The organism is Alloalcanivorax venustensis ISO4 (assembly GCF_015356855.1).
Lineage (GTDB): Bacteria > Pseudomonadota > Gammaproteobacteria > Pseudomonadales > Alcanivoracaceae > Alloalcanivorax > Alloalcanivorax venustensis.
Genome location: NZ_ARXR01000005.1, coordinates 115,344 through 168,868, shown reverse-complemented (window position 1 = coordinate 168,868; position 53,525 = coordinate 115,344). Strand labels below are relative to the sequence as shown.

General features: G+C 65.9%; 57 protein-coding genes and 1 riboswitch (1 of these 58 only partly in view). Of the genes, 26 read left to right on the top strand and 31 right to left on the bottom strand.

Annotated features, from left to right (window positions below):
* Positions 1-95: 95 nt before the first annotated feature.
* Both ISO4_RS04905 and ISO4_RS04900 read right to left on the bottom strand, forming a co-directional pair.
* Complete coding sequence (locus ISO4_RS04905; protein ID WP_194855345.1) at positions 96-1,532, bottom strand: amidase; 1,437 nt, start codon at positions 1,530-1,532, stop codon at positions 96-98.
* Between the two features lie 89 nt (positions 1,533-1,621).
* On the bottom strand, positions 1,622-2,452 hold the full coding sequence (locus ISO4_RS04900; RefSeq protein WP_142947654.1) for an HAD family hydrolase: 831 nt from the start codon (positions 2,450-2,452) through the stop codon (positions 1,622-1,624).
* A gap of 127 nt (positions 2,453-2,579) precedes the next feature.
* Here ISO4_RS04900 and ISO4_RS04895 point away from each other — a divergent pair, with 127 nt between their 5' ends.
* Positions 2,580-3,020: a DNA polymerase ligase N-terminal domain-containing protein gene (locus ISO4_RS04895; protein WP_194855344.1), complete on the top strand. Its 441-nt coding sequence runs from the start codon at positions 2,580-2,582 to the stop codon at positions 3,018-3,020.
* Positions 3,013-3,933: a non-homologous end-joining DNA ligase gene (ligD, locus tag ISO4_RS04890; RefSeq protein ID WP_194855343.1), complete on the top strand. Its 921-nt coding sequence runs from the start codon at positions 3,013-3,015 to the stop codon at positions 3,931-3,933. Before ISO4_RS04895 ends, ligD begins: the two co-directional genes overlap by 8 nt.
* 12 nt (positions 3,934-3,945) lie before the next feature.
* Here the strand turns inward: ligD and ISO4_RS04885 are convergent, their stop codons facing one another.
* Together ISO4_RS04885 and soxR are read right to left on the bottom strand one after the other, a co-directional pair.
* Positions 3,946-4,380, bottom strand: coding sequence for a hemerythrin domain-containing protein (locus tag ISO4_RS04885; RefSeq protein WP_194855342.1), 435 nt, complete (start codon positions 4,378-4,380; stop codon positions 3,946-3,948).
* A gap of 120 nt (positions 4,381-4,500) precedes the next feature.
* A complete protein-coding gene (gene soxR, locus ISO4_RS04880) occupies positions 4,501-4,962 on the bottom strand; it encodes a redox-sensitive transcriptional activator SoxR (RefSeq protein WP_194855341.1) in 462 nt (153 codons plus the stop codon).
* A gap of 93 nt (positions 4,963-5,055) precedes the next feature.
* On the opposite strand from soxR, the gene ISO4_RS04875 reads away from it, so the two are divergent.
* The 3 genes from ISO4_RS04875 to ISO4_RS04865 all read left to right on the top strand — a co-directional run bounded on the left by ISO4_RS04875 (position 5,056) and on the right by ISO4_RS04865 (position 7,464).
* Positions 5,056-5,628 carry an NADPH-dependent FMN reductase gene (locus ISO4_RS04875; RefSeq protein WP_194855340.1) on the top strand — a complete coding sequence of 191 codons (573 nt, stop codon included), beginning with the start codon at positions 5,056-5,058 and terminating at the stop codon, positions 5,626-5,628.
* 106 nt (positions 5,629-5,734) lie between these two features.
* A complete protein-coding gene (locus ISO4_RS04870) occupies positions 5,735-6,706 on the top strand; it encodes an ABC transporter ATP-binding protein (RefSeq protein WP_194855339.1) in 972 nt (323 codons plus the stop codon).
* Complete coding sequence (locus ISO4_RS04865; RefSeq protein ID WP_194855338.1) at positions 6,703-7,464, top strand: ABC transporter permease; 762 nt, start codon at positions 6,703-6,705, stop codon at positions 7,462-7,464. Before ISO4_RS04870 ends, ISO4_RS04865 begins: the two co-directional genes overlap by 4 nt.
* Here ISO4_RS04865 and ISO4_RS04860 read toward each other — a convergent pair.
* Positions 7,461-7,748, bottom strand: coding sequence for a hypothetical protein (locus tag ISO4_RS04860; protein ID WP_142947661.1), 288 nt, complete (start codon positions 7,746-7,748; stop codon positions 7,461-7,463). The two genes, ISO4_RS04865 and ISO4_RS04860, sit on opposite strands and share 4 nt — an antisense overlap.
* 80 nt (positions 7,749-7,828) lie before the next feature.
* Here ISO4_RS04860 and ISO4_RS04855 point away from each other — a divergent pair, with 80 nt between their 5' ends.
* From ISO4_RS04855 to ISO4_RS04845, 3 genes are all read left to right on the top strand, one after another.
* Entirely contained in the window at positions 7,829-8,146 is a 318-nt protein-coding gene (locus tag ISO4_RS04855) for a DUF3301 domain-containing protein (RefSeq protein WP_142947662.1), read from the top strand.
* 101 nt (positions 8,147-8,247) lie between these two features.
* Positions 8,248-9,435, top strand: a complete 1,188-nt coding sequence (locus tag ISO4_RS04850) for a pyridoxal phosphate-dependent aminotransferase (protein WP_194855337.1) — start codon at positions 8,248-8,250, stop codon at positions 9,433-9,435.
* Positions 9,436-9,448: 13 nt separating this feature from the next.
* On the top strand, positions 9,449-11,227 hold the full coding sequence (locus tag ISO4_RS04845) for a thiamine pyrophosphate-requiring protein (RefSeq protein ID WP_194855336.1): 1,779 nt from the start codon (positions 9,449-9,451) through the stop codon (positions 11,225-11,227).
* 37 nt (positions 11,228-11,264) lie between these two features.
* On the opposite strand, the gene ISO4_RS04840 is transcribed toward ISO4_RS04845, so the two are convergent.
* Positions 11,265-11,738, bottom strand: coding sequence for a peroxiredoxin (locus tag ISO4_RS04840; RefSeq protein ID WP_142947665.1), 474 nt, complete (start codon positions 11,736-11,738; stop codon positions 11,265-11,267).
* Positions 11,739-11,922: 184 nt separating this feature from the next.
* On the opposite strand from ISO4_RS04840, the gene ISO4_RS04835 reads away from it, so the two are divergent.
* Complete coding sequence (locus ISO4_RS04835) at positions 11,923-12,603, top strand: SDR family oxidoreductase (protein WP_194855335.1); 681 nt, start codon at positions 11,923-11,925, stop codon at positions 12,601-12,603.
* A gap of 133 nt (positions 12,604-12,736) precedes the next feature.
* Positions 12,737-13,987: an oxygenase MpaB family protein gene (locus tag ISO4_RS04830; RefSeq protein ID WP_194855334.1), complete on the top strand. Its 1,251-nt coding sequence runs from the start codon at positions 12,737-12,739 to the stop codon at positions 13,985-13,987.
* 99 nt (positions 13,988-14,086) lie between these two features.
* Here ISO4_RS04830 and katG read toward each other — a convergent pair whose 3' ends face one another.
* Positions 14,087-16,348 (bottom strand): catalase/peroxidase HPI, encoded by a 2,262-nt coding sequence (gene katG, locus ISO4_RS04825; RefSeq protein WP_194855333.1) that lies wholly within the window; start codon positions 16,346-16,348, stop codon positions 14,087-14,089.
* 274 nt (positions 16,349-16,622) lie between these two features.
* On the opposite strand from katG, the gene ISO4_RS04820 reads away from it, so the two are divergent.
* Both ISO4_RS04820 and ISO4_RS04815 read left to right on the top strand, forming a co-directional pair.
* Entirely contained in the window at positions 16,623-16,865 is a 243-nt protein-coding gene (locus tag ISO4_RS04820) for a helix-turn-helix transcriptional regulator (RefSeq protein WP_194855332.1), read from the top strand.
* Positions 16,862-18,124 carry a type II toxin-antitoxin system HipA family toxin gene (locus ISO4_RS04815; protein WP_142947670.1) on the top strand — a complete coding sequence of 421 codons (1,263 nt, stop codon included), beginning with the start codon at positions 16,862-16,864 and terminating at the stop codon, positions 18,122-18,124. Before ISO4_RS04820 ends, ISO4_RS04815 begins: the two co-directional genes overlap by 4 nt.
* Here the strand turns inward: ISO4_RS04815 and ISO4_RS04810 are convergent.
* The 5 genes from ISO4_RS04810 to ISO4_RS04790 all read right to left on the bottom strand — a co-directional run bounded on the left by ISO4_RS04810 (position 18,121) and on the right by ISO4_RS04790 (position 23,709).
* A complete protein-coding gene (locus ISO4_RS04810) occupies positions 18,121-18,519 on the bottom strand; it encodes a DUF3775 domain-containing protein (protein ID WP_142947671.1) in 399 nt (132 codons plus the stop codon). The two genes, ISO4_RS04815 and ISO4_RS04810, sit on opposite strands and share 4 nt — an antisense overlap.
* Positions 18,520-18,623: 104 nt before the next feature.
* Positions 18,624-19,277, bottom strand: coding sequence for a thiopurine S-methyltransferase (gene tmpT / locus ISO4_RS04805; RefSeq protein ID WP_194855331.1), 654 nt, complete (start codon positions 19,275-19,277; stop codon positions 18,624-18,626).
* A gap of 19 nt (positions 19,278-19,296) precedes the next feature.
* Positions 19,297-19,809 carry a hypothetical protein gene (locus tag ISO4_RS04800; protein WP_228547918.1) on the bottom strand — a complete coding sequence of 171 codons (513 nt, stop codon included), beginning with the start codon at positions 19,807-19,809 and terminating at the stop codon, positions 19,297-19,299.
* 23 nt (positions 19,810-19,832) lie between these two features.
* Entirely contained in the window at positions 19,833-22,574 is a 2,742-nt protein-coding gene (gene polA / locus ISO4_RS04795) for a DNA polymerase I (protein ID WP_194855330.1), read from the bottom strand.
* A gap of 100 nt (positions 22,575-22,674) precedes the next feature.
* On the bottom strand, positions 22,675-23,709 hold the full coding sequence (locus ISO4_RS04790) for an alpha/beta hydrolase (protein WP_142947674.1): 1,035 nt from the start codon (positions 23,707-23,709) through the stop codon (positions 22,675-22,677).
* 121 nt (positions 23,710-23,830) lie between these two features.
* On the opposite strand from ISO4_RS04790, the gene ISO4_RS04785 reads away from it, so the two are divergent.
* Positions 23,831-24,760 (top strand): phosphotransferase, encoded by a 930-nt coding sequence (locus tag ISO4_RS04785; RefSeq protein ID WP_194855329.1) that lies wholly within the window; start codon positions 23,831-23,833, stop codon positions 24,758-24,760.
* Here the strand turns inward: ISO4_RS04785 and ISO4_RS04780 are convergent.
* Together ISO4_RS04780 and ISO4_RS04775 are read right to left on the bottom strand one after the other, a co-directional pair.
* Complete coding sequence (locus ISO4_RS04780; protein ID WP_228547917.1) at positions 24,757-25,923, bottom strand: cellulase-like family protein; 1,167 nt, start codon at positions 25,921-25,923, stop codon at positions 24,757-24,759. The two genes, ISO4_RS04785 and ISO4_RS04780, sit on opposite strands and share 4 nt — an antisense overlap.
* Before the next feature lie 100 nt (positions 25,924-26,023).
* On the bottom strand, positions 26,024-26,890 hold the full coding sequence (locus ISO4_RS04775; protein ID WP_194855328.1) for a metal ABC transporter solute-binding protein, Zn/Mn family: 867 nt from the start codon (positions 26,888-26,890) through the stop codon (positions 26,024-26,026).
* Positions 26,891-27,039: 149 nt separating this feature from the next.
* Here ISO4_RS04775 and znuC point away from each other — a divergent pair, with 149 nt between their 5' ends.
* Genes znuC through ISO4_RS04760 form a run of 3 tightly spaced genes read left to right on the top strand, consistent with a single transcriptional unit; the run spans position 27,040 to position 29,925 of the window.
* A complete protein-coding gene (gene znuC, locus ISO4_RS04770) occupies positions 27,040-27,834 on the top strand; it encodes a zinc ABC transporter ATP-binding protein ZnuC (protein WP_142947678.1) in 795 nt (264 codons plus the stop codon).
* Positions 27,827-28,612 (top strand): zinc ABC transporter permease subunit ZnuB, encoded by a 786-nt coding sequence (gene znuB, locus ISO4_RS04765; RefSeq protein ID WP_194855327.1) that lies wholly within the window; start codon positions 27,827-27,829, stop codon positions 28,610-28,612. Before znuC ends, znuB begins: the two co-directional genes overlap by 8 nt.
* A gap of 2 nt (positions 28,613-28,614) precedes the next feature.
* Positions 28,615-29,925, top strand: coding sequence for an MATE family efflux transporter (locus ISO4_RS04760; protein ID WP_194855326.1), 1,311 nt, complete (start codon positions 28,615-28,617; stop codon positions 29,923-29,925).
* On the opposite strand, the gene ISO4_RS04755 is transcribed toward ISO4_RS04760, so the two are convergent.
* Genes ISO4_RS04755 through rd form a run of 3 tightly spaced genes read right to left on the bottom strand, consistent with a single transcriptional unit; the run spans position 29,906 to position 31,607 of the window.
* Positions 29,906-30,277: a hypothetical protein gene (locus tag ISO4_RS04755; RefSeq protein WP_194855325.1), complete on the bottom strand. Its 372-nt coding sequence runs from the start codon at positions 30,275-30,277 to the stop codon at positions 29,906-29,908. The genes ISO4_RS04760 and ISO4_RS04755 overlap by 20 nt on opposite strands.
* Positions 30,274-31,428 carry an NAD(P)/FAD-dependent oxidoreductase gene (locus ISO4_RS04750; protein WP_194855324.1) on the bottom strand — a complete coding sequence of 385 codons (1,155 nt, stop codon included), beginning with the start codon at positions 31,426-31,428 and terminating at the stop codon, positions 30,274-30,276. The genes ISO4_RS04755 and ISO4_RS04750 overlap by 4 nt, the downstream gene beginning before the upstream one ends.
* A gap of 14 nt (positions 31,429-31,442) precedes the next feature.
* Positions 31,443-31,607 carry a rubredoxin gene (rd, locus tag ISO4_RS04745; RefSeq protein WP_067608246.1) on the bottom strand — a complete coding sequence of 55 codons (165 nt, stop codon included), beginning with the start codon at positions 31,605-31,607 and terminating at the stop codon, positions 31,443-31,445.
* Positions 31,608-31,813: 206 nt separating this feature from the next.
* Here rd and ISO4_RS04740 point away from each other — a divergent pair, with 206 nt between their 5' ends.
* The 4 genes from ISO4_RS04740 (at position 31,814) to phoR (ending at position 35,435) form a co-directional block, all read left to right on the top strand.
* Positions 31,814-32,341, top strand: a complete 528-nt coding sequence (locus tag ISO4_RS04740; RefSeq protein WP_194855323.1) for a chorismate--pyruvate lyase family protein — start codon at positions 31,814-31,816, stop codon at positions 32,339-32,341.
* An 8-nt stretch (positions 32,342-32,349) separates the two neighbouring features.
* Positions 32,350-33,240: a 4-hydroxybenzoate octaprenyltransferase gene (gene ubiA, locus ISO4_RS04735; protein WP_142947684.1), complete on the top strand. Its 891-nt coding sequence runs from the start codon at positions 32,350-32,352 to the stop codon at positions 33,238-33,240.
* A 113-nt stretch (positions 33,241-33,353) separates the two neighbouring features.
* A complete protein-coding gene (gene phoB / locus ISO4_RS04730) occupies positions 33,354-34,058 on the top strand; it encodes a phosphate regulon transcriptional regulator PhoB (protein WP_067609780.1) in 705 nt (234 codons plus the stop codon).
* Between the two features lie 45 nt (positions 34,059-34,103).
* Positions 34,104-35,435, top strand: a complete 1,332-nt coding sequence (gene phoR, locus ISO4_RS04725) for a phosphate regulon sensor histidine kinase PhoR (protein WP_228547916.1) — start codon at positions 34,104-34,106, stop codon at positions 35,433-35,435.
* 15 nt (positions 35,436-35,450) lie between these two features.
* On the opposite strand, the gene ISO4_RS04720 is transcribed toward phoR, so the two are convergent.
* Together ISO4_RS04720 and ISO4_RS04715 are read right to left on the bottom strand one after the other, a co-directional pair.
* Positions 35,451-35,657, bottom strand: a complete 207-nt coding sequence (locus tag ISO4_RS04720) for a SlyX family protein (RefSeq protein ID WP_142947685.1) — start codon at positions 35,655-35,657, stop codon at positions 35,451-35,453.
* A gap of 43 nt (positions 35,658-35,700) precedes the next feature.
* On the bottom strand, positions 35,701-36,297 hold the full coding sequence (locus ISO4_RS04715) for a TetR/AcrR family transcriptional regulator (protein WP_255442187.1): 597 nt from the start codon (positions 36,295-36,297) through the stop codon (positions 35,701-35,703).
* A gap of 80 nt (positions 36,298-36,377) precedes the next feature.
* On the opposite strand from ISO4_RS04715, the gene ISO4_RS04710 reads away from it, so the two are divergent.
* The 3 genes from ISO4_RS04710 (at position 36,378) to ISO4_RS04700 (ending at position 38,085) form a co-directional block, all read left to right on the top strand.
* Positions 36,378-36,749: a DUF2306 domain-containing protein gene (locus ISO4_RS04710; RefSeq protein WP_142947687.1), complete on the top strand. Its 372-nt coding sequence runs from the start codon at positions 36,378-36,380 to the stop codon at positions 36,747-36,749.
* A 26-nt stretch (positions 36,750-36,775) separates the two neighbouring features.
* A riboswitch (yybP-ykoY riboswitch) is annotated at positions 36,776-36,930 on the top strand.
* A 52-nt stretch (positions 36,931-36,982) separates the two neighbouring features.
* Positions 36,983-37,531, top strand: coding sequence for a TMEM165/GDT1 family protein (locus ISO4_RS04705; RefSeq protein WP_194855322.1), 549 nt, complete (start codon positions 36,983-36,985; stop codon positions 37,529-37,531).
* A 17-nt stretch (positions 37,532-37,548) separates the two neighbouring features.
* A complete protein-coding gene (locus ISO4_RS04700; protein WP_142947689.1) occupies positions 37,549-38,085 on the top strand; it encodes a YaeQ family protein in 537 nt (178 codons plus the stop codon).
* On the opposite strand, the gene ISO4_RS04695 is transcribed toward ISO4_RS04700, so the two are convergent.
* From ISO4_RS04695 to ISO4_RS04650, 10 genes are all read right to left on the bottom strand, one after another.
* The gene (locus ISO4_RS04695) at positions 38,080-39,252 is read right to left on the bottom strand and encodes an MFS transporter (protein WP_194855321.1); all 1,173 of its coding nucleotides are present in this window, start codon (positions 39,250-39,252) and stop codon (positions 38,080-38,082) included. The two genes, ISO4_RS04700 and ISO4_RS04695, sit on opposite strands and share 6 nt — an antisense overlap.
* Before the next feature lie 27 nt (positions 39,253-39,279).
* Positions 39,280-39,990, bottom strand: coding sequence for an arsenical resistance protein ArsH (gene arsH, locus ISO4_RS04690; RefSeq protein ID WP_142947691.1), 711 nt, complete (start codon positions 39,988-39,990; stop codon positions 39,280-39,282).
* Positions 39,991-40,051: 61 nt separating this feature from the next.
* Positions 40,052-41,083 (bottom strand): ACR3 family arsenite efflux transporter, encoded by a 1,032-nt coding sequence (gene arsB / locus ISO4_RS04685; RefSeq protein ID WP_194855320.1) that lies wholly within the window; start codon positions 41,081-41,083, stop codon positions 40,052-40,054.
* A gap of 13 nt (positions 41,084-41,096) precedes the next feature.
* Positions 41,097-41,591 (bottom strand): arsenate reductase ArsC, encoded by a 495-nt coding sequence (locus ISO4_RS04680; protein ID WP_142947693.1) that lies wholly within the window; start codon positions 41,589-41,591, stop codon positions 41,097-41,099.
* Positions 41,592-41,602: 11 nt separating this feature from the next.
* Entirely contained in the window at positions 41,603-41,923 is a 321-nt protein-coding gene (locus ISO4_RS04675) for a metalloregulator ArsR/SmtB family transcription factor (protein WP_194855319.1), read from the bottom strand.
* Between the two features lie 198 nt (positions 41,924-42,121).
* The gene (phoU, locus tag ISO4_RS04670; protein ID WP_142947695.1) at positions 42,122-42,841 is read right to left on the bottom strand and encodes a phosphate signaling complex protein PhoU; all 720 of its coding nucleotides are present in this window, start codon (positions 42,839-42,841) and stop codon (positions 42,122-42,124) included.
* 26 nt (positions 42,842-42,867) lie between these two features.
* Entirely contained in the window at positions 42,868-43,758 is an 891-nt protein-coding gene (gene pstB / locus ISO4_RS04665) for a phosphate ABC transporter ATP-binding protein PstB (RefSeq protein WP_067610430.1), read from the bottom strand.
* A gap of 10 nt (positions 43,759-43,768) precedes the next feature.
* Positions 43,769-45,037: a phosphate ABC transporter permease PstA gene (pstA, locus tag ISO4_RS04660; RefSeq protein ID WP_194855318.1), complete on the bottom strand. Its 1,269-nt coding sequence runs from the start codon at positions 45,035-45,037 to the stop codon at positions 43,769-43,771.
* A 31-nt stretch (positions 45,038-45,068) separates the two neighbouring features.
* Positions 45,069-46,457 (bottom strand): phosphate ABC transporter permease subunit PstC, encoded by a 1,389-nt coding sequence (gene pstC / locus ISO4_RS04655; protein WP_194855317.1) that lies wholly within the window; start codon positions 46,455-46,457, stop codon positions 45,069-45,071.
* Between the two features lie 156 nt (positions 46,458-46,613).
* Positions 46,614-47,660 (bottom strand): substrate-binding domain-containing protein, encoded by a 1,047-nt coding sequence (locus ISO4_RS04650; protein ID WP_142947699.1) that lies wholly within the window; start codon positions 47,658-47,660, stop codon positions 46,614-46,616.
* Positions 47,661-47,896: 236 nt separating this feature from the next.
* Between ISO4_RS04650 and ISO4_RS04645 the strand changes: the two genes are divergently transcribed.
* The 3 genes from ISO4_RS04645 to ISO4_RS04635 are packed head-to-tail and all read left to right on the top strand — an operon-like array spanning position 47,897 to position 50,226.
* Positions 47,897-48,460: a TRAP transporter small permease subunit gene (locus tag ISO4_RS04645; RefSeq protein ID WP_228547915.1), complete on the top strand. Its 564-nt coding sequence runs from the start codon at positions 47,897-47,899 to the stop codon at positions 48,458-48,460.
* On the top strand, positions 48,451-49,830 hold the full coding sequence (locus tag ISO4_RS04640) for a TRAP transporter large permease (RefSeq protein ID WP_194855316.1): 1,380 nt from the start codon (positions 48,451-48,453) through the stop codon (positions 49,828-49,830). Before ISO4_RS04645 ends, ISO4_RS04640 begins: the two co-directional genes overlap by 10 nt.
* A 6-nt stretch (positions 49,831-49,836) precedes the next feature.
* Positions 49,837-50,226 (top strand): acyl-CoA thioesterase, encoded by a 390-nt coding sequence (locus ISO4_RS04635; RefSeq protein WP_067610440.1) that lies wholly within the window; start codon positions 49,837-49,839, stop codon positions 50,224-50,226.
* Positions 50,227-50,242: 16 nt separating this feature from the next.
* On the opposite strand, the gene ISO4_RS04630 is transcribed toward ISO4_RS04635, so the two are convergent.
* A complete protein-coding gene (locus ISO4_RS04630; protein ID WP_194855315.1) occupies positions 50,243-51,391 on the bottom strand; it encodes a TRAP transporter substrate-binding protein in 1,149 nt (382 codons plus the stop codon).
* Positions 51,392-51,436: 45 nt separating this feature from the next.
* Positions 51,437-53,525, bottom strand: partial view of a DNA helicase II gene (gene uvrD / locus ISO4_RS04625; protein WP_142947702.1) — the 3' portion only. 71 nt of this gene lie beyond the right edge of the window; only the last 2,089 of its 2,160 coding nucleotides appear in the window; the start codon falls outside the window, past its right edge — the gene reads right to left on this strand; the stop codon is at positions 51,437-51,439.

Below are 53,525 nucleotides of genomic sequence, written 5' to 3'. Positions count from 1 at the left end.
TCCAGATTGGCGTTATCAGGCCGGGCCGCCGCCAGGAGGGAGCCCGGCAGCGTGACTATAAGGTCTATAAATCCGGTTTCAAGGTGGCCGTCCCGTCAGTTCTGAATACGTCGCCAGGGGCGCGCCTGCTCCAGCTCGAAGGCCAGCTCCAGCAGCGTTTTTTCGTCGCCCTGCAGCGCGGAGAACTGCACGCCGATGGGCAGGCCCTCGCGGCTTTCGCCCAGCGGCAACGACAGGGCCGGGCTGCCGGAAGCATTGTTGGCGGGGGTGAAGCTGACGTACTTGATCAGCCGGTCGATCAGCACCTCGAAGTCCACATTGGGGCTCAGGTAGCCGAGCGGCGGCGTGGTGTGGGCGAGCACCGGCGACAGCACCACGTCGTAATGCTGGAACGAGCGGGCGTAGGCCTGCCAGGTGCGCTTGAGCTGGTAGAGCACCGCCGGTGTCTTCCACAGCTTGCGCCGGTAATAGCGGCTCAGGCCCCGGGTCAGGCCGTCCAGCTGCCGGGGGTCGAAGCCGGGCCCGAACAGGGCGCGGCCGAAGGTGCTCACCATGAACGCCATAAAGCCGTAGTAGAGCACGAAGTCGTCGATAAAGCGGCGCTCCAGCGGCACCGGCGCCTCTTCCACCCGGTGGCCGAGCCCGGCCAGCAAATGGCCGGCGTCCTCCACCACGGCCCGGGTCTGCGGACAGGTGGGGCTGCCGGTGATCGAGTCCACCACCAGGCCCACGCGCAGGCGCCGCCGGCCCGGCCCTTCCACCCGGCCGATCGGCGGCAGCTTGGGGTTGCGGTAATACTGCTCGGCGGCGGCGAAGAAATTGGCGGTGTCGCGCACGCTGCGGGTGAGCACGCCCTCGGCGATGATGTCGATCGGCAACGACCGGGACGCTTCCGATTTCACCAGCCGGCCGCGGGTGGGTTTAAGGCCCACCAGGCCGCAGCAGGCGGCGGGAATGCGGATCGAGCCGCCGCCGTCGTTGCCGTGGGCGATGGGCACCGCGCCGGCCGCCACCAGGGCGGCACTGCCGCCGGAGGAGGCGCCGCTGGAATAGCCCGGCGCCCAGGGGTTGCGGGTGGCCGGCGCGCCGGCGTACTCGGTGGTGGCGCTGAAGCCGAAATCCGGCAGCCGGGTTTTGCCCAGCAGCACGAAGCCCTGGTCCAGATACTGGCGGGCAAAGTGGCTGTCCTTGGCGGCGTTGCGCGGTCGCACGGCGCGGGCACCGTGGCCGGTGGGCAGGCCCGCCACGTCGATGTTGTCCTTGATCAGGCTGGGCACGCCGGCGAACTCCCCGCCGTCCCGCAGGCGCTGGTCCGCGCTTCGGCGGGCCGTTTCAAAGGTGTCCAGCGCCAGGCCGTTGAGCGCCGGGTTCACCGCCTGGATGCGCTCGATGGCGGCGTCGGTGAGCTGCGCCGCACTGCGCTCGCCACGGCGCAACAGGTCGGCCAGGGCGGTGGCGTCGTGGTCACCGAGGGCGTCATCACGGAAGGCATGAAGGCGCGCTTCGGGGGCGGGTCCGGCGTATTGATTCATCGGTGTGTCCTGCTGTGAAGGCGGTCGATGGCGAAAGATCGTACCATGGTGCCACATTCACAGCGGGCCAATCGCAAGACGATGAGGGCCTAGCCCCTGGCCCGGTCCACCCGCTTGCCCTGGGCGAGCATCACCCGCGCCAGGTGCACCAGGTCGGCGATGCTGGTGACCACCGCGTCCGGGCGGTGCGGGTGGCTGACGGTGTTGGGGAAAATCTTGTCCAGCCAGGAGTCCGGCCAGCCGGCGCCGTTATAGAAGATCGCGGTGATGCCGGCTTCCTTGGCGGCGATCACGTCGGTGGTGCTGTCGCCCACGTACCAGCAGTTCTCCGCCGGCGTCAGGCCGAGGTTGTCCAGCGCCTTGAGCAGCATGTCCGGCGCCGGCTTGCGGTGTTCCACGTCGTCGCCGCAGACAATGGTGTCGAACAGATCCTCCCAGCCGGTGCCGTCGACAATGCGCAGCTCGTGCTCGAGGAACTCCCGCTTGCGGTTGGAGATCAACGCCACCGGCACGCCGGACTGGCGCAACCGCTCCAGTTGAACGCGGATGTCACTCTCCAGCGGGTGAACTTCGTCCACGTATTTTTTATAGCAATCGTCGAAGGCCTGATGGATGCGGCGCTTGGCGTCGCCGTCGGCGCCGAACAGCACTTCGAAGATATCGGTGCGCGAGATTTTCCGCTGGGCGGTGATCTTGGGGTGCAGCTTGTTGTTCTCGCGCACGTACTTGACCAGCTTGGCGTCCTCGATGGTCTTCGATTCTTCCGGTTTGAGCAGCCGGTCCCAAAGACCCAGCTCCTTAAGCCTGGGCAAAACATCGTCGACCGCGTGGTACATGGCGTCGTGGGTGTCCACCAGGGTCGCGTGCCAGTCGATCAACACGGCCGCCGGCTTATCGTGGGGCAGCTGCAGAATACTCATGCGGCAACTTTATCACAGCGCCTGTTACAGGCCGGGGACTTGAAGATTTTTTACGCTTGGCCGCTGATTTCGTCCGCGCCGGGGGGCTATGCTGGCGGACAGGCGAGCAACCAGCACGGAGACCGCCATGAGCAAGGACCCGCTCAATGAGTACCGCCGCAAGCGCAACCTGGGCGCCAGCCGCGAGCCCGCCGGCGGCAACGGCGACGCGCCCCGGTTCGTGATCCAGAAGCACGACGCCAGCCGGCTGCATTATGACTTCCGGCTGGCGTTCGACGGCGCTTTGAAGTCCTGGGCGGTGCCCAAGGGCCCGTCCACCGACCCGCGCGAAAAGCGGCTGGCGGTGCAGGTGGAAGACCATCCGCTGGACTACGCCGATTTCGAAGGCGTGATTCCCGAAGGCCACTACGGCGCCGGCACCGTGATGGTCTGGGACCGGGGCGGCTACCGCAATCTGCTCGCCGACGCGCGCCGCAACCCCACCTCCACGCAGAACCGTTCGGTGAAAAGCGGCCGCACCCTGGCGGGCATCGCCCGCGACGGCAAGGCGGAGCACGACCATGAGTGACCGCACCCTGACCGTGGACGGCAAGACCATCACCCTGTCCCATCCGGACAAGGTGCTGTTCCCGGAACACGGCCTGAGCAAATCGGATCTGGCGGACTACTACCAGCGGGTGGCGCCGATGATGCTGCCGCACCTGCGCGGCCGCCCGCTGACGCTGCACCGCTTTCCGGACGGCATCGGCGCGCACGGCTTCTATCAGCAGAACCGCAGCGATTATTTCCCGGACTGGCTGCCCGCCGCGTCCATCGATCACCCCGGCGGCACCGGCGCGGTGACGCATATTCTCTGCGAGCGCGCCGCCGATCTGGTCTATCTGGCCAGCCAGGCGACGCTGACCCTGCACGCCTGGCTCAGCCGGGTGGACCGGCCGCACCGGCCCGACCAACTGGTGCTCGACCTGGATCCGCCCGGCGACGATTTCGAGCCGGTGCGCCGGGCCGCCTGGCAGGTGGGCGACGCACTGCGCGACGCCGGCCTGACGCCGTTCGTGAAAACCACCGGCTCGCGCGGGCTGCACGTGGTGGCGCCGTTGAAACCGGGCGCCGACTTCGACCGGGTGCGGCGCGCCTGCCGGCGCCTGGCGGATCACTTGGTGGCCCGCCACCCGGACGCGCTCACCGCCGAGCAGCGCAAGAACAAACGCCACGGCCGGCTCTACCTGGACATCATGCGCAACGCCTTCGGCCAGACCGCGGTGGCGCCCTACGCGGTGCGCGCCAAACCGGGCGCGCCGGTGGCCACGCCGCTGGACTGGAACGAGGTGAACGACGCGGATATCGGGCCGCGCCGCTACCGCGTCGACAACCTGTTCCGGCGCCTCGGCCAGAAAGACGACCCCTGGGCGGACATGGCGCACCATGCGGCGGACATCGGCACGCTGGAAACGGCGCTGCGGGCCTGGGAGCGGGACTGAGGCCCGGCCGGTTTATTGAGCGGCGGCCATTTCGTCCCGGTAGGTGTCCGCCAGACGCGCCTTGGCGTCGTCGCTCAGGGCACGCCCGGCGAGCTGGAACACCTCCTGTTCTTCTTCGTCCAGGTGGTGGGTGACCAGATCGTGCAGCTTTCTGGCGGCGGCCAGCCAGCCCGGCGAACTGAAATCCGTATCTTCCAGTTCTTCCACCAGTTCATCGATCTCGTGATGCTCGGCGACACTGTGGCGGGCTTTTTCCTGGGTCATGTCCAATTCCATCATCGGAATGTAGAGCGCCCGTTCCTCGGCGGCGGCGTGGCTGGTCAGCGCCTTCTTCACTTTTTTGAACAATTCCTCGCGGCCGTCACTGTCGCCGTGGGTTTTGATCAAAAGGCCCAGCAGGGTCCGCTGGGTGTCATGGTCTTCTCTGAGTGCTTCGAACAACGTCATGGCTGGCCCTCCCCTGGGCGCTGGCTGTGAGGTTTGAATCCTGGTTCGTGAGTGACGTCCAAGATACCCGAAGCCGCCGCCAACGGCGTTTTTGTTTACCGGAATTTACAGCCGGTGGAATCAGTCGGGCTCAAGCAGACGCGGGCCGGGGCCGTCCTCGGACAACTCATCCAGCGGGTTGCGAAGCCGGCAGGCGTTGATCGACAAACACCCGCAGCCGATGCAGCCGTCGAGCTGGTCACGGAGCTGCGTCAGGCTTTGAATGCGCTCGTTCAGATCATGGCGCCAATGCGCCGACAGCCGTTTCCAGTCGTGGGCGTTGGGGGTGCGGCCGTCCGGCAGCTCCGCCAGCGCCCGGCCGATCTCCGCCAGTGGAATACCGATCCGCTGCGCCACCTTGATCACCGCCACGCGGCGCAGCACGTCACGGCTGTAGCGGCGCTGGTTGCCGCTGCTCCGATGACTGTGGATCAGCCCCTTTTTCTCGTAGAAGTGTAATGCCGACACCGCCACGCCACTGCGCCGGGCCACTTCCCCCGGCGTCAGCGCCTTGCCGATATCGGCGGCCGCTATCTTGCTCATCGTGACAACCTTTCCCAATGGCTATTGATCTCAACCTTACTTCAGGTCTCAAAGTGCCGTCCAACGATCAGCACACAAGTGAGGAGACCAACCATGTCAAAACCCATCAAGGTCGCGGTGATCTACGGCAGTGTCCGCAACGGAAGACTCTGTGACGCGGTTGCCGGCTGGGTGGCCGACCGGGTGGAGGCGCGCGCCGACTATACGCTGGACGTCATCGACCCTCTTGCCGAGGGTCTCACCGATTTACGCGGTACCGACGGCGCGACGGAGAAGGCCATCGCCGCCCGCCTCAGCCGGTCCGACGCCTTCATCGTGGTAACGCCCGAGTACAATCACAGCTTCCCGGCGGCGCTGAAGCACTTCATCGACGGCTTCAATGAACCCTGGCACGCCAAACCGGTGGCGTTCGTCTCCTACGGCGGTCTCTCCGGGGGCAGCCGCGCCGTGGAGCAACTGCGCCAGATATTCGCCGAACTGCACGCCACCACCATCCGTCAGGTGGTCAGCTTCCCCAACGTGTGGGCGCACTTCGACCCGCAGCACCGCTGGCGGGATATGGAACGGGGGGACCGCAACCTCAACGTATTGCTGACGCAATTGCGCTGGTGGGCGTCCGCGCTGCGCGACGCCCGGGCGGGCGCCGACTACCGGACGGTGTCATGAACCCGTGCACGACCGGGGCCTGTCGTCTCAGGCATACTACGGTGTCGTTTTTCGCGGCGCCCGAACGACACACCGGGAGCGCAACAAAAACATTCAAGGAGTGGTCGTGAGTCCTATCATTTCCGTGCAACAACTCAACAAGACCTATGACTCCGGCTTCCAGGCTCTCAAGGACGTGAATCTGGAAATACGCCGGGGCGAGATTTTTGCCTTGCTGGGCCCCAACGGCGCCGGCAAGACGACCCTGATCAGCGTCATCTGCGGCATCGTCAATCCCACCGCCGGCACCGTGCTGGCCGACGGCCATGACATCGTGCGGGATTTCCGCGCCGCCCGGTCCACCATCGGCCTGGTGCCCCAGGAGCTGTCCACCGACGCCTTCGAGACGGTCTGGGCCACGGTCACGTTCAGCCGCGGGCTGTTCGGCAAGCCCAAGAACCCGGCCTATGTGGAGAAAGTGCTGCGTGACCTGTCCCTGTGGGACAAGCGCAAGGAAAAGATCATCGCCCTGTCCGGCGGCATGAAACGGCGCGTGATGATCGCCAAGGCCCTGGCCCATGAACCGCGCATTCTGTTTCTCGACGAGCCCACCGCCGGTGTCGACGTGGAGCTGCGCCGGGATATGTGGGAAATGGTGCGCGGCCTGCGCGAAAACGGTGTCACCATTATTCTCACCACCCACTACATCGAGGAAGCGGAGGAGATGGCCGACCGGGTCGGCGTGATCAACCGGGGGGAGATTGTGCTGGTGGAAAACAAGCACACCCTGATGGAGAAGCTGGGCCGCAAGGAACTGCGCCTGCAGCTTTCCGAGCCGCTGTCGGCGGTGCCGGAAAGCCTGGCGCCGATGTCCTTGACGTTGTCCGCCGACGGCCACGAGCTGGTGTACAGCTTCGACGCCCGCCACGAGCACGGCGACATCGCCGGCCTGCTGCGCCGCCTGGGCGAGCTGGGCATTGAGTTCCGCGATCTGCGCACGCGGGAAAGCTCGCTGGAAGAAATCTTCGTCGACCTGGTCCACAACGGCACACCGGGCGGCACGGACACCCCGCAACCCGCGGCCGGAGACAGCCAATGAACCTGCATGCGATTCGCGCGATCTATCTTTTCGAAATGGCCCGCACCTGGCGCACCCTGATGCAGAGCATCGCTTCGCCGGTGATTTCCACCTCGCTGTATTTCGTCGTGTTCGGTTCGGCGATCGGCTCACGCATGGTGGAGATCGACGGCATCAGCTACGGCGCCTTCATCATCCCCGGGCTGATCATGCTGATGCTGCTCAACGAGAGCATCTCCAACGCCTCGTTCGGTATTTACATGCCCAAGTTCAGCGGCACCATTTACGAGGTGCTGTCGGCGCCGGTGTCCTATGTGGAGGTGGTGCTCGGCTATGTGGGCGCCGCCGCCAGCAAGTCGATCATTCTCGGCCTGCTGATTCTCGCCACCTCACGGTTGTTCGTGGATTTCGGCATCGAGCATCCGTTCGCCATGTTGTTCTTCCTGGTGCTCACGGCGGTGACGTTCAGCCTGTTCGGCTTCATCATCGGCATCTGGGCGGACGGTTTCGAGAAGCTGCAGATCATCCCGATGATGATCGTCACGCCGCTGACGTTCCTGGGCGGCACCTTCTACTCGGTGAATATGCTGCCGCCGTTCTGGCAAACGGTGACGCTGTTCAACCCGGTGGTGTACCTGATCAGCGGCTTCCGCTGGAGCTTCTACGGCGTGGCCGATGTGAACGTGGCGGTGAGCCTGGGCATGACGGTGATGTTCATGCTGTTGTGCCTGGCCACCATCTGGTGGATTTTCAAAACCGGATACCGGCTGAAAAGTTAATCCCGGTGTTCTTTATCCCGGGCCTGACGGCTGGCTTCGGCAAGCTTCTCCATCTCCTCGCGGGACATGTAGTCCAGGTCCCAGTGGCTGGTGTGGCTTTCCTTCAGCCGGCGGCGGCCGCGGTGCAGATCCTCCGGGTCGTCGTCCGGGTGGGCGGCGCCGTGCTCGCCCATATGGGCGTGGGGGCCCGGTTCCGGATAGTGCATGCGCACCTCGGCGTCTTCCCGGGCGGGTTCAGGCGCCCCGCCGAACAACCGGCGAAGCTTTTCAAACAATGCGTTCATGGTATCTCCTGGCCGGCGTTTTAACGTCCACGTCCGACGCTTATCATGGTGCACCTTACTACCGGGAAACGGAAACCGTTGTGAACCTGAATCTCACCGATCTTCTTCTGCTCGCGGCGCTGGCCATCGGCGCGGCGCTGTTCTGGCGCTCCCAGCGCATTCGCGAAACGGCGCTGCGCGCCACACGGCGGCATTGCGAGCGCGAAGAGGTTCTGCTGCTCGACCAGACCGTGGGCCTCAAGCGCTTCCGCCTGGCCCGTGACGAGCGCGGCCGCTGGGGCCTGTGGCGTATCTACGCCTTTGAGTTCACGGTCACCGGCGGCGAACGCTACCAAGGCGAAACCCGGCTGCGCGGGGAGCGCGTGCACAGCGTGGTGCTGCCGCCGCACCGTTTCTAGTTCCCAGCCTCGGGGCCTTTTACACCTTTTTCCCTTCCCTCCCTTTTCACGCTTCCTTGATCGGCGTACCCCTTGAAGGGCATTTCCGTCAGGAGGCAAGGATGTCCTACGCTGACCGAGTCGAACGCATACAGCCGTCGCTGACGCTGAAGATCAACGCCGAAGCGGCGGCCATCCAGGCCGATCACCGCGGCGGCGACGCGGTGGCCCGCCTGGGCGCCGGCGAACCGGATTTCGCGACCCCGGACGGCGTCAAACGCGCCGCCCACCAGGCCATCGACCAGGGGTTCACCCACTACACCGCGGTGGACGGCTACGACGGCCTCAAGCACGCGGTGCGCGAAAAATTCCGCCGTGATAACGACCTGCATTTTCAAGACGATCAGATCCTGGTGACCTGCGGCGCCAAGCAGGCGCTTTACGATCTCTGCCAGACGCTGCTGCGCCCCGGCGACGAGGCGGTGGTGCCGCGCCCCTACTGGGTCACCTACCCCGCCCAGGTGACGCTGGCCGAGGCGCAGACCGTCTATCTGGATCTCGACGCCGAGGACGGTTACCTGCCGCGCGCCGAGCGCCTGGACGCGGCGCTCACCGACGCCACCCGGCTGGTGTTCCTGAACAGCCCCAACAATCCCACCGGGCGCCTCTACGACCGCGACACCCTGAACGCCCTGGCCGCGGTGCTGCGCCGCTACCCGCGGGTGTTCGTGGTCAGCGACGACATCTACGAGCACCTGAACTGGACCGGCGAGCCGTTTCGCAACCTGCTCAACGTGGCGCCGGATCTGGCGGACCGCTGCTTCATCGTCAACGGCGTGTCCAAGGCCTACGCCATGACCGGCTGGCGGGTGGGCTTCGTGGCCGGCCCCGCCGAGGCCATCGCGGCGATGAAAAAGGTGCAGGGCCAGAGCACCGCCGGCGCCACCAGCATCAGCCAGTACGCCGCCACGGAAGCGCTGCTCGGCGACCAGACGCCGGTGCGGCGCATGGTGGAGGCCTACCGGCGCCGCCACGACCACATCGTGCCGGCGCTGAACGAGATACCCGGCGTGCAGTGCCCGCGCTCGGACGGCACCTTCTACGCCTTCCCGGATGTGCGCGAGGCTATCGCGCGCCTGGACGGCATCGACAACGACCGCCAGCTGGCCGAGGCGCTGCTGCACAGGGCCGGCGTGGCGGTGGTGCCGGGCAGCGGCTTCGGCGCCCCCGGACGGCTGCGGGTGTCGTTCGCCGCCGACATGCACACCATCGAAACCGGCTTGCGCAGGCTGCGCGAGTTTTTGCGATAGCCAAGGAGGCAGTATGAGCAAGGCAACGGTAGGCGACTTCATTGTCGATCGCTTGCAGCAATGGGGCATCGACCGCGTGTTCGGTTATTCCGGTGACGGCATCAACGGCGTGATGAGCGCGCTGCGCCGCAACGACGGCGTGACCCTGGTGCAACCCCGCCACGAGGAACTGGCCGCGTTCATGGCCTGCGGGCACGCCAAATACACCGGCCGCCCGGGCGCCGTGGTGACCACCTCCGGCCCGGGCGCGATTCACGCCCTCAACGGCCTTTACGACGCCGCCAAGGACCATATGCCGGTGGTCGCGGTGGTCGGTCAGCAGGCGCGCATCAGCCTGGGTTCGGACTTCCAGCAGGAGGTGGACCTGGGCAGTCTGTTCAAGGACGCCGCCGGCTACGTGCAAACGCTGATGGCGCCGGCCCAGGCGCGCCACGTGATCGACCGGGCGGTGCGCATCGCCGAGGCGGAGCGCACCGTCAGCGTGGTGGTGGTGCCCAATGATCTGCAGGACGAGCCCATGGCGGAGCCACCCGGCGGCCACGGCGCCACCTGGTCCGGGGTCGGCTACCGGCCGTCGGTGCGGCACGCCGCCGCCACCGACCTGGACGCCGCCGCCGAGGTGCTCAACGCCGGCGAAAAAGTGGCGATCCTGGCCGGCGCCGGGGTCAAGGACGCCGTCGAGCCGCTGCTGAAGCTGTCCGACGCGCTGGGCGCCGGCATCGCCAAGGCGGTGCTCGCCAAGACCATGATTTCCGATTACCAGCCGGGCGTCACCGGTACCCTGGGGCTGCTGGGCACCGAACCCAGTGACCGCATGATGCGCCATTGCGACACCCTGCTGCTGGTGGGCACCAGCTTCCCCTACGCGGAGTTTCTGCCCGAGGAGGATCAGGCGCGCGCGGTGCAGATCGACATCGACGCGGCCAACCTGGGGCTGCGCTACCCCACCGAGGTGAACCTGCACGGTGACGCCGCCGCCACCCTGGAAGCGCTGCTGGAGCGGATCACGCCGAAACAGGACACAAGCTGGCGCGCGGATCTGGAAGAACGGATCGCCGACTGGTGGGACACCGTCGAAGCGCGCGCCTATACCAGCGCCGAGCCGCTCAATCCGCAGCGCATTTTCTGGGAACTGTCGTCACGGCTGCCCGACGACACCCGGCTGGCCGCCGACGTGGGCACCGCCACCGACTGGTACGCGCGCTTTCTGAAGGTCAACGGCAAGGTGCAAGGCACCACCTCCGGCGGGCTCGCCTCCATGGGCAACGGCGTGCCCTATGCCCTGGCGGCGAAGTTCGCCGAGCCGGACAAACCGGTGGTGGCCATGGTCGGCGACGGCGCCATGCAGATGATCGGCAATAACGGGCTGATCACCGCCGCCCACTATTGGCGGGAATGGTCGGACCCGAGACTGGTGATTCTGGTGCTGAACAACCGCGACCTGAACCAGGTGACCTGGGAGCAGCGGGTGATGGAAGGCGATCCCAAGTACGAATCGTCCCAGGCGCTGCCGGATTTCGACTACGACCGCTACGCGGAGATGCTGGGGTTACGCGGCCTGCGGCTGGACGACCCGGACCAGGTGGTGGCGGTGCTGGAGGAGGCCCTCAACGCGGACCGTCCGGTGGTGATCAACGCGGTGGTGGATCCCAACGTGCCGCCGCTGCCCACCCATCTGGAGATGGATCAGGTAAAGGGCTACCTGAGCTCGATCCTGAAAGGCGACCCGGAGGCCGGCCCGCAGATCCGCCAGTCGGTCAAGGCGATGGCGGCCAAATATCTGAAACGCTGAATCACGGCCGGGGCGCGCGGCCCCGGCCACGGCGTGTTCAGATGTGCTTGAGCACGGTCTGGGCGCTGCTGTCTTCCACGCCCTTTTCATCCACGCCCAGGTATTCCACCACGCCGTCATTGGCGACCAGCGCGAAGCGTTTGCTGCGGATGCCCATGCCGCCGCCGGTGGCGTCCAGTTCCAGCCCCAGGGCTTTGACGAATTCCGCGTTGCCGTCCGCCAGCATGGTGATGCGCTCGGCGTTCTGATCCTTCTGCCAGGCGTCCATCACGAAGGCGTCGTTGGTGGCCAGGCAGGCGATCACGTCCACCTTGGAGAGCAGCTCGTCCGCTTCCACCACGAAGCCGGGCATGTGGGTGTTGGAACACCCCGGAGTGAACGCGCCGGGCACCGCGAACAGCACCACTTTACGGCCTTTGAAAAACTCGCCGGTGGAGAGGTCCTCGGGGCCCTTGGCGCCGTTGGTCTTGATGGTGACATCGGGAATCTTGTCGCCTACGGAAATAGTCATGGGTCGATCCTTTTAACCTGGAAATTGTGAAGGACTTGGAATGTAACAGGTTCCCGCGCCCGGCGCCGAATACTGCCACGCAGTGAACGTAAAAGTCTGTTTTGGACACCGCCCCCGGGTTGCCCCGCGCGCCGGCAGGCCCCAGGTTGTGGGGCATCGCTACGCAACCGCAAGGACGGAACCAATGAGCCAGACCATCGTAATCACCGGTGCCAACCGTGGCATCGGCTATGACATGGCGCGCCTGTGGAAAGCGCGCGGCAATCACGTTATCGCGGTGTGCCGCTCGTCCGCCGTGAAGAAGGGCGGCGAAGACCTGCACGATCTGGGCGTGCGCGTTATCGAGGGCATCGACGTGAGCCGCGCCGAGGACGTGCAAACACTCAAACAGGAACTGGGCGACACCCCCGTGGACGTGCTCTACAACAACGCCGGCATGATGGAGAGCGAAACCCTGGAGGACATGAACTTCGAGCAGATCCAGAAGCAGTTCGAAGTGAACACCCTGGGCCCGTTGCGCGTCACCCATGCCCTGCTGGACAACCTCGGTGACGGCGCCAAGGTGGGCCTGATGACCTCGCGCATGGGCTCCATCGCCGATAACGATTCCGGCAAGAAGTACGGCTACCGCATCAGCAAGGCCGGCCTCAACGCCGCCGGCAAATCCCTCGCCGTGGACCTGAAGGACAAGGGCATCGCCGTGGCCATTCTGCACCCGGGCTATGTGCAGACCGACATGACCGGCCACACCGGGCACATCACCGCCGAGAAGGCCGCCCACCGCCTGGTGCAGCGCATGGACGAGCTCAACCTGGACAACACCGGCACCTTCTGGCACTCCGACGGCAGCGAGCTGCCCTGGTAACCCGCTCCGGGCCGGTGCCCGAAAACACCGGCCGCGCTGATCATTCCGGTCATGTCATCGGCACGGCGGCTTGATATGCTGCATAGAACTCACCGGTTCTACATTGCCAGCCGCACGCTGCAAGGAGCGCCCCATGACCGCCATGATCCGCGAGCCCCTCACCGATCCGGCCCGCCTTAACCGGGTCGGCGACCCGGACCGCCCCGGCATGCGGCGCGGTCGGCGCCTGTTCAAATGGCTGCTCGGCTCCGACCCGCACCCGACGCCGGGGCAGATGGCGTCGATCCGCCAGGCGATGCTGGCCGGGGATCCGCTCGCCGACGCGGTGGTCGCCATGTACCACCGCCTGCCCGCGGGCCAGGGCCGCAAACTGCTGGACCAGGCCCTGGAACAGGGCCTGCACACCTTCGACGACCCGCCGGAAGAACTGACCGCCCTGTTTCACCAGATCGACCACGAACCCATCTGGCTGGACCGGGCGCAGCTGCGGCTGGCCTGCGAGGTCTCCCACCGGGTGGGCCTGGCCGGCGAGCTGGTGCTGCGCAATCTGTCCCTGATGGGCGGCTATCTGGCGGCGGCGGCGGCCAAGCCGCTGGCGTTCACCGGCGAGCTGGACCGCATGGCCAACCGGCGGCTGGTGGAGACCGGCAAATTCTGGATCGACGTGACCACCCCCGGCGGCCTGGAGCGGGACCGGGACGGCTTCAAAAGCGCCGTGCGCGTGCGCCTGATGCACGCCCAGGTGCGCGCCATGCTGCTCAAGTCCGACAAGTGGGACCCGGCCTGGGGGCACCCGCTGAACCAGTGGGATTCCATGGCCACGATCCTGGAATTTTCGGTGATCTTTCTCTCCGGCCTGCGCTCGCTGGGCTTTCTGTTCAGCAAGCGCGAACGGGAAGCGGTGGTGCACCTGTGGCGCTACGTGGGCTACCTGATGGGCGTGGACGAACGCCTGCTGCCGGCCTGCGAGGCCGATGCCATGCGCGCCCTCTACCAGGTGATCGCCACCATCGGCGAGAGCGACGAGGACAGCCGCCGCCTGGGCGAGGCGCTGGCCCGGGCCTCGCTGCAAGACAGCGGCGACGGCTGGCTGGCGAAGCGTCTCGGCCGGCTGGAATACACCCTGCGCGCCGGCTATACCCGCTACGTCCTGGGCGACGACGCCGGCGACAAGCTGGGGCTGCCGCGCACCGCCACCAAGTACGTGTGGCCGGCGCAGATACCGTTACGGTTGGGCGCGGAGCTGGTGCGCAAAAGCGTGCCGTCGGTGAACCGGAGCCTGATACGGCTGGGCGAACGGGCGCGCCGGGAGCAGTTCCCGAAACGGGTCCAGCGGCTGAAAGCGGACACCAGCTTTACGCCGGTGAACAAACTGGCCCGCTAGCGCAAAAAAAGCGGCGACAGGGTGTCGCCGCTAGGGGAAGTCCGCCGGCCTTGCACGGGCCGGCGGGAGGGTTGCCTGAAAAAGTTCTGAAGCAGGGTGTCAGAGCGCGGCGCGGTCCAGGTTCATCACCTTGGTCCAGGCGGCCACGAAGTCGCTCACGAACTTATCGTCGTTGTCGCTGAGAGCGTAGTACTCCGACACCGCGCGCAGCTCGGCGTTGGAACCAAAGATCAGATCCACCGGCGTGGCGGTCCACTTCAGCTCGCCGCTCTGGCGATCGTGCCCTTCATACAGACCGTCGTTGTTTTCCGACGGCGCCCACCGGGTGGACATGTCCAGCAGATTGACGAAGAAGTCGTTGCTCAGGGTGCCCGGGCGATCGGTGAATACGCCGTGGTCGGCGCCGTCCACGTTGGCGTCCAGGCTGCGCATGCCGCCCACCAGCACGGTCATTTCCGGCACGCTCAGCGTCAGCAGGTCGGCCTTGTCCACCAGGCTGTCGGTGGGGGAAAGCCGGCTCTCTTCACTGAAGTAGTTCCGGAACCCGTCCGCCTGGGGCTCCATCACCGCGAACGCCTCCACATCGGTCATGGCTTGAGTGGCGTCGGCACGCCCCGGGGTGAACGGCACCTCGATGTCGTGGCCGGCGTCGGCGGCGGCTTTCTCGATGGCCGCGGCCCCGCCCAGCACGATCATGTCCGCCAGGGAGATTTTGCTGCGGCGGAACAGCCCCCCTTCGTTGAAGTCGGCGCGGATCTGTTCCAGCGTCGCCAGCACCTGATCCAGCTCTTCAGGGTCGTTCACCGGCCAGTCCTTTTGCGGCGCCAGCGCGACCCGGCCGCCGTTGGCGCCGCCGCGCAGGTCGGAACCCCGGAAGGTGGAGGCGGAGGCCCAGGCGGTGCGCACCAGCTGCGGCACGGTGAGCCCGGACGCGAGGATTTCCTCTTTAAGGTCTTCCGCGTCGCCCTTGGAGATCAGCTTGTAATCCACTTCCGGAATCGGGTCCTGCCAGATCAAGGCTTCGTCGGGCACGTCCGGGCCCAGGTAGCCGGCGCGCGGGCCCATGTCCCGGTGGGTCAGCTTGAACCAGGCGCGCGCGAAGGCGTCCTCGAACTCTTCCGGGTTTTCATGGAAGCGCTTGGCGATCTTGCGGTATTGCGGATCGACCTTCAGCGCCAGGTCGGTGGTGAACATGATCGGGGCGTGGCGCTTGCCTTCGATGTGCGCGTCCGGCACCAGGTTGGCGGCCTGACCGTCGGCGGGGATCCACTGAATGTGGCCGGCCGGACTCTTGGTCTGCACCCACTCATAGCCAAACAGGTTGTCCAGGTACTGGTGCGTCCAGGCGGTGGGGTTCACCGACCAGGCGCCTTCCAGCCCGCTGGTGTAGGTGTCGGCGCCCTTGCCGGAGCCGCAGTTGTTCTTCCAGCCCAGGCCCTGTTGCTCGATGGGCGCGGCGGCGGGCTCCGCTTCCAGACAATCCTCCGCCTTGTGCGCACCGTGGGCTTTGCCGAAGGTATGACCGCCGGCGATCAGCGCCACCACCTCTTCATCGCCCATGGCCATGCGGGCGAAACTCTGGCGGATCGACTGCGCCGAGAGCATTGGATCCGGCTTGCCGTTGGGGCCCTCCGGGTTCACATAGATCAGGCCCATCTGCACGGCGGCCAGCGGCTTCTCCAGCTTGCCGTCCTCGTCGTGGCGCTCATCGCCCAGCCACTCGGTCTCCGAGCCCCAGTAGGTGATGTCCGCTTCCCAATCGTCCTCGCGGCCACCGGCGAAGCCATAGGTCTTGAAGCCCATGTCTTCCATGGCCACGGTGCCGGCCAGCACCATCAGGTCGGCCCAGGAAATACGGTTGCCGTACTTCTGCTTAAGCGGCCACAACAGACGGCGGGCCTTATCCAGGCTGACGTTGTCCGGCCAGCTGTTGAGCGGCTCGAAACGCTGCTGGGCGCCGCGGGCGCCGCCGCGGCCATCGTGCACGCGGTAGGTGCCGGCGCTGTGCCAGGCCATGCGGATAAAGAACGGGCCGTAGTGGCCGTAATCCGCGGGCCACCAATCCTGAGAGTCGGTCATCAGCGCGCGCAGGTCCGCTTTCAGCGCGTCCAGATCGAGCTCGGCGAAGGCCTCGGCGTAATCAAAATCGTCCGCCACCGGGCTGGATTTTTCCGCGTGCTGACGCAGCGGGCGCAGATCCAGGGTTTCCGGCCACCAGTAGGGGCTGGCCATCGGCGAACGGGCGGGGCTTTTCTGATAGCCGTGGTGGTAGCCCCCGGGCTGACCCAGGGGGCTGGCCGACACGGCCGTGGACGTTGCAAGCGTAAAGGCGGCCACTAAGGCGGCTTTTGTTATATTCACGGTCTCTCCTCGCGTTGTGAATGATTCGCAAACGCGAAGGACTATAGCCGTGACATTTTTATGACGGCAGTGAAGGTTCCCTATGGTGGCTACAAATTGAATTTATTGGTGGCAATCCGTTGGTAGGCATTGGCGATTGGCAGTGATACCGATCGGGAAGAAAGTCGCCCGTTTCCGGCCTAATCACCAATTTATTACCGATCGGTATTATTATTGGACTTCCGGCGCCCTATCACCCTAATATTACCGATCAGGAATATTTGGAGCCGCCTCAATGAGCGCCGTGCCGAAACAGTACAACGTGGACAGCCCGGAAGAGCTGGGCCGGCGTATTCGCGCCGCCCGTAAGGCCCAGGGTCTGACCCAGGTGGACTTGGCGGAAATCGCCGGCGTCGGCCCGCGCTTTTTGTCGGAGCTCGAGCGCGGCAAGGACACGGTGCGTCTGGGACTGGCGCTGAAGATCGCGCGCCTGGTGGGGCTGGATCTGTTCGCCGTGCCACGAGGGGGTGCCTCATGAGCCGGGCCCTGAACGTCTGGTATCAAGACCGCAAGGTCGGCCGGTTGTTGGACAGCGGCGGCGGTCGCATGGCGTTTATCTACGACGGCGACTGGCTGGACGACGGCTGGGCGATCTCCTGCAGCCTGCCCGTGGACGAGACCGGCGACTTCCTGCCGCCGGATCTGCGCGGGCATCATTTCTTCGCCAATCTGTTGCCGGAAGGAAACGCCCGGGACCGGCTGGTGCGGCAGCTGGGTATCGCCGACGACGATTTCACGCTGCTGGAAAAGCTCGGCGGCGACTGCGCCGGCGCATTGCAGTTGCTGCCAGAAGGTGATTCTCCAAATACTGATGGGAATGCGCTTCGAGTGCTCACGCAAGCCGACTTGATAACAGCGATTGAGAGGGGCCGCGCCAACTGGCTTGACGGCGACACCGCACCACGTCTTTCTCTCGCCGGCGCTCAGGACAAAATACCGGTACGAGCCACAGCCAATTGCGACGGCACCTGGCACCTGCAACTACCCGAGGACGGCGCCGCTTCCACACATATATTGAAACTTCCGGTGCGCGACCTGAAGCAAGTGCCGTTGCTGGAAATCTACACCACCTATATCGCCGAAAAGTTGGGATTGCCGGTCGCTCCAGTGCGCCTTGTGCGTATCGGCCCACACATCGCGTCGCTAGCCGAGCGCTATGATCGCCAAACCCACGACGGTGTTGTAGATCGCTTGCACCAAGAAGACTTCTGCCAGGCGCAGGGACTCTCCCATAACGCCAAATACGAGGCCGGGGACAACGCAGTGGCCAAGGTGGCAGCGGCCATCCAAAAGCATTGCCTAAGGCCTGCTCTGGATTTACAAGCCTTCGCTCGTTGGCAAATCTTCAATGCGCTAGCGGGGAACGCCGACGGCCACCTGAAGAACCTATCGCTGATCTCTCACGGGCGGAAAGGCTGGTCGCTGGCGCCCTTCTATGATCTGGTCTGTACTCTAGCCATCGACAACATCAGCCACCAACTGGCTCTACCGGTGGGTAGTCACAATGATCCCGGCAATCTCCATCGCAAACACTGGGACGTTTTCGCCAATCAACTGGGGATGGCGCCGAAGTACATTCACCGGTTAATCCGAGCTCAAGCCTCGTCACTCAGCACTAATCTAGAGGCTTGGCACCGCAACTTCATAGAGGACCATCAGCTAACCAGTGAACTCGACAATGCCCAAGCCGTCATTAAACGACAGATCGGTAAAGCAAAACGGGACTGGCTCCCTTAGAGGTCGCATTGGACGCCGAACACGGCTAGGCCCTCTACCAGGTATTCGGACAGCAGCGGGTGGCCGAGCAGGAAGTCGGCGGTGTCCGGGGTCCACTCGTCGCGGGCCAGACGCAGGGCCTCCTCCCACTCGTCTTCCTGGAAGTCGCCACGGCCCAGCCACATCAGCGCCACCACCTCGGTCTGCTGATCCGGCTCCAGGTCCTCGATAATGGTGCGGAACTCCGCCACCGAGCCGTCCTCTTCGCCGCCCGCCGGCTCCGTCAGCGCCTCCGCGCCAGCCGCATCGTCGATGGGGTTGCCGGCGTCCTCCGGCATGGCCACCGTGTCCCGCGCCTGGAAGGCTTGGGCCAATTCCACCAGGCGGCACACGGTCTCCCCGCTCACATTCAACATGGTCCGTCTCCTCACTGAAATCATCGGAAGTCGAATGCTTCCAACTTAGTGGCTACAGAGGCGAGCACAAGGCGGGGGATGTAAAAGGGTGTCAGAGCGGTGGGTCAGAGAGGGGCCAACCGCCAGGCGATTTCCTCGAAACGATCGAGACCGCGTTCGCGGAACGCCGGCTGGTTGTCGATCACATCCTTGCGGGACAGGCAGTCCAGCGCGTGACTATTACCGTAAAGGCGTTCGACTTCTTCAGCGGGCACCGCGAACGGCGGGCCATCCATGCGGTCCTGGTCGTACTCGAAGGTGATCAACAACTGCGGGGCGCGCGCCGTGACAGAGGCCAGGTGCGCCGCGTAGCGCTCGCGCATGGCCGCCGGAAAAGCCACCAGCGCCGCCCGGTCGTAGACCATCGCGACATCGCCCAGGTCGCCCGCCGTGAGCGCGAAAACGTCGCCCTGGAACACCGTGAGCGCGCCGTGGCGCCACACCCGGCCGTCGCCCCAGGAGGACACGTCCGGACTAACGCCCAGCGACTCGAACAGTTGGCTCACCGCCAACTCGCTGAGCTCGACCCCGACCACACGCAACTCCTGCTCCAGCAGCCAGCCGATATCCAGCGTCTTGCCGCACAGCGGCAGAAAGACCGTCGCCCCGGCGGGCAGATCGAAAGCAGCGAGATTACGCTTCAGGATCGGGTGCACGAACGACAGATGGAAGCCCAGCTCCTGCGCTTCCCATTTTTCTTCCCAGAACTGTTTTTCCATCGAACGGTCTCCCGAGGGTTTAGCCCCGGCGTCGCAGTACCGCTTCGGTCTCGCGCATTGCCAACGCAAAGTCCGGCTTGGTAACGACCGCCAGCACCAGGGTATAAACGCCGTTAAGCAGCGCCAGTTCCGCGTCCGCGTGCATGAAACAAGCGGCCACCACCAACACGGATACGAAGTTCAACAGGCCCAGAAGTATGAACATGCTGTGCTGCACCTTGGACGCCGCCTGCGTCTTAATATCCCGCGAAGATTCGGCGCTACCAGGCAACGGTCGATGCGCGATCCTCTCCGCGGCCATGACAAGATTGCGCAACCGCCGGCCGACCAACAACACCAACGCCATGGCGGCAAGGCTGACACCCCATAGCGTTTCCCTGCTCAGCAACTCAGCCGGTGGCGGGTAGTGTGCGAACATCGCCAAGAGTGACAGCGCCACCCCGATCATCAGTGGTGCGGAAAGCGGCACAAACCAAAGCACCGTAAGTTGCCGCGCCGAAGGCGCCTTGGTCTCACCCAAAGTGTTAAGCATCCTGCTTCTCCCCTTTTCTGCTTTTAGTGCGCTTCTTCCCAGTTGTTCCCGATCCCGGCATCGACGATCAGCGGCACCTCCAGTTTGGCGGCGGCTTCCATGCGCTGGGTGACTTCTTTGACCAGGTCGTCGACCTGGCTTTCCTTCACTTCGAACACCAGCTCATCGTGCACCTGCATGATCATCAGGGCGTCCAGTTTGCTGTCTTCCAGCCAGTGGTGAACCTTGATCATGGCGTGCTTGATGATGTCGGCGGCGGTGCCTTGCATGGGCGCGTTGATGGCGGTGCGCTCGGCGGCCTGGCGGCGCTGGCCGTTGCGGCTGTTGATTTCCGGCAGGTAGAGGCGGCGGCCGAACAGGGTTTCCACGTAGCCTTTTTCGGCGGCGTCGGCGCGGGTGTTTTCCATGTAGCGTTTTACGCCGGGGTATTTTTCGAAGTAGCGGTCGATGTATTCCTGGGCTTCGCCGCGCGGGATGCCGAGTTGTTTGGCGAGGCCGAAGGCGCTCATGCCGTAGATCAGGCCGAAGTTGATGGCCTTGGCGTTGCGGCGTTCGTTGTCGCTGACGTCGTCGAGGGTTTTACCCCAGACTTCGGCGGCGGTGGCGCGGTGAATATCCAGGTTATTCTCGAAGGCGTGGGTGAGGCCCTTGTCGCCGGACAGGTGCGCCATGATGCGCAGCTCGATCTGTGAGTAGTCGCAGGCGACGATCTTGCGGCCTTCAGGCGCCGAGAACGCCAGGCGGATTTTGCGGCCTTCTTCGCTGCGCACCGGAATGTTCTGCAGGTTGGGATCACTGGAGGACAGCCGGCCGGTGGCGGCCACCGCCTGGTGGTAGGAGGTGTGCACCCGACCGGTGGTGGGGTTGATCAGTTCCGGCAGCTTATCGGTGTAGGTGTTCTTGAGTTTAGAAACGCCCCGGTAGTCCATGATCACCTGGGGCAGCGGATAACCTTGCAGCGCCAGGTCCTGAAGCACGGCTTCAGCGGTGGACGGTGCGCCCTTGGGCGTCTTCTTGATGACCGGGATTTCCAGTTTTTCATAAAGGATTTCGCCGAGCTGTTTGGGCGAGCCGAGATTGAATTTCTGGCCCGCTTCCTCGAACGCTTTTTCTTCCAGCTCCATCATGCGCTTGGCGAGAAAAGTGCTCTGCTTTTTGAGCATGTCCGCGTCCACGTAGGTGCCGTTGCGCTCGATGCGGCTGAGCACCGGTACCAGCGGCATTTCGATGTCGTGGAACACGCTTTTCAGGCCCGCTTCTTTTTCCAGGCGCGGCCACAGGGTCTGGTGCAGGCGCAGGGTGATGTCCGCGTCTTCGGAGGCGTAGGGGCCGGCTTCATCGAGCCCGACCTGGTTAAAGGTGAGCTGCTTGACGCCCTTGCCGGCGATCTCCTGGAAGCTGATGTTTTTGTGGCCCAGATATTTCAGCGCCAGGGAGTCCATATCGTGGCGGGTGGCCACGGAGTCGAGCACATAGGATTCCAGCATGGTGTCGTATTCCACGCCGCGCAGGGTGATGCCGGCGCGGGCCAATACGCTCATGTCGTACTTGAGGTTCTGGCCGACTTTTTTGCTTTGTTCGTCTTCGAGAACGGGCTTGAGCTTGTCCAGTACCAGAGCGCGGTTGAGCTGATCCGGCGCGCCCGGATAGTCGTGGCCGAAGGGCACGTAGGCGGCGTCGCCGGCGGCGGTGGCGAAGCTGACGCCCACCAGGTCCGCTTCCATGTAATTGAGGCTGGTGGTTTCGGTGTCGAAGGCGAACAGCTCGGCTTTCTTAAGTTTGTCGAGCCAGGCGTCCAGTTCTTCCTCGGTAAGCACGGTCTGGTAGCCGTCCCGGTCGATGCTTTGTTCGCTCTCGATGTCCGGAGCGCCCTCTACCGCCGGGTCGTCGCCTTCCAGCAATTCATTGAGCCAGCCTTTGAATTCCAGATCGCGGTAGTAACCGGCCAGCTTTTCCGCGTCGGGCGTCAGCAGTTTGAGGTCGTCCAGGGCTTCCTTGAGTTCGCAGTCCACCTTGATGGTGGCCAGCTCGTAGGAGAGAAACGCCTGCTCGCGGTGTTCTTCCAGTTTCTTGCCCATGGACTTGGCGCCGCGGAAATTCAGCTCGGCGACCTTGTCCAGGTTGTCGTAAATCTTTTCCAGCGAACCCAGACCGGTGAGCAGCGCCAGCGCGGTCTTTTCGCCGACGCCGGGGACACCGGGAATGTTGTCCACCTTGTCGCCCATCAGCGCCAGGAAATCGATAATCAGCTCCGGGCCGACACCGAATTTTTCACGCACGCCGTCGATGTCGTAGACGGCGTTGTTCATGGTGTTGATCAGGGTGACGTGGTCGTTGACCAGCTGTGCCATATCCTTGTCGCCGGTGGAGATCAGCACCGGCTTTTGTTCGGCGCTGAAAATGCGCGCGAAGGTGCCGATCACGTCGTCGGCTTCGACGCCGTCCTCGATGATCAGCGGCAGGCCCATGGCGCGGATCAGGTCGTGCAGCGGCTGCACCTGCTCGCGCAGCTCGTCGGGCATCGGCGGCCGGTTGGCCTTGTACTGCTCGAACAGTTCGTCGCGGAAGGTTTTGCCCTTGGCGTCGAACACCACCGCCATGTACTCGGGGTCGTAGTCGTTGATCATCTTGCGCAGCATCGAGGCGACGCCGCGCACCGCGCCGGTGGGCTGGCCGGTGGAGGTGGTCAGCGGCGGCAGCGCGTGGAAGGCCCGGTACAGGTAGGAGGAGCCGTCGACAAGGATGATCGGTTTACGCTCGGTCATGGCAGTCCTTGGGGTTGGATAAGACATGGAGCGCATAGTGTAACGCAAGACCTTGCAGGAGCGCCTTGTGGGAGCGGGCCCGCTCCCACAGGACCCGCGATCAAAGGCGCTCTTTGATCTGCCGGGTGATGGCGTTCACCGCTTTGCGGGCGCTGGGGATGGCGCCGCCCATGGTGATGAAGCCGTGCACCAGTTCCGGGTAGTCCAGGTTGACCACGTTGACGCCGGCGTCCTTGAGCTTCTCGCTGTAGGCGAGGCCTTCGTCGCGCAGCGGGTCGGTGGCGGTGACCACGATGGTGTCCGGGTGGCCGGCGATGTCCGGGTTGCGCAGCGGCGAGATGCGGTAATCGCCCACCAGGGTGTCGTCCTGGATGTAATGGTTGTGGAACCAGTGGATCATGTCGCCGTCCAGCCCGCCCTGGCCGCCACCGAGCTGGGTGATCGAGGGCATATCCGAGGCGCCGTCGGTTTTCGGGTACACCGCCACCACCAGCTTGGGCACGGACAGCCCCTGGAGCGCCGCTTGCTGGGCCACCACGATGGACAGATTGCCGCCGGCGCTGTCGCCCATGGTCGCCAGACGCCGGGTGTCGATGCCCAGATCGCCGGCCTGCTCACCGAGCCAGCGCCAGGCGGCGATGCAGTCGTCGGCGGCGGTGGGCGCGGGGTGTTCCGGCGCCAGCCGGTAGTCCACATTCAGCACCACCGCGCCGGTGACGTTGGCGATGTGGCGGCACAGGCGGTCGTATTCCACGGCGCTGCCGATGGTGAAGCCGCCGCCATGGAAGAACATGATCGCCGGGCTGTCCTCGGTGGGCGCGCTCTTGGGGCGATACAGACGCACCAGCATATCGCCGCCTTCCACCGGCACGCGGATATCCCGGGTCAGCGCCACCTCCTGCCGGTCCACGTCGAGCATGTCGATCATGTGCCCGTAGAGGGCGCGGCCCTGGGCCAGCGGCAACTCGTGGAAGCCCTTGCGACCGTCACCCAGGGCCAGCAGCAGGCGCAGCTTGGGGTCCAGCCCCTCGCGGCTGACGCTTTCCACCATGCCGGCCAGCCGGCCGGCCAGGGCGCCGGGCATTTTCATCAGGGTCCGCACCGTGGTGCGCTCGATCTTGTGTTGCAGGGACATGGTTTCTCCTTAATTAAACCCGGCGTGTATTTCCACCAATGGACAGGGGTTATACCATCGCCCCAAGCAAACGGCCCGGTCATCCCCGGCCTTTTTTCGCGTTGAACACTAGGAAATGTTGATGTCCGTCTATACCCGTGTCGATGATCGGGATCTGGCCGCCCTGCTGGCCGACTACGCGCTGCGGCTGGAGCACGCGCAGGCGGCGCGCCACGGCATTGAGAACAGCACCTTCCTGATCGACGCCCGGGCCGAGGACGGCGGCCCGCGGGCGGTGGTCCTGACCGTGTTCGAGCAGTTCGACGGCGAGGCCCTGGCGCCCTATCTGGCGTTGCTGGCGACCCTGGCGGCGGCGGGCCTGCCGGTGCCGGCGGCGCTGGTGGACCGCCACGGCCAGCGGCTGCGCCACGTGGCCGGCAAGCCGGCGGTGCTGGTGCCGCGCCTGCCCGGCGAGCACTGTTTCGAGGTGGGCAGCGAGCACTGCCGGCAGGTGGGCGCCCTGCTCGCCGCCCTGCACCGCCAGCCGACGGAAGCGGGAAAGGCGCTGCCCGACGAGCGCCGGCGCCTGAAAAGCCTGGGCGAGCACCTGTGCCGCCTGAATGAAGACGACCAGCACCGCGCCGATACCGTGCTGCGCCGCTGGCGGAAAGTACCCGCCACCCGCACCCTGATCCACGGCGATCTGTTCCGCGACAACGCGCTGTTCAACGCCGAGGGCCGGCTCACCGGGGTGCTGGATTTCTACAACGCCTGTCTGGAACGGCCCGAGTACGATCTGGCGGTGGCGCTGAACGATTGGGCGGTGGCCTCGGACGGGCGCCCGGTACCGCGCCGGCAGGGCGCCTTGCTGGCCGGCTACCGGGACGGCGGCGGCGAGTGGGACGAATCGGTGCTGGCGCTGGCGTTGGCGGTGGCGGCGCTGCGCTTCTGGCTGTCGCGTCTGGCCGGGCCGGTGTCCGGGGAGTCGGAGGGCCAGGGCAGCAAGGACCCGGCCGAGTTCGCGCGGATTTTCGGCTATCGCTTTAACGCCCTGGGCGATGGCGACGACTAACGGCCCGGGCCGGTCAGAATCAGATGGTTGAGGTGCGCCAGCCAGTCGGCTTCCCGCCACAGCCAGGGGCTGTGCGGCCGGGCCAGGCTGGTGGGCGTCATCACCGCCACGCCGTCCGCCACCGCCTGGCCCACCAGCGCCTCGGTGAACCCGGCCCAGCCCCGGGGCAGCTGCTCCGGGGTCGCCTGCGGATTGAGATACCCTTCACCGAGCACCGGCTGCAGGCGCCGCAGGCGGGTAAACGCCAGCCGCCGCTGTAGCTGCTGCTGAAGGCGGCCGCGCCAGTGCTCGCCGGTGGCTTCCATCAGCGCCCGCCGCAGCGGCGCGCCCAGGCGCCGGTCGAGCAGCCCGGGCACCGGCAGATCGGCGCCGGTGGCCAGCCGGTAGCGCGGGTCGTCGTCCAGCCACAGGCCCAGTTCCAGGAAATCCAGCTCGCTGGTGTCCAGTTGGCGCAGATGGTCGGTCTCGCCGGCGGCGGCGCTGACCCCGAAATGGATGGTGGGGAACAGGGCACGCAGGGCGCGCGGCACTTCCAGCAGGTACTGCTCCACCGCCTGCTCCTGCTCACTGCGCCAACGCTCCGGCAGGGACCGCTGGGGCGGCTGGCCGAACACCCGGCGGATAACGCCGTGGCTCCAGGGCGGAAACGGAAAATGGTGGCAGAAATCCACCGCCACCACGGTATCCAGGTGGCCCCATTCGCGCACCAGTTCCAGGGTCTGCACCCAGACGTCGATGAAGTCGGCGGGGCGGCGCACGAACGAGCGGCGGGCGCGGCTGTCGGCGATAAAAAAGCCGCTCAGCCACAGCTTCAGGCCGCGGTCGGCGGCACCGTTGAGCAGGCGCCGGAACGCTTTGCGAATCTGCACGGTCTCGGCGCCGGCGCCGATGCCCCGACGGGCGTCGGGCTCGGCGAAGATTTCGCAGCGGTCCAGGTGGACGCTGTTGGCCGGCGTGGCCAGCAGATGCGGATAGGGGTCCAGGCGAACGGCGTTGAAGCCGCGTTCCACCGCTTCGTCCAGGGCGCGCTCCACGGCGCCGCCGCCGGGGCCGTATTCGCGCCGCAGCGGCCAGGCGTAATCCCAGCATGTGAGCGCGAGACGGCCCAGGTCCGGCAGGACCTCCATGGCCGATTCGTCTTGCGCACCCTGCGACTGCCCCATGCCTTCTCCTTGACCCGACAAACGCATCAGCATACCGGTTTCACGCGCCGGCTCAATGGACCCGGTCGGGCCAAAAAGCGGCGCCCGGGCCAGTCCCGCGTCATCGCGCCAGACAGGTGGCGAACGTCGCCGCCACCCGTTCACTCAGCCAGTGGCTGTAATCATTGCCCTGGCCACGGGCGGGGACGTCGCGGCCGAGCGGGTCCAGGGCCACCCGCCGGCAGTCCGGGCACAGGCGCGCCACCAGGTCGGCCTGGGCCTCCGGCTCGAGGATCGCGCAGCGCACCTGTTCGCTTTCCAACTGCTGCGCCAGCGCCACGAAGCGACGGCTGCTGGGGCCGGCGCCGAGCTGCTCGCTGACGATCACCGGCGCGCGCAGCTCCAGCCGCTGCTGGAAGTAGCCCCAGGGGTGGTGGAAGGTCAGCCAGGGGGTGTCGGCCACCGGCGCCAGACGCTCGCGCAGCGCCGTTTCGGTCCGTTCCAGGTCGGCCAGGAACGCCGCCGGCTGCCCCTCGGGCAATTGATCCCGGTCGCCCAGGGCCTTGGCGAGCAACGCCATATTGCGCGGGTCCAGCCACAGATGCGGGTCCAGCTCGCCGGCTTCGTGGTGGTGGCCGTGGTCGTGCTCGCCGTCATGACGGTGGCCGCCCTCACGGCGGGTGACGCCGGGCAGCGACAGCAACGCCAGGCTGTCGCCGTCACGTTTCGCCGCCAGGCTGGCCACCGCCGGCTCCGCCGCCTCGCCCAGCCACACCAGCAGGTCGGCGCGGCGCAGGGTGAGCATCTGGCGCGGCGACAACATCGGGTTGTGCGGGTTCTGGTTGGCTTCCAGCAGGGTGACCACTTCGGCGCTGTCGCCGTACAGGTCGCGCAGCACCATGGCCAGGGGCTCGACGCTGGCCACCAGGGTACGCGCCGGTAACGGCGCGCACAGCGCCAACAAAAGAGGAACGAGCAGGTATCGCATGGGTATGTCCGGAACCGTGAAAGTGCTCATCGGGAGCGTCAGTGCAATCAGTGTGCCCGAGCCGTCAAGCCGGAACGGCGCCGCCGGGCCCAAGCGATTGACCGGGGAAATAGTATATCATCACCGCTTTGTTCAACGGGGGCTGTTACATGTCGCAGCAGCGGGCTGACACGGGAACCTTGGTGGCGGTGCACGGCGCCGGCCTGGCGTATGGGGCGCACAGCGTGCTCGACGACGTCTCCCTGACCCTGGAGCCGGGCCGCATCACCACGCTGATCGGCCCCAACGGCGCCGGCAAGAGCACCCTGGCGCGGCTGGTGCTGGGCCTGGCGCGGCCCGATCGCGGCCGCGTGGAGCGCCGCCCGGGCCTGCGCGTGGGCTATATGCCCCAGCACCTGCAGGTGGATGAAAGCCTGCCGCTGACCGTCGACCGCTTTCTCTGGCTGGCGGCGCCGGGCCGCACCCGCGCCCGCCGCGACGCCCTGCAACGCACCGGCGTGGCCCATCTGCGCCGGCGCGCGGTGCGCGGGCTGTCCGGCGGCGAAATGCAGCGGGTGCTGCTGGCCCGGGCGCTGCTGCGCAAGCCCGACCTGCTGGTGCTCGACGAGCCCGCCCAGGGCGTGGACGTGGCCGGCCAGGACGCCCTCTACGGCCTGCTCGGCCAGGTCCGCGACGAGACCGGCTGCGGCATCCTGTTGATCTCCCATGACCTGCACCTGGTGATGGCGCGCACCGACCAGGTGGTGTGCCTGCACCACCATGTGTGCTGCTCCGGCACCCCGGAGGCGGTCAGCCGCGACCCGGCCTACCACCGCCTGTTCGGCCCCAGCGGCGGCATGCCCAATCTGGCCGTGTACACCCACGATCATGACCACGACCATGACCTGAGCGGCGACCCGCACCACGACCACCACGGGCACACGGGGGGCCACCACCATGATTGAACTGCTCGCGCCGGCGCTGCTGGCGGGCCTGGCGGTGGCCCTGGTGGCCGGCCCCATGGGGTCCTTCGTGGTCTGGCGGCGGATGGCGTTCTTCGGCGACACCCTGGCCCACGGCGCCCTGCTGGGCGCGGCCCTGGCCCTGGCTCTGGACGTGAACCTGTACGTCGCCGTGGTGGTGGCCTGCCTGGCCATCGCCGGCGCCCTGGCGGGGCTGCAGCAGCAGCGCCAGATCACCGGCGACACCCTGCTGGGCATCGTCGCCCATACCACCCTGGCGCTGGGCGTGATCGCCATCAGCCTGCAGAAGAGCGTGCAGGTGGATCTGTTCGCCTACCTGTTCGGCGATCTGCTGGCGGTGAACTGGGGCGACGTGCTGGCGCTGTGGGCCGGCGCGGTGCTGATTCTGGTGCTGCTGGCCTGGCACTGGCGGGCGCTGCTCAGCATCACCGTGAACGAAGACCTGGCCCAGGTGGAGGGCGTGCCGGTGACCCGCACCCGGCTGATCCTGATGCTGCTGCTGGCGCTGCTGATCGCCGGCGCCATCCGCACCGTCGGCGTGCTGCTGATCACCTCGCTGCTGGTGATTCCCGCCGCCGGTGCCCGCCGCCTGTCGCGCACCCCGGAACAGATGGCCGCCCTGGCCAGCCTGCTGGGGCTGGCCTCCGTGTCCCTGGGGCTGGCGATGAGCTGGTACGCGGACACTCCGGTGGGCCCGTCGATCGTGGTGGCCGCCGCCGTGCTGTTCGGCTTCACCCTGCTGCGCCGACCCGACGCCTAGCCATGATCGCGAAGGACCCCGCCCTGGACCGCCGCATCTGGATGCTGGCGTGGCCGTTGCTGCTCTCCAATATCACCGCGCCGCTGCTCGGCCTGGTGGACACCGCCGTGGTCGGCCATCTGGATTCGCCGGTGTATCTGGCGGCGGTGGCGCTGGGCAGCAACGTCTTCATGTTCCTGTACTTCTCGTTCAACTTCCTGCGCATGGGCACCACCGGCTTCACCTCCCAGGCGCGCGGCGCCGGTGAGGCGACTCTGGTGGTGCTGCTGCGGGCGCTGCTGTTGTCGACGCTGGTGGGCAGCGCGCTGATCCTGCTGCGGCCGCTGCTCAGCGACGTGGCGCTGTGGTTGCTGGGCGGCAGCGACGAGGTGCAGGGGCTGGCGCGGGAATACATCGGCATCCGTATTCTCGGCGCGCCGGCGGCGCTGGGGAATTTCGCGCTGATCGGCTTCGCCATCGGCCTGCACCGCACCAGCGTGCCGCTGAAAATGACCGTTCTGATGCACTCCAGCAATGTGCTGCTGGATGTGCTGCTGGTGCAGGTGTGGCATTTCGACGTGCGCGGCGTGGCGGTGGCCAGCGCGGTGTCGGAATACCTCGGTCTGGCCGGCGGGCTGTTCTGGCTGCGCCGGGAGATCTTCGGCGCCGCCTGGCGGGCGCTGCCGGTGGGCGCGCTCAAACAGGTGGCGCCGATGCTGCAACTGCTGGCGGTGAACCGGGATATTTTTATCCGCAGCCTGACGCTGCTAACGGTGTTTTTCTTCTTCACCGCCCAGGGCGCGCGGCTGGGCGACACGGTGCTGGCCGCCAACGCGGTGCTGATCACCTTCCTGCTGCTGCTCAGCAATACCCTGGACGGTTTCGCCAACGCCGCCGAGGCCCTGGTGGGCGACGCCACCGGCCGCCGTGACCGGCGCGCCCTGGACGCGGCGGTGGCCGGCACCGGCAAGTGGACGCTGATCATCGCCGCGGCGGCGCTGCTGGCCTTCGTCGCCGGCGGCGGCCCGCTGATCCGCCTGCTCACCGACCTGCCGGGGGTGCGCGACACCGCCACCACCTACCTGCCCTGGATGCTGTTGCTGCCGCTCACCGCCAGCGCCGGCTTCTGGCTGGACGGCGTGTTCGTGGGCGCCACCCTGGCCCGGCAGATGCGCAACACCATGATGGTGGCCACGGCGCTGTTCTTTCCGGTCTGGTGGCTGACCAGCGGCTGGGGCAATCACGGCCTGTGGCTGGCCATGAATCTGTTCATGGCCAGCCGCGGCGTGCTGATGGGGTGGGTGTGGTACCGGATCAGCGCTTGGGCAGAATGAACTTCATCAGGGTCATGAACCACATCAGGTGGCCGGGGTCGCCTTCCACCTTGATGTCGCCGGCCTGCATGCCTTCCATGAACGCCATCTGGTTCTTGCCGGAGGCCTTGAGGGTGCGGAACGCGTAGTCCGCGTCCTTGAAATTGAGGGTCACGGACGGCGACGGGTGCAGGCCCCTGCGGCTGGTCACCCGGTCCGGCTGGAAGTGATACCAGCGCGCCACGCCGCCGCTGAAGGTGCGCCACTGCATCACCACGTCGCGGTGCGCGAGCTGCTTGCGAAAGCCCTCGTCGCGGCCGGCCAGCCAGGCCAGCCGCCAGCCCAGGACCATCAGGATCAGACGGAATTTCATGGCATCAGCGCCGGAAGCTCTTTATTGAGCTTCATCTTTTCCTTCACCGCGTCACCGGTGAGCGCGTAGCCGCGCAGGTTACCGTCCCGGTCGCGGAACAGGGCCTTCACGGTGTTGCCCTCTTCCTCGGTCTCCCAGTCGCCTTCCAGCTCCTCGGGCACCGGGCACACCACCACCGGGCAGGCCGGAGTCTTGATGGTCACCGGCATCACGCCGTAGCTCACCGGCGTCGGCTCGCCGGCCAGGGTCTTGGCCAGCGCCCGGGCGGACGCCATCAGCGGCAGCACATAGGGCAGCACATGGCCCTGCACTTCGGCGCAGTCACCCAGGGCGTAGACGTTATCGGCGCTGGTCCGCAGGCTCTGGTCGGTGAGGATGCCCCGGTTGGTTTTCAAACCGGCGTCCTTGGCGATGCCGATGCGCGGGCGCAGGCCGATGGCGGCGAGCACCACGTCGGATTCCAGATGGGTGCCGTCGGACAGCTCGGTGACCAGCTTGTCCGGGTTGTCCTTGCCGTGGTGCACGGCCTTGGCCAGGGGACCGAAATGGAAACGCACGCCCAGGTCTTCCAGGCCGCGGCCGACGGCGGCGGAGGCCGGCTCCGGCAGCAGCATGGGCAGGCAGCGCCCCATGGGCTCCACCAGGCTGACCTGGAAGCCGCCGTTGGAGAGGTCGTTGGCGAACTCGCAGCCGATCAGGCCGCCGCCGAGAATGGTGACCTCACGCTTGCCTTCCAGGGCCTGGCGGAAGCGGCCGTAATCCATCAGATCGTTGACCGAGAACACCTCGCCGACGGCGTCGCCTTCCAGCGGCGGCGTCCAGGTGTCAGCGCCCAGGGCCAGCACCAGGCTGCTGTAATCCAGGTGATCATCGGGCAGCAGCACACGCTGTTTGTCGGTGTCGATGCCGGCCACATGGACGCCGGTGCGCACCGTCACGTTGAACTGCTCGGCGACCTGCTCGGGGGTCGCCATGGCCAGCTCATCGGCGGTTTTTTCCTTGGTGAAGCCGGTGGAGAGCATGGGCTTGGAGTAATTACGCCCGTCGTCGGCGGTGAGCACCACCACCGGCGTCTCTTTATCCAGCTTGCGGAATTCCTTGACCGTGTTGAAGCCGGCCAGGCCGGAGCCGATGATCACGATTGGATTCATGGGAGTGTCCTGTTTCAGATTTCCACCATCTCGAAGTCTTCTTTGCCGACGCCGCAGTCCGGGCACACCCAGTCATCGGGAATGTCGTCCCACTTGGTGCCGGGTTCGATGCCCTCTTCAGGCAGGCCTTCTTCCTCGTCGTAAATAAAGCCGCAAACCACGCATTCCCATTTTTTCATGCTGAACCTCGTCTGGTCGGGGGAAGCCGGGCCCGGTACGCGGGCCCTTCCAGGGGCCGCTAACGTATCCACGGGCGCGTGAAAAATCAATGACAGCGGATAATGGTAGCGTTGCCCGACGGCCGACGTCTTGCCGATCCGCGCTTCATGGGCCATAGTCGCACGCTCGAGATCCCGCGCCCCGGGCGCGAGCAAAGCGAGTCCCCATGCCCGATACCGCAATGCGCGCCGACGCCCGCTGGCGTCCCCAGGAACAGCTCAGCCTGCCGCCGCTGGTGCGCGACTGGCTGGCCGACCCCGGCTCCCTGACCGCCCGCCTGCGCCTGTACGGCGCCTTCCGGGTGGTACCCCGTGAAGACCGCATTATTCGCCCCACCCTCGCCGAGCAGCAGCTGCTGGGCCGCATCGGCCGTGGCCGCGCCCTGGTGCGGGAAGTCACCCTGCTGGTGGACGAGGAGCCGATGGTGGAGGCGCGCAGCGTGCTGCCGCTGGCCAGCTTGCGAGGACCCAACCGCGGCCTGGCGCACATGGGCAGCCGCTCGCTGGGCAGCGAGCTGTACCGGCGGCCCATGGCGCGCCGTGACCGGGTCTGGGTGCGCCACGGCGCCGCCCCCTCTGGCCAGACGCCCTGCTGGGGGCGACAATCCCGGTTCATCAAGCGCGGCCGGCCCTTGCTGGTGACCGAGCACTTCCTGCCCGCGCTGTGGCGGCGGGTCGAGGACATGGATCGCTGAGGACGCCTATGCTGGCTTTCGTGGAACATCGCTACCCCGCTCTCTGGCCCTGGATCCAGCTGATGCGCCTGGACCGGCCGATCGGCAGCATGCTGCTGATGTGGCCCACCCTGTGGGCGCTGTGGATCGCCGGCGGCGGCACACCCAGCCTCAAACACATCGTCATTTTCGTGCTGGGGGTGTTCGTGATGCGCGCCGCCGGCTGCGTGATCAACGATTTCGCCGACCGCGACTTCGACGGTCATGTCACGCGCACCCGGGGCCGGCCGCTGGCCACCGGCGCCCTGTCCGCCCGCCAGGCGCTGATGCTGTTCGCCGCCCTGGGGCTGATCGCGCTGGGCCTGGTGCTGTGCCTCAACCGTTTCACCCTGGTGCTGTCGTTCGGCGGCCTGGGGCTGGCGGTGCTGTACCCCTTCACCAAGCGCTTTACCTATCTGCCGCAGCTGTTCCTGGGCGCCGCCTTCAGCTGGGCGATTCCCATGGCGTTCGCCGCCGAGACCGAGAGCGTGCCGGAAATCGCCTGGCTGCTGTTCACCACCAACCTGCTGTGGACCGTGGCCTACGACACCGAATACGCCATGTGCGACCGGGAAGACGACCTCAAGGTGGGCATTAAAAGCACCGCCATCCTGTTCGGTGATCTGGACAAGGTGATGGTCGGCGCGCTGCAGGTGCTGACCCTGGTGGCGCTGTGGGTGCTCGGCCAGCGGCTGGGCTTCACCTGGCCCTGGTATCTGGGCCTGGCCGGCATGGCGGCGGGCTTCGCCCATCAGCAGTGGCGCATCCGCTACCGCGAGCCCTGGCCCTGCTTCCACGCTTTTCTAAGCAACCACTGGGCCGGGGCCAGCGTGTTCGCGGGACTTTATTTTCAATACCTGCTGGCCGCGCCCGGCCCGTGATCGCGGGCGGCGGGGTCGCCGCCGCCGCGAGAAGCGTGCAAAGTTGTCATCATCATGTCATAAAAAGGCAATGTAATAGGGGCACTTAAATGGGCAACCCCTGAGAATAAGCCATGTCCCGTAATCGAATTCTGATTGTTGACGACGAACCCGCGATCCGCGAAATGGTGGCGGTGGCGCTGGAGCTGGCGGATTTCGACGTGCTGGAGGCGGACAACGCCCAGCGCGCCCACGAGTACATTGTCGACGAGCGACCGGACCTGGTGCTGCTGGACTGGATGTTGCCGTCGGTGAGCGGTATTGAGCTGGCCCGGCGCCTCAAGCGCGAGGACGCCACCGCCGAAGTGCCGATCATCATGCTTACGGCGAAGAGCGAAGAGGACAACAAGATCCAGGGCCTGGACGTGGGCGCCGACGACTACATCACCAAGCCGTTTTCCACCCGCGAGCTGATCTCGCGCATCAAGGCGGTGCTGCGCCGCACCTCGGTGGTGGCGGCGGAGAAAGCCATCGACGTGGAAGGCCTGTGCCTGGACCCGGTGAGCCACCGGATCAGCGCCAACGGCGACCCGGTGGACATGGGCCCCACGGAATACCGCCTGCTGGAGTTCTTTATGAGCCACCAGGAGCGGGCCTACTCGCGCACCCAGTTGCTGGACCAGGTGTGGGGCGCCAACGTCTACGTGGAAGACCGTACCATCGACGTGCACATCCGGCGCCTGCGCAAGGCGTTGTCGCCGCACGGGTTCGATGGTTTCATCCAGACGGTGCGCGGGACCGGTTACCGGTTCTCGGTGAAGTCCAGTCAGGCGTCATAATGATCGGGTCCGCGACGCGGACCAACGGAGCCGGAAGGGCGGTGAATGAAAGATCCGGCGGGCATGAAAGCCAGTCTCGGCAAGGAAGTGAACCGCATCGTCATCCTGGTGGCGGTGTCCGTGGCGGTTTGTCTGGCCCTGCGCAGCATCTGGCCGCTGGTGGCGGGCCTGTCGCTGTATATCATCTGGAGCACCCGGCAGCTGTTCGCCCTGTACGCCTGGCTGGTGCGCGAGGAGCACACCGAACCGCCGGACAGCGTCGGCCTCTGGGGTGAGTTCTACACCCGCCTGGAGCACCTTTTCCAGAAAGAACGGCGCGCCCAGGACAACCTGCAGAGCATCATCGTGCGCGCCCAGCAGTCGGTGAACGCCCTGGAGGACGTGGTGGTGCTGATCGACCAGCACGGCTACCTGGAATACTGGAACCACGCCGCCGGCCGGCATCTGGGCTTCCGCGCCGACAAGGACCTGGGCCAGCCGCTCACCAACCTGATCCGCCATCCGCGTTTCACCGACTACCTGACCCAGGGCGATTTCCGCGAACCGCTGGAGATTCCCTCGCCGGTGGACGACAACCGCATCCTGCAATTGCGCATCACCGAGTTCGGCGTCGGCGATCAGCTGATTCTGGCCCGGGACGTGACCCGCATTCATCACCTGGAACAGATGCGCAAGGACTTCGTGGCCAACGTCAGCCATGAGCTGAAAACGCCGCTCACGGTGCTCAAGGGCTACCTGGAAACGCTGCTCGACACGGTGCCCGAGGAGCAGACCCGGCTGCGCCGGGCGCTGACGCAAATGGACGCCCAGAGCCAGCGCATGGAGGCGCTGGTGCAGGACCTGTTGCTGCTGTCACGGCTGGAGAACACCGAGGCGGACAACCTGCAACAGGCGGTGGCGGTGCACGGCATGCTGCAGCGCATGCGCGAAAGCGCCCTGGCGCTGGCGCCGGAGAAGCAGCAGACCATCGAGCTGGACGTGCCGGAAAACGCCCGTCTGATCGCCAACCCGGCGGAGCTGGAAAGCGCCTTCGGCAACCTGATCGTCAACGCGGTGAAGTACACCCCCGCCCACGGCGTGATCCGCATTCACTGGTGGCAGGACGCCGACGGCGCCCACCTTTCGGTGCGCGACAACGGCATCGGCATCGACCCGGCGCACATCCCCCGGCTCACCGAGCGCTTTTACCGCCCGGACAACAGCCGCGTCACCCAGACCGGCGGCACCGGCCTGGGGCTGGCCATCGTCAAGCACGTGATGATCCGCCATAACGGCAAGCTGGAGATCAAAAGCGAGCTCGGCAGCGGCAGCAACTTCACCTGCCATTTCCCCGCCAGCCGGCTGGTCAGCAAGCCCACCGCCCTGGCCAGCGGCTGACCGTCCGCCGGCGTTTTAATAGTGCGGCGGCGGGGCGTCCTCAATGCGCAGGGCGGCGAGCTCCTCGCTCTGCTCCACCACCCGGTCCACCAGTTTGCGGTAGGCGGCTTCCAGCTCGTCGAGCTTGCGCTGCTGGTCACTGACGATCTGATTGAGGCTGGCCACCAGGTCTTCCTGGTAGGCCAGTTTGGTTTCGATATCGAGAAAGCGGTCGTCGCTCATGGGCTCTCCTGACGTGGGCCTGGCGCGGGCCGGCAGTATAGCGCTAGACGGTGTCCGCCAGCACCGCCTCCGCCAACCCCAGCGGATCCTCCTCCAGCCAGTCCAGCTGACCGTCCAGCAGCAACTGCCCCAATCCGTGCACCAGCGCCCAGGCGCGCAGCGCCGCCCGGGTCACGCTGTCCGGGTCCGGCTCGCCGCCGGGCCAGCCACGCGACACCGCCTGGCGCAGGGTCTCGAACGCCGCCCGCGAGGCCTCGCGCAGCTCGTCTTCGCGGCGGTGCGGCGGAATCACGCTGAACATCAAGCGGAACAGCGCCGGGTTGGCGTGGGCGAAGCGAATATAGCTGCGCCCCCCGGCCAGCAGTTTTTCGTCGCCCTCCGCCCGCGCTTCGGCCTCGCGCTGGGCGGCGCTGAGGCGCCGAAACCCCTCCGACGCCAGCGCCTGCAGCAGCGCGTCCTTGTTGGCGAAATGGCGGTAACTGGCGTTGGCGGTGACGCCCACCCGGCGGGCCAGCTCGCGCAGGCTGAAGCCGCCGTCGCCGCTTTCCGCCAGCAGCACCAGGGCCTCGTCCACCAGGGCCCGGCGCAGATCACCGTGGTGGTAGCGGTCCGGAGAGGGGTCCTTGTTTGATGTTGACACTGTACACATCCTTTTCTATCTTATGTTCACAGCATACACATTAAGCCGGTACGGGCCCAGCCCGCCGGGGGAGAAAAGTGATGGTGGCGGTCTGGATTCATCTCGTCGCGGCGCTCTGGGCGCTGGTCTTCGGTGCCGTGCAGTTGCTGTCCGCGAAGGGGTCGCGGCGGCACCGCTGGCTCGGCTGGTCGTGGGTGCTGGCCATGGTGGTCACGGCGGTGTCGTCGTTCTGGCTGAGCGGCGGCCTGGCGCTGCTGGGGCCGTTCAGCGTGATACATCTGCTGTCCGTGTGGACCCTGGTGTGCCTGGTGATCTCGATGCTGGCGGTGCGCCGCCGGCGCCTGGATACCCACCGTAATTTCCTGGTGGGCGCCTATCTGGGGCTGGTGGGCGCCGGGCTGGGTACCCTGGCACCGGGGCGGCTGATCAGCGGCTGGCTGTTCGGCGCTTGATTTAAATCCCTGCCGCGGCTATGGTTTCCACCGTCTTAGGGGAGTAGTCACCCGGGTTCCCTCCCGGGGCGGTCGTCAACATATTTGCGCCTCAATGCGCATGGTGGCCGTGTCCTCCGCCGCACCGGCGGATGGATCGACGAGACCTGAGACATTGTCTGCATTCCGCGGGGGCGGGATCGGTGGGCAGTGTCTCTGGTAATCGTTCGATCCCGCCCCTGTAAGGTTTTCCTTTGGACGCTTTCCTCTCCTCCACCCTGCTGGTCGCCCTGGGCGAAATCGGCGACAAAACCCAATTACTGTCCCTGGCCCTGGTGTGCCGCTTTCGCAAGCCCTGGCCGATCCTCGCCGGCGTGGTGGTCGCCACCCTGATCAACCACGGCATCAGCGTCTGGTTCGGCGACTGGCTGGCCGACGCCATCCCCGCGGACTGGCTGACCTGGATCCTGGGCGGCAGCTTTATCGCCCTGGGCCTGTGGATGCTGATTCCCGATAAGGACGAAGAGGTGGGCGACAAATACCGATTCGGCCCCTTCCTGACCAGCCTGGTGCTGTTCTTCATCGCCGAGATCGGCGACAAGACCCAGGTGGCCACCGTGGCCCTGGCGGTACGCTTCCAGGAATTCTGGCCGGTGCTTCTTGGCACCACCACGGGTATGATCGCCGCCAATCTGCCGGTGATCTGGGTGGCCCACCGCCTCGCCAATGAGCGGTTCGAAACCTGGGCCCACCGGATCAGCGCCGCCCTGTTCATCGCCTTCGGCGTCTGGGCGTTGCTATAACGAAAGCGAGCTGTGCCATGGCCCTCACCGCCACCATCTACAAAGCGGAACTCACTGTTTCGGATATGGACCGGGATTACTACGCCACCCATAACCTGACGGTGGCGCTGCACCCCTCGGAAACCGAGGCCCGCATGATGCTGCGGTTGATGGCCTTCGCCCGCCACGCCCATGAGGACCTGAGCTTCACCCGGGGCCTGTCGTCCACCGACGAACCGGACCTGTGGCGCCACCACCCCAACGGTACCCTGGAAGAGTGGATCGAGCTGGGCATGCCGGATGAGAAGCGGCTGCGCAAGGCCTGCGGCCTGGCCGATGCCGTGGTGGTCTACACCTACGGCCGCCAGGCGCCGCTGGCCTGGCGCGAGGCCCTGGGCCGCAAGCTGGACCGTTTCGACAACCTCACCGTGCTGCGCGTGATGCCGGAAACCGAAGCGGCGCTGGCGTCCCTGGCCCACCGCCAGATGCGCCTGAACGCCATGATCCAGGACGGGCAGCTGTGGCTGGGGGACGACGGGGAAAGTGTGGCGGTGGCGCTGGAATCCCAGCTATAGCCGCGTCCGGCACAGGTAGAACAGCCCCACCACCGGCCCCGGCAACAGCAGCCAGGCGACGCGCAGATCCAGCGCCGACCAGAACTCAGAGACCAGGAAGATCGCCGGAATGGTGAGCGCGAAGCCGATGGCGTTCATCACCGCCAGGGTCGAGCCGACCCGGTCCCGGGGCGCGGTGGCGGCGGCCAGGGCGGAAAGCTGCGGCGAATCGGCGATCACCGTGAAGCCCCACAGCAGCAACAGCGCCAGCAGTAGAAAAGGGGACAGACTTCCCAGCAGCGGATAGACCAGGCACAGCAGGCCGGATGTGGCCAGCGCCGCCCTCGCCACCCACAGGCTGCCGCGACCGCGGCTGACACGACCGCCATAAACACAGCCCACCAGCCCCAAAGCGATCACCAGGAACGCCAGCCACGGCACCAGCGCCTGATCGGCGCCCAGGCGCTGCAGCTCCCGGGCCACCAGCAGCGGTGTCAGCGTCCAGAACGCATAGAGCTCCCAGCAGTGGCCGAAGTAGCCCAGGGCGGCGGCGCGGAAATCGCCACTGGCGAAGGCGGCGAAGCCTTCGCGTAGCGGCTTCTTCCGGCCGGGCGGCGGCAGATGGGGGCCGTCGCCCAGGGCGCGGATCAGCCACGCCGCCACCAGCGCCAGCAGCGAGGCGGTGAGCAGCGGCCACTGCCAGGGCAGGCCCAGGGTGGCGCCGCGCAACAGATGCGGCACGGCCGTGCCCAGGGTCAGCATGCCCACCAGCCAGGCCAGGGCGGCGCCGGTATGGCGCGGTGTCCAGCTGATCACCAGCTTCATGCCCAGAGGGTAAATACCGGCCAGGCAGAGCCCGGTGGCGAAGCGCATCACCAGCGCCGCCGACGGCTGCCAGGCCACCAGCACGAAGGCGCCGTTAACCAGCGCGCCCAGGACCGCCGCCATCGCGAACACCCGGCTGGCGCGGAAGCGGTCGGCCAGGCCGGTGGCCGCCAGCGCCAGGGTGCCGAGGATAAAGCCCGCCTGGGTGGCGATGGTGAGGCGCCCCAGGTCGGTCTCGGTGAGCCCCAGTTCCTGGCCCAGGGACAGCCCCACGCCGTTAACGCTGAACCACAGCGAGGTGCCCAGAAACTGGGCGGCGACAATCACCGCCAGGGGGAAGCGGGACAGGGTTTCGGCGGGCATGGCTTCCCCTTTTGGCCAGGTACGGGCTTACATGGTGCGCTGATTAACCCGGCGGGACACCTCTTCCGCGCTCTCCTTGCGTTCGGAGTAGCGGTCGGTGAGATAGTCGCTGCGATCACGGACCAGCAGGGTGAATTTCACCAGCTCCTCCATGACGTCGACTATACGATCATAGTAGGGGGACGGCTTCATGCGGTCGTTGTCGTCGAATTCCAGGAACGCCTTGGGCACCGACGACTGATTGGGGATGGTCACCATGCGCATCCAGCGGCCCAGCACGCGCAGGTGATTGACGGTGTTGAACGACTGCGAGCCGCCGCTCACCTGCATCACCGCCAGGGTTTTACCCTGGGTGGGGCGCACGCCGCCCAGCGCCAGCGGAATCCAGTCGATCTGCGCCTTCATGATGCCGGTCATGGCGCCGTGGCGCTCCGGCGAGCACCACACCATGCCTTCGGACCACTGCGCCAGCTCGCGCAGCTCCTGGACCTTGGGGTGCTCCGCCGGCTCGGCGTCCGGCAGCGGCAGCCCGCGCGGGTCGAAGATCCGCGTTTCTGCGCCCATGGCCTCCAGCAGGCGTGCCGCCTCCTCCACCGCCAGACGGCTGAACGAGCGCGCCCGCAGGGACCCGTAAAGCAACAGAATCCGGGGTTTGTGAGTGGACGGCTGATCCTGGAACACGCGGTCAACGCCGGGAACCTGGAAGCAGTTGTCGTCGAGATTAAAAAGGTCTGTCATGGCGATAACTTCAACACTTTTGGTTTTAGCTATTAACTATTAACTGTTCACTCTTAACTGTTCACTGCTCACCGCCGTCCTCAAACCAGTGCTTGGTACGGTTAACGATGGCCACCAGCGACAACATCACCGGCACCTCGACCAGCACGCCCACCACCGTGGCGAGGGCGGCGCCGGAGGACAGCCCGAACAGGCTGATCGCCACCGCCACCGCCAGCTCGAAGAAGTTGGAGGTGCCGATCAGGCAGGCCGGACCGGCCACGTTGTGGGGCAGGCGCAGCCAGCGGGCGGCGACGAAGGCGACCAGGAAGATGCCGTAGGTCTGAATCAGCAGCGGAATGGCGATCAGCACAATGGCCTGGGGCTTGGCGAGGATGGTTTCCGCCTGGAAGCCGAACAGCAGCACCACCGTGGCCAACAGACCGAGGATGCTCACCGGCTTGAGGGTGTGGACGAAATCGTCCACCGCTTTTTCGCCGCCGCGACCGCTCAGCCAGCGCCGGGTGAGCGCCCCGGCCACCAGCGGCAGCAGTACGTACAGTACGGTGGACAGCACCAGGGTGTCCCAGGGCACAGTGATGTCGCTGACGCCCAGCAACAGCGCGGCGATGGGGGCGAAGGCGAATACCATGATGACGTCGTTCACCGACACCTGCACCAGGGTGTAGTTGGCGTCGCCCTTGGTGAGATGGCTCCACACGAACACCATGGCGGTGCACGGCGCCACGCCCAGCAGGATCATGCCGGCGATGTACTCGCTGCCGGTCTGCGGGTCCACCATGTCGGCGAACAGCACCTTGAAGAACAGCCAGCCCAGCGCCGCCATGGTGAACGGCTTGATCAGCCAGTTCACCACCAGGGTGAGCAGCAGGCCCTTGGGCTTGTCGCCGACGCGCTTCATGGCGGCGAAGTCGATCTGGATCATCATCGGGTAGATCATCACCCAGATGAACACCGCCACCGCCAGGTTCACATGGGCCACCTCGAAGGCGGCCACCGCCTGGAACAGGCCCGGCACCGCCAGCCCGAGGGCGACGCCGGCGACGATCGCCAGCCCCACCCAGACGCTGAGAAAACGCTCAAAAAACGGCATCGATTGCGATCCTTTATTCCTGACCCAGCTCGCGGTGGATTTTCTGCATGGAGGCGACCAGGCCGAGCGGCGTGGTGGCGGCGAGGTCCAGTGCCGCCAGCTTTTCCAGGCGCTGGCGCAGACGCTGGTAGGTGCGCTCAAAGACGGCGTCGATTTCGTCGTCGCTGCCCTCGGCGCCGGCCGGATCGGGGATGCCCCAGTGGACCTTGGCGGCCTCGGACAGCCACACCGGGCAGGCCTCGCCGGCGGCGGCGTCGCACACCGTAATGATCACGTCGAAGCGCTGGCCTTCCAGATCGTCCATGGACTTGGAGGCGGGCTGGTCCACCGGCACGCCGTGGCGTTCCAGCACCGCCAGGGCACGCGGGTGCACCTGCCCGGTGGGCTGGCTGCCGGCGCTGCGGGCGCGGATGCGGCCTTCGCCGAGGTGATTGGCGAGCGCTTCGCCGAGAATCGACCGGCAGGAGTTGCCGGTACACAGAAACAGCACGTTCAGGGGCAGTTCCATGGGAGTCTCCATTAACAGCAGACCGGCGCCGGTGTGCGCAGGCCCAGTTGTGCCCGGGCCGGCTCGGCCAGGGTTTCGATGACAGTGAGTGCCCACTCCGGCAACTCGGGATTAAGGCGGTAATGCATCCAGGTGCCCTGCCGGCGCGCCACCACCAGTTCGCACTGGCGAAGCTGAGCCAGATGGCGGGAAATGGTGGACTGGGGGGCGTCCAGCGCGTCCACCAGATCGCAGACGCAGATCTCGCGCTGCACGTCCATCAGGCAGACCAGGCTCAGGCGCAGGTCGTCGCCGAGGCATTTGCAGAGTTTGGTGGCGGAGAGGTTGGTCATGGCGCGGCGGGAGCCTATATTCGTATATTCGTATATTCGGAATTACGGATATATTGGAGGAAACAAACGTCTTTATCAAGGTCTCTGGGATCCTGCCGGGCGGCGTAGCCGCCCTTTCGCGGGCGGGGCCCGCTCCCACAGGCCGCTCCTACAGGACGCTTCCACAAGGCCCGCATTCATCGCGGGCCCGGACAGGGGTTAGTCCTTTTTGCGGACTTCTTTTTCCATTTCGTCGATGGAGATGTGGCGCACGTCGGTGCCTTTGACCAGGAAGATCACCTGCTCGCCGATGTTGCGGGCGTGGTCGCCGATGCGCTCCAGGGCGCGCAGGGACCAGATGATGTTGAGCACCCGGGAGATGGCGCGCGGGTCTTCCATCATGAAGGTCACCAGGGCGCGCATGGCGGAGCGGTACTCCAGGTCCACTTCGCTGTCCTCGGCGGCCACTTCCACGGCCTTGTCGGCGTCGAAGCGGGCGAAGGCGTCCAGGGCGTCGCGCAGCATGTTGCGCACGTGGTTGCCGATGTGCCGGACTTCCACGTAGCCGCGCGGTGATTCGCCGTCCTCGGCCAGTTGCAGCGCCATGGCGGCGATCTTGGCGGACTCGTCGCCGATGCGCTCCAGGTCCGACACCGCCTTGGACACGGCGATGATCAGCCGCAGGTCCGAGGCCGCGGGCTGGCGCAGCGCCAGTACGCGGGCACACTCTTCGTCGATCTGGATTTCCAGGTCGTCGACCCGGTCTTCCGTGGTAAGCACTTTTTCCGCCAGGGCGGAGTCGGCGTGCAGCAGCGCTTCCAGCGCGTCCACCACCTGTTTTTCCACCAGGCCGCCCATCTCCATCAGATGGTTGCGGATGGATTCCAGCGCCTCGTTGAATTGCGAGGAGCTGTGCTGACCAAAATGCATGCGATCCATGTTGTCTCTCCTTGGACCCGTTGGCCTTAGCCGAAGCGGCCGGTGATGTAGGCTTCCGTGAGCTCGTGCTCCGGCTTGGTGAATACGGTTTCGGTGTCGTTGACCTCGATCAGCCGCCCCAGGTGGAAGTAGGCGGTGCGGTGGGATACGCGCGCGGCCTGCTGCATGGAGTGGGTGACGATGGCGATGGTGTAGGACTCGGAGAGCTCGTCGATCAGCTCTTCGATCTTGGCGGTGGCGATCGGGTCCAGCGCCGAACAGGGCTCGTCCATCAGCACCACTTCCGGGCTCACCGCGATGGTGCGGGCGATACACAGACGCTGCTGCTGGCCGCCGGACAGGCCGGTGCCGGAAGAGTGCAGACGGTCCTTCACCTCGTTCCAGAGGCCGGCGCTGCGCAGGCTGTTCTCGACGATTTCATCAAGATCGTATTTTTTGTCCGCCAGACCGTGCAGCCGCGGGCCGTAGGCCACGTTGTCGTAGATCGACTTGGGGAACGGGTTGGGCTTCTGGAACACCATGCCGACCCGGGCGCGCAGTTCCACCACGTCCAGCTTGGGGTCGTAGAGGTCCTGATCGTCCAGGTGCAGCTCGCCTTTCACCCGGCAGATATCGATGGTGTCGTTCATGCGGTTGAGCGACCGCAGGAAGGTGGACTTACCGCAACCGGAGGGGCCGATCAGGGAAATCACTTCGTTCTTGCCGATGTCCAGGCTGACGTCGTGGATCGCCTGGTTGTCGGCGTAAAAGACGTTCACGTGGCGCAGCTTCATCTTGGGCGCATCCACGAACGGCTTACCCACGGTTTTTTCCGGGTAGGGAGTATCCTGCATTGACCTTTCTTCCACGTCGATCAAGGGCTTCGCCGCATCATCATCGGCGCGGTTGCGGTTGTCCAGTTCTCGTGCGGTATCCATGTTCCTCTCCTTACCAACGGCGCTCAAGGCGCTTGCGCAGTACCACCGCCAGCGTGTTCATGGTGATCAGGAAGGCGAGCAGGACCATGATCGCCGCCGATGTCATGGCCACGAAGGACTGCTCGGGGCTGTCCGCCCACAGATAAATCTGCACCGGCAATACCGTGGCCGGGTCGGTGGGGCCACCGGGGATGTCGACGATAAAGGCGACCATGCCGATCAACAGCAGCGGCGCGGTTTCGCCCAGCGCCTGGGCCATGCCGATGATCGAGCCGGTAAGCATGCCCGGCAGCGCCAGCGGCAACACATGGTGCAGCACCACCTGCATCTTCGACGCGCCCAGGGCCAGGGCCCCTTCGCGCACCGAGGGCGGCACGGTTTTGATCGCCGCGCGGCTGGTGATAATGATGGTCGGCAGCGTCATCAGCGTCAGCACCAGACCGCCCAGCAGCGGCACCGAACGGGGCAACCCGAACAGATTGATAAAGATCGCCAGACCCAGCAGACCGAAAATGATCGACGGCACCGCCGCCAGGTTGTTGATGTTCACCTCAATGAAATCGGTGAATTTATTGCGCGGCGCGAACTCTTCCAGATAGATCGCCGCCGCCACGCCGATCGGGAAGGACAGGCAGAGCGTGACGATCATGGTGAAGAAGGAGCCGACAATGGCGCTGCCGATACCGGCCAGCTCCGGCTCGCGGGAATCACCGTGGGAGAAGAACGAGGCGTTGAAACGCTTTTCCGTATCACCGGCCGCTTCCAGATCTTCGATCCACTGCTTCTGCTGATCGCCGAGACGGGCCTCGGGCCGCTTTTTCTCGGGCGTTTTCAGATACAGGTCGACGTCGTCGTCGGCCAGCAACCAGAGGTTGCGGGTGCCACCCAGAAGGCTGGGGTCGGCTTTCAGCTCGTCGCGCAGGTTGTAGCTGGCGCCGCTGCTCACCAGGGCATAGAGCTGGCGTTGCTGCTGACGGTCGTCGACACCGGGAAAGCGCTCGCGCAGCGCTTCCTTGATCACGCCACCGAAATTGGCGTAGTTGAGCTGCTCGTCGTCGCTGGCGTCGTCCACGCCGAGCACGTCCCGGTCGAGGCTGATTTCCAGCTGGATGTAGTGCTCGAAGAAGGCGCTGTGGCCCTTGCCGATAATGTCGGTGAACAGAATCAGCAGCGCCAGCAGCCCGACACCGATGGACAGAATGCCGTAGGCCTGGAAACGCTTCTCCTGCCGATAACGCCGCGCCAGGCTTTTACGTACTTTCGCCGTGGTCTCGCTCATTACGCCGCCTCCCGGTGGATTGTCAGTCGGTTCATTCGTACTGCTCCCGGTATTTCTTGACGATGTGCAGCGCGACCACATTGAGCACCAGGGTGGTGATGAACAGCATCAGACCGAGCGCGAAGGCGGCCAGCGTCTTGGCGCTGTCAAACTCCTGGTCACCGGTAAGCAGGGTGACGATCTGCACGGTAACGGTGGTGACCGCTTCCAGCGGGTTCACCGTCAGGTTGGCGGCAAGGCCCGCCGCCATCACCACGATCATGGTTTCGCCGATGGCGCGGGACGCGGCCAGCAGAATGCCGCCCATGATGCCCGGCAGCGCGGCCGGGAAGACCACCTTGCGAATGGTCTCGGACTTGGTGGCGCCCAGACCCAGGGAGCCGTCACGCATCACCTGGGGCACGGCGGTAATCACGTCATCGGAAATCGAGGAGACAAAGGGAATAATCATCACGCCCATCACCAGACCGGCGGCCAGCGCGGATTCGGAGGCCACGTCCAGCCCGATGCTTTCACCCACGTCACGGATGAACGGCGCCACGGTCAGGGCGGCGAAGAAGCCGTAGACCACGGTCGGCACACCGGCGAGGATCTCCAGCAACGGCTTGGCCACGGCGCGCACCTTGGCGTGGGCGTATTCGGCCAGGTAGATGGCCGACATCAGGCCAACCGGCACCGCCACCAGCAGTGCGATGGCCGAGATCAGCAGCGTGCCCATGAACAGCGGGATGGCGCCGAAGGCGCCTTCGGAGGCCACCTGGTCGGCGCGCAGGGCGGTCTGCGGGCTCCACTGGGTGCCGAACAGGAAGTCCACCGGCGACACCTGACCGAAGAAACGGATCGACTCGAACAGCACCGACATGACAATGCCGACGGTGGTCATGATCGCCACCAGCGCGCACAGCATGAACAGCACCCGCAGGATCTTTTCCACCTGCTGGCGGGCGCGCAGTTGCGGCGCGATCTTCAGCCAGCCCCAGGCGCCGCCGAGCATGGCGACGACGATAAAGACCACCGTCAGCGCCATGGTGTTGGTACCGCGCAGCCCGCGCAGCAACTCGGCGGCGCCGGCGATCTCGGGGCGCACCGAATCCGCCGCCAGGGCGCCGCTGGCGACATTCTGAATCTGGCTGAGCAGCAGGCCCCGACCGCCTTCGGTGGCCGGACGGACGTCCTCCGGCAGACTCAGCATCACCGTGTTTTGGATAATGGCGTCGTCGAAGATCAGCCAGGCGCCCAGTACCACCAGCGCCGGGATCGCGCACCACAGTGCTGCCCGCATCGCGTAGTAGAAGGGCAGCGACTCAAGGTGGCGTATTCCCCCCAAAGGCCGCGCCTGGGCCAGGGATTTTTGCCAGCCTATGTAGTAGGCCGCCGCCACCATGGCGACCAGCAGCAACAACAGGTTGCCTGTTTGCATGCCAACAACTCCGAGTGGATGATTTTCTCGCGCAAACCTGAGGTTTGAGAGAAAAAACCGGGTTTATCCGCGCCCCGTCGGGGCGAAGAAAGCCCGGTGACTCAGCGTCACCGGGCTTGGTTCGTTACGCGTCCCTGTGTAAGCCCACGTCCTGTCTTACAGTTCCTTACCGGTCATGCTCTTCAGGCTTTGTGCCTGCTTGGCCATCTTGGCGCGCATGTCGTCCGGCAGCGGAATCATACCTTTGTCGACCAGGTAGCCGTCCGGGCCCCAGGCGCGTTCGCTGGTGAATTCCTTGATGTAGCCTTCGATGCCGGGTACCACGCCCACGTGCGCTTTCTTCACGTAGAAGAACAGGGAGCGGGATACCGGGTAATCGCCGCTGGCGATGGTTTCCATCTGCGGCTCAACGCCTTCGATGGTGGCGGCCTGTACCTTGCCACGGTTCTGATCCAGGAAGGAGTAGCCGAATACGCCCAGCGCCTGCGGGTTGGAACCCAGCTTCTGCACGATCAGGTTATCGTTCTCGCCGGCTTCCACATAGGCGCCGTCTTCACGGATGCTGCGGCAGATGGACTTGTACTTGGACTTGTCTTCTTTCTTGATGGCGGCGATCCAGTCGAAGGTTTTGCAACCGCCTTCGATGGCCAGCTCGTTGAACGCGTCACGGGTACCGGAGGTGGGCGGCGGGCCCAGCACTTCGATTTTGGTGTTCGGCAGGTCCGAGTTCACTTCGTTCCAGGTCTTGTACGGGTTGGGCACCAGCTTCTCGCCGCCCTTCGGGTCCGGCACTTCCTTGCCCAGCGCCAGGAAGATGTCGCGCTTGGACAGGTCGACCTTCTCGCCTTCCACGGAGTTGGCGATAACGATGCCGTCATAGCCGACCACGACTTCGGTGATCTCTTTAACGCCGTTCTTCTGGCACATCTCGAACTCGGACGCCTTCATCCGGCGGGACGCGTTGGTGATGTCCGGGTTCTCGGTGCCGATGCCCTGGCAGAACAGCTTCAGGCCGCCGCCGGAACCGGTGGATTCGATCTTCGGCGTCGGGTTGCCGCTACGACCGAAGCGCTCGGCCACGGTGGTGGCGAACGGGTATACCGTGGAGGAACCCACGATGGAAATGGTGTCACGGGCGATCGCGGTGGCCGGGGCGCTGGCGAGGGCCACGGCGGCGGCGGCGCCGACGAGAGTCGCTTTCATTTGAAATTTCACTGTTAGCCTCCTGGTTGCATGGCGCCGGCGTTGGTCTCAACCCGGCTTCTTCTCTTCAGGCATGACGCATGCTAGAGGCGATATGTGACAGCAACATTACATAAACCGGACTCTTTGCGCACCCGCACCACGGCGCCCGGGACGCCCGGGGGCCCGGTTTTGCTGACCCCGGCGCCCATCACCCGTATAATCGCGCCGCATCGGACACCCCCGGCGAGGCCATTTTGACCCGACAACGCCTGCAGCACCTGAAACGCTGGCAACAGCGCCTGACCGCCTTCACCTGCGGCGTCGGGCATCTGTGCGCCTGGTTTTCCCTGGCCATGGTGCTGCTGATGGTGCTGGTGGTGGTGCTGCGCTACGGGTTCGGCATCGGCAATATCGCCCTTCAGGAGAGCCTCATTTATTTGCATGGCTCTCTGTTCATGCTGGGCGCCGCCTACGCCCTGGCCCTGGACGAGCATGTGCGGGTGGACGTGTTTTACCAGCATTTCAGCCCCCGCAAGCGGGCGCTGGTCAATGTGCTGGGCACGCTGTTCCTGCTGCTGCCGGTGTGCGCGGCGATCTTCGGACTGAGTTTTCAGTATGTGATGCGCAGCTGGGCCGGCCTGGAAAAGTCCGACAACGGCGGCCTGCCGCTGGTGTTCCTGCTCAAGAGCCTGCTGCTGGCGCTGCCGGCGCTGCTGACCCTGCAGGCCGCGGCGGAGCTGATCCGCCACGGCCTGACGCTGGCCGGCGCCACCCCGCCGCAAGAGGATCTTGAGGACGAGGGGGACGCATGGAGCTGATCCCCCTGCTGATGTTCGTGGCCGTGGGCGTGACCCTGCTGAGCGGCTACCCGGTGGCGTTCTGCCTGGGCGGCGTGGCGCTGATATTCGCCGCCGGCGGCCTGCTCGGCGGCAGCCTGAGCATGACCGACCTGACGTTCCTGCCCGGGCGACTGTTCGGCATCATCGAGAACACCAGCCTGATGGCGGTGCCGCTGTTCGTGTTCATGGGCGTGATGCTGGAGAAATCCCGGGTCGCCGAGCGCCTGCTGGCCAGCATGGGGCGCCTGCTGGCGGTGTTCCCCGGCGGCCTGGGCCTGGCCATCGTGCTGGTGGGTGCGCTGCTGGCCGCCAGCACCGGCATCGTCGGCGCCACCGTGGTGACCATGGGGCTGCTGTCGCTGCCCACCATGTTGCGCCACGGCTATAACCCGGGCCTGGCCACCGGCCTGATCTGCGCCACCGGCACCCTGGGGCAGATCATTCCGCCGTCCATCGCCCTGGTGCTGCTCGGCGACGTGCTCTCCACCGCCTACCAGGAAGCCCAATTGCGCCAGGGCCTGTGGTCGCTGGACACGGTGTCGGTGGGGGATCTGTTTGTCGGCGCGCTGGTACCGGGCCTGATTCTGGTCGGCATGTACCTGCTCTACGTGGTGGTGATCAGCACCCTGCGGCCGGAGCAGGCGCCGGCCATGAAACGGGAAGACGCCAACATCGAAGGCGGCGCCGAGGCGGTGTCCCTGCTGGGCGGGTTGGTGGCGCCGCTGCTGCTGATCACCGCGGTGCTGGGCTCCATTCTCACCGGCCTGGCCACGGCCACGGAAGCGGCCGGCGTGGGCGCCTTCGGCGCCCTGCTGCTGGCCGCGTTCGGCCGCCATCTGGACCGGCACATCCTGCGCGAAACGGTGCGCAGCACCACCCGCGTCACCGCCATGGTGTTCATGATTCTGATCGGCGCCAGCCTGTTTTCGCTGGTGTTCCGCGCGTTCGGCGGCGACGAGACCGTGGAGCACCTGTTCGACGCCCTGCCCGGCGGCGTGCTGGGCGCCACCCTGGTGGTGATGCTGATCGTGTTTCTGCTCGGCTTTATCCTCGACTTTATGGAGATCACCTTCGTGGTGGTGCCGATCGTGGGGCCGGTGCTGCTGTCCATGGGCGTGGACCCGGTGTGGCTGGGGGTGATGATCGCGCTCAACCTGCAGACCTCGTTCCTGACGCCGCCGTTCGGCTTCGCGCTGTTCTATCTGCGCGGCGTGGCGCCGCCGGAAGTGCGCACCTCGCAGATCTATAAAGGCGTGATACCCTTCATCCTGATTCAATTGACGATGCTCGGCATCCTGGCGCTGTTCCCGGAACTGGCCACCTGGTTGCCGGGGCTTTTATATGGATAACAAGACATGACCAACGACGACATTCCCCAACCGCAGGGCACGCTGGCCCTGCAAACCATCGCCATGCCCGAGAACGCCAACTGGAACGGGGATATTTTCGGCGGCTGGCTGGTATCGCAGATGGACCTGGCCGGCGCGGTGACCGCGCGGGCGCGCGCCAAGGGCCGGGTCGCCACGGTGGCGATCGACTCCATGGCGTTTCTGCGGCCGGTGCCGGTGGGCGCGGTGGTGAGCTGCTACACGCGGATGCAGGACATCGGCCGCAGCTCCATGCAGATTCTGGTGGAAGTGTGGATCGTCGAGGATGAGGGCGGTCTGGCGAAGGTCACCGAGGGGCACTTCACGTTCGTCGCCATCGACGAGAACGGCCGCACCCGCTCGGTGCCCCGGGACTGAAACGCCGAAGGGCGCCTTACGGCGCCTTCTGGCCCAACACCGTGGAACGGACGTTAAGCGCGGACTGCTCGGCCACCGCGATGTACGGCATCACCGAATCCCGGAAGTCGCGATAGGACTCATAAATCCGCCGCGCCTGGTCGTTGCCGGCGACCAGATCCTCCACCGCCTCCTGGCTGGTTTTTTCCAGCGCCTCAAGCACCTCGTCCGGCAGCCGGCGCAGCTCGACGCCGTGCTCGTTCACCAGCTGCTTGAGCGCTTCCGCGTTGCGCGCGGTGAACTCGTCGTAGATGTGCTGGTTTTCCGCTTCGGCGGCGCTTTTGACGATGGCCTGCAAATCTTCCGGCAGCGCGTCCCACTTCTCCTTGTTGATCATCATCTCCAGCATGGCGCCGGGTTCCTGCCAACCGGGGTAGTAGTAGTACTTGGCCACTTTGTGCAGGCCGAAGGTCAGGTCGTTATAGGGGCCGACCCAGTCGGCGGCGTCCAGGGCGCCGGTCTGCATGGAGGTGAACACCTCACCGCCGGGCATCTGCACCGGGGTGGCGCCGATGCGCTGCATCACTTCGCCGGCCAGGCCGGGGGCGCGGATCTTGAGCCCTTTGATGTCTTCTAGGCTGTTGATCTCCTTACGGAACCAGCCGGCCATCTGGGTGCCGCTGTTACCGCACGGCAGCGGCTTGAGGCCGAACTCGCCGTACAACTCGTCCCACAGCTCCTGGCCGCCGCCGAAGTTGACCCAGCTGTTGAGCTCCTGGGCGGTGAGGCCGAACGGCACCGCGGTGAAGAAGGGCGTGGCCGGGTGCTTGCCTTTCCAGTAGTAGGAGGCGGAGTGGCCCATCTCGGCGCTGCCGTCGCGCACCGCGTCGAACACGCCCATGGCCGGCACCAGCTCGCCGGCGCCGTGCACCTTGATGGTCAGACGGCCGCCGGACATGGCGGTGACCCGTTCCGCGAAGCGGTTGGCGCCGGTGCCCAGGCCCGGGTAATTCTTCGGCCAGGCGGTGACCAGCTTCCACTCGCGGACTTCGTTATCGGCGGCTTTGGCCGGGGCGTTGTCGCCGCCGGCGGCCGGCTTGTTCTCGCTTTCGTTCTGGCCGCAACCGGCCAGCGCCGCGGCGCCCAGGCCGAGGCCCAGCGCGGAGACGAATTTACGACGATCCATGGAACTCTCCCGTTGGTTTTATTGTTAGTGGGCCGCCGGGCGGCCCTAGATCACATCGAGTCGGGCGTACTGGCTGACCAGCCATTTGGTGCCGACGCCGTCGAAGTTGATTTGCAGCCGCGCATTGGGCCCCTGGCCCTCGAAATGCAGCACCGTGCCCTCACCGAATTTGGGATGCAGGACGCGCGCCCCCAACACAATACCATTGGCGTCCTGCTGGCGCGGCCCCCCGCCACCGCCGCCCAGCGGACGGCTGAAGCCGGCCCGGGCGCGCACCTCTTCCACCAGCTCGGCGGGAATTTCGCGCAGGAAGCGGCTGGGCGGATTGAGCGTTTCGTTGCCGTACAGGCGCCGACTTTCCGCGTGGGTCAGGTAGAGCTCGCGCATTGCCCGGGTCAGCCCCACGTAACAGAGCCGGCGCTCTTCGGCGAGACGCACCGGATCGTCCGAGGACATCTGATGCGGGAACAGGCCCTCTTCCAGGCCGGTGATGAACACCACCGGAAATTCCAGCCCCTTGGCGGAGTGCAGGGTCATCATCTGCACCGCGTCCTCATGGGCATCGGCCTGGCCTTCGCCGGATTCCAGCGCGGCGTGGTCCAGGAAGGCGCTGAGCGGATCCTCCTCGCCCTCTTCGTCACCGAACTGGCGGGTGGCGGAAACCAGCTCGCGCAGGTTGTCCAGGCGCTGCTGGGCTTTTTCGCCCTTGTCCTGGCCGTGGTAATCCAGCAGGCCGCTGGCGGCGATCACGTGTTCGGTGGTTTCCGCCAGCCCTAACCCTTCGGTTTCCTCGGCCAGCTTGTCCACCAGCTTGAGGAAGGCGAGCAAGGCATTGCCGGCGCGGGCGGTGAGCAGCCGCTCGTTGATCAGCGCCGCCGCCGCGTCCCACAGCGGCACGCCGCGCTGGCGGGCCAGATCGCGGAGGATCTCCAGGGTCTTGGCGCCGATGCCCCGGGTGGGGGTGTTGACCACCCGCTCGAAGGCGGCGTCCGCCCGGCGGTTGTTGAGCAGGCGCAGGTAGGCCAAGGCGTTCTTGATCTCGGCGCGCTCGAAGAAGCGCTGGCCGCCGTAGATGCGGTACGGAATACCGGCCTGCAGAAAGGCCTCCTCCAGCACCCGGGACTGGGCGTTGGAGCGGTACAGCACCGCCATTTCCCGGCGCGCCATGCCCTGCTGGCCCAGGCTTTCCACCTTACCGGCGATAAAGCGCGCTTCGTCCACCTCGTTGAACCCGGCGTACAGGCGGATCGGCTCGCCGTCGCCGCCGTCGGTCCACAGCTCCTTGCCGAGCCGGTCACTGTTGACGCTGATCACCGCGTTGGCGGCGTTCAGAATGGTGCCGGTGGAGCGGTAGTTCTGCTCCAGGCGCACGGTACGGGTGTCGGGGAAGTCACGGCTGAACTTGTGGATGTTCTCGATCTTGGCGCCGCGCCAGCCGTAGATGGACTGGTCGTCGTCGCCGACGATGGTGGCGGCGTTGTCGTCGTTGGTGAGCAGCCGCAGCCAGGCGTACTGAATGGCGTTGGTGTCCTGGAACTCGTCCACCAGAATGTGCCGGAAGCGGCGCTGATAGTGCCCGCGCAGCTCGTCGTTGTCGCGGAACAGCTCCAGCACACGCAGCAGCATCTCGTTGAAGTCCACCAGGCCGCCCCGGGCGCAGGCTTCCTCGTAGGCCAGATAGATTTTCTGCATGGTCTGCAGAAACAGGTCGCCGCCGGCCACGTCCATATGCGCGGCGCGCAGGCCCTCGTCCTTCTGGCCGTTGATGAACCAGGTGGCCTGGCGCGCCGGCCAGCGCTGTTCGTCCAGCCCCAGCTCGCGGATCACCCGCTTGATCAGGCGCTGCTGATCGTCGGCGTCGATGATCTCGAAGTTCTGCGGCAGACCCGCTTCCTGCCAGTGCTGGCGCAGCAGGCGGTGGGCGATGCCGTGGAAGGTGCCCACCCACATGCCGCCGGCGGGCATGTCGAGCAGCTGCTCGATGCGGCCGCGCATTTCCGCCGCCGCCTTGTTGGTGAATGTCACGGCGAGAATACCGAACGGCGACGCCTGTTCGGTGGCGATCTGCCAGGCGATACGGTGCACCAGCACCCGGGTCTTGCCCGAGCCGGCACCGGCCAGCACCAGCAGGTGC

Excerpts from the sequence above, each read along its gene's own strand:
- ISO4_RS04755 (WP_194855325.1), bottom strand. The coding sequence starts at position 30,277 with ATGAAATTCCGTCTGATCCTGATGGTCCTGGGCTGGCGGCTGGCCTGG.
- pstA (WP_194855318.1), bottom strand. The coding sequence starts at position 45,037 with ATGAGCGAGACCACGGCGAAAGTACGTAAAAGCCTGGCGCGGCGTTAT.
- ISO4_RS04840 (WP_142947665.1), bottom strand. The coding sequence starts at position 11,738 with ATGACTATTTCCGTAGGCGACAAGATTCCCGATGTCACCATCAAGACC.
- ISO4_RS04860 (WP_142947661.1), bottom strand. The coding sequence starts at position 7,748 with ATGAACGCATTGTTTGAAAAGCTTCGCCGGTTGTTCGGCGGGGCGCCT.
- pstC (WP_194855317.1), bottom strand. The coding sequence starts at position 46,457 with ATGCAAACAGGCAACCTGTTGTTGCTGCTGGTCGCCATGGTGGCGGCG.
- rd (WP_067608246.1), bottom strand. The coding sequence starts at position 31,607 with ATGAAAAAATGGGAATGCGTGGTTTGCGGCTTTATTTACGACGAGGAA.
- pstB (WP_067610430.1), bottom strand. The coding sequence starts at position 43,758 with ATGGATACCGCACGAGAACTGGACAACCGCAACCGCGCCGATGATGAT.
- phoB (WP_067609780.1), top strand. The coding sequence starts at position 33,354 with ATGTCCCGTAATCGAATTCTGATTGTTGACGACGAACCCGCGATCCGC.
- ISO4_RS04885 (WP_194855342.1), bottom strand. The coding sequence starts at position 4,380 with ATGACGTTGTTCGAAGCACTCAGAGAAGACCATGACACCCAGCGGACC.
- ligD (WP_194855343.1), top strand. The coding sequence starts at position 3,013 with ATGAGTGACCGCACCCTGACCGTGGACGGCAAGACCATCACCCTGTCC.
- ISO4_RS04810 (WP_142947671.1), bottom strand. The coding sequence starts at position 18,519 with ATGTTGAATGTGAGCGGGGAGACCGTGTGCCGCCTGGTGGAATTGGCC.
- ISO4_RS04875 (WP_194855340.1), top strand. The coding sequence starts at position 5,056 with ATGTCAAAACCCATCAAGGTCGCGGTGATCTACGGCAGTGTCCGCAAC.
- ISO4_RS04800 (WP_228547918.1), bottom strand. The coding sequence starts at position 19,809 with ATGCTTAACACTTTGGGTGAGACCAAGGCGCCTTCGGCGCGGCAACTT.
- ubiA (WP_142947684.1), top strand. The coding sequence starts at position 32,350 with ATGCTGGCTTTCGTGGAACATCGCTACCCCGCTCTCTGGCCCTGGATC.
- ISO4_RS04815 (WP_142947670.1), top strand. The coding sequence starts at position 16,862 with ATGAGCCGGGCCCTGAACGTCTGGTATCAAGACCGCAAGGTCGGCCGG.
- polA (WP_194855330.1), bottom strand. The coding sequence starts at position 22,574 with ATGACCGAGCGTAAACCGATCATCCTTGTCGACGGCTCCTCCTACCTG.
- ISO4_RS04830 (WP_194855334.1), top strand. The coding sequence starts at position 12,737 with ATGACCGCCATGATCCGCGAGCCCCTCACCGATCCGGCCCGCCTTAAC.
- ISO4_RS04760 (WP_194855326.1), top strand. The coding sequence starts at position 28,615 with ATGATCGCGAAGGACCCCGCCCTGGACCGCCGCATCTGGATGCTGGCG.
- ISO4_RS04775 (WP_194855328.1), bottom strand. The coding sequence starts at position 26,890 with ATGCGATACCTGCTCGTTCCTCTTTTGTTGGCGCTGTGCGCGCCGTTA.
- ISO4_RS04820 (WP_194855332.1), top strand. The coding sequence starts at position 16,623 with ATGAGCGCCGTGCCGAAACAGTACAACGTGGACAGCCCGGAAGAGCTG.
- ISO4_RS04695 (WP_194855321.1), bottom strand. The coding sequence starts at position 39,252 with ATGCCCGCCGAAACCCTGTCCCGCTTCCCCCTGGCGGTGATTGTCGCC.
- ISO4_RS04850 (WP_194855337.1), top strand. The coding sequence starts at position 8,248 with ATGTCCTACGCTGACCGAGTCGAACGCATACAGCCGTCGCTGACGCTG.
- ISO4_RS04785 (WP_194855329.1), top strand. The coding sequence starts at position 23,831 with ATGTCCGTCTATACCCGTGTCGATGATCGGGATCTGGCCGCCCTGCTG.
- ISO4_RS04650 (WP_142947699.1), bottom strand. The coding sequence starts at position 47,660 with ATGAAAGCGACTCTCGTCGGCGCCGCCGCCGCCGTGGCCCTCGCCAGC.
- ISO4_RS04895 (WP_194855344.1), top strand. The coding sequence starts at position 2,580 with ATGAGCAAGGACCCGCTCAATGAGTACCGCCGCAAGCGCAACCTGGGC.
- znuC (WP_142947678.1), top strand. The coding sequence starts at position 27,040 with ATGTCGCAGCAGCGGGCTGACACGGGAACCTTGGTGGCGGTGCACGGC.
- arsB (WP_194855320.1), bottom strand. The coding sequence starts at position 41,083 with ATGCCGTTTTTTGAGCGTTTTCTCAGCGTCTGGGTGGGGCTGGCGATC.
- ISO4_RS04720 (WP_142947685.1), bottom strand. The coding sequence starts at position 35,657 with ATGAGCGACGACCGCTTTCTCGATATCGAAACCAAACTGGCCTACCAG.
- soxR (WP_194855341.1), bottom strand. The coding sequence starts at position 4,962 with ATGAGCAAGATAGCGGCCGCCGATATCGGCAAGGCGCTGACGCCGGGG.
- ISO4_RS04750 (WP_194855324.1), bottom strand. The coding sequence starts at position 31,428 with ATGAATCCAATCGTGATCATCGGCTCCGGCCTGGCCGGCTTCAACACG.
- ISO4_RS04900 (WP_142947654.1), bottom strand. The coding sequence starts at position 2,452 with ATGAGTATTCTGCAGCTGCCCCACGATAAGCCGGCGGCCGTGTTGATC.
- ISO4_RS04640 (WP_194855316.1), top strand. The coding sequence starts at position 48,451 with ATGGAGCTGATCCCCCTGCTGATGTTCGTGGCCGTGGGCGTGACCCTG.
- ISO4_RS04790 (WP_142947674.1), bottom strand. The coding sequence starts at position 23,709 with ATGTCCCTGCAACACAAGATCGAGCGCACCACGGTGCGGACCCTGATG.
- tmpT (WP_194855331.1), bottom strand. The coding sequence starts at position 19,277 with ATGGAAAAACAGTTCTGGGAAGAAAAATGGGAAGCGCAGGAGCTGGGC.
- ISO4_RS04675 (WP_194855319.1), bottom strand. The coding sequence starts at position 41,923 with ATGACCAACCTCTCCGCCACCAAACTCTGCAAATGCCTCGGCGACGAC.
- ISO4_RS04630 (WP_194855315.1), bottom strand. The coding sequence starts at position 51,391 with ATGGATCGTCGTAAATTCGTCTCCGCGCTGGGCCTCGGCCTGGGCGCC.
- ISO4_RS04700 (WP_142947689.1), top strand. The coding sequence starts at position 37,549 with ATGGCCCTCACCGCCACCATCTACAAAGCGGAACTCACTGTTTCGGAT.
- phoR (WP_228547916.1), top strand. The coding sequence starts at position 34,104 with ATGAAAGATCCGGCGGGCATGAAAGCCAGTCTCGGCAAGGAAGTGAAC.
- znuB (WP_194855327.1), top strand. The coding sequence starts at position 27,827 with ATGATTGAACTGCTCGCGCCGGCGCTGCTGGCGGGCCTGGCGGTGGCC.
- ISO4_RS04710 (WP_142947687.1), top strand. The coding sequence starts at position 36,378 with ATGGTGGCGGTCTGGATTCATCTCGTCGCGGCGCTCTGGGCGCTGGTC.
- arsH (WP_142947691.1), bottom strand. The coding sequence starts at position 39,990 with ATGACAGACCTTTTTAATCTCGACGACAACTGCTTCCAGGTTCCCGGC.
- phoU (WP_142947695.1), bottom strand. The coding sequence starts at position 42,841 with ATGGATCGCATGCATTTTGGTCAGCACAGCTCCTCGCAATTCAACGAG.
- ISO4_RS04635 (WP_067610440.1), top strand. The coding sequence starts at position 49,837 with ATGACCAACGACGACATTCCCCAACCGCAGGGCACGCTGGCCCTGCAA.
- ISO4_RS04905 (WP_194855345.1), bottom strand. The coding sequence starts at position 1,532 with ATGAATCAATACGCCGGACCCGCCCCCGAAGCGCGCCTTCATGCCTTC.
- ISO4_RS04845 (WP_194855336.1), top strand. The coding sequence starts at position 9,449 with ATGAGCAAGGCAACGGTAGGCGACTTCATTGTCGATCGCTTGCAGCAA.
- ISO4_RS04740 (WP_194855323.1), top strand. The coding sequence starts at position 31,814 with ATGCCCGATACCGCAATGCGCGCCGACGCCCGCTGGCGTCCCCAGGAA.
- ISO4_RS04835 (WP_194855335.1), top strand. The coding sequence starts at position 11,923 with ATGAGCCAGACCATCGTAATCACCGGTGCCAACCGTGGCATCGGCTAT.
- ISO4_RS04865 (WP_194855338.1), top strand. The coding sequence starts at position 6,703 with ATGAACCTGCATGCGATTCGCGCGATCTATCTTTTCGAAATGGCCCGC.
- ISO4_RS04780 (WP_228547917.1), bottom strand. The coding sequence starts at position 25,923 with ATGGGGCAGTCGCAGGGTGCGCAAGACGAATCGGCCATGGAGGTCCTG.
- ISO4_RS04680 (WP_142947693.1), bottom strand. The coding sequence starts at position 41,591 with ATGGAACTGCCCCTGAACGTGCTGTTTCTGTGTACCGGCAACTCCTGC.